The sequence below is a fragment of the Serratia sp. (in: enterobacteria) genome (genome assembly GCF_052400455.1).
Classification (GTDB): Bacteria; Pseudomonadota; Gammaproteobacteria; order Enterobacterales; family Enterobacteriaceae; genus Serratia; species Serratia ureilytica.
Genome location: NZ_CP185814.1, coordinates 1 through 57,671, shown reverse-complemented (window position 1 = coordinate 57,671; position 57,671 = coordinate 1). Strand labels below are relative to the sequence as shown.

At 53.3% G+C, this 57,671-nt stretch carries 39 protein-coding genes and 4 pseudogenes (1 of these 43 running past the window's edge); 40 read left to right on the top strand and 3 right to left on the bottom strand.

The genetic code is table 11. The annotated features are described in order from the left end of the window. The 10 genes in view from trbC to traD are tightly spaced (at most 41 nt apart) and all read left to right on the top strand, a layout consistent with a single transcriptional unit that may run on beyond the window. A protein-coding gene (trbC, locus tag ACORQT_RS25130; RefSeq protein ID WP_444859445.1) for a type-F conjugative transfer system pilin assembly protein TrbC crosses the window boundary here: on the top strand, nucleotides 1-134 show its 3' portion. It extends 541 nt beyond the left edge of the window; 134 of the gene's 675 nt are visible here — the last part of the coding sequence; its start codon lies beyond the left edge, outside the window; the stop codon is at nucleotides 132-134. Further along, complete coding sequence (gene traN, locus ACORQT_RS25125) at nucleotides 131-2,035, top strand: type-F conjugative transfer system mating-pair stabilization protein TraN (RefSeq protein WP_444859444.1); 1,905 nt, start codon at nucleotides 131-133, stop codon at nucleotides 2,033-2,035. The genes trbC and traN overlap by 4 nt, the downstream gene beginning before the upstream one ends. 41 nt (nucleotides 2,036-2,076) lie before the next feature. Continuing rightward, nucleotides 2,077-2,826, top strand: coding sequence for a type-F conjugative transfer system pilin assembly protein TraF (gene traF, locus ACORQT_RS25120; protein ID WP_269475161.1), 750 nt, complete (start codon nucleotides 2,077-2,079; stop codon nucleotides 2,824-2,826). A 10-nt stretch (nucleotides 2,827-2,836) separates the two neighbouring features. Next, entirely contained in the window at nucleotides 2,837-3,151 is a 315-nt protein-coding gene (locus tag ACORQT_RS25115) for a type-F conjugative transfer system pilin chaperone TraQ (protein WP_197751379.1), read from the top strand. Further along, a complete protein-coding gene (gene trbB, locus ACORQT_RS25110) occupies nucleotides 3,138-3,674 on the top strand; it encodes a type-F conjugative transfer system pilin assembly thiol-disulfide isomerase TrbB (RefSeq protein WP_206195978.1) in 537 nt (178 codons plus the stop codon). The genes ACORQT_RS25115 and trbB overlap by 14 nt, the downstream gene beginning before the upstream one ends. Continuing rightward, the gene (gene traH / locus ACORQT_RS25105; protein WP_444859443.1) at nucleotides 3,671-5,038 is read left to right on the top strand and encodes a conjugal transfer pilus assembly protein TraH; all 1,368 of its coding nucleotides are present in this window, start codon (nucleotides 3,671-3,673) and stop codon (nucleotides 5,036-5,038) included. The genes trbB and traH overlap by 4 nt, the downstream gene beginning before the upstream one ends. Nucleotide 5,039: 1 nt before the next feature. Continuing rightward, nucleotides 5,040-7,871 (top strand): conjugal transfer mating-pair stabilization protein TraG, encoded by a 2,832-nt coding sequence (gene traG, locus ACORQT_RS25100; protein ID WP_197751376.1) that lies wholly within the window; start codon nucleotides 5,040-5,042, stop codon nucleotides 7,869-7,871. Then, nucleotides 7,868-8,398, top strand: coding sequence for a hypothetical protein (locus ACORQT_RS25095; protein ID WP_033641526.1), 531 nt, complete (start codon nucleotides 7,868-7,870; stop codon nucleotides 8,396-8,398). The genes traG and ACORQT_RS25095 overlap by 4 nt, the downstream gene beginning before the upstream one ends. Before the next feature lie 2 nt (nucleotides 8,399-8,400). Next, complete coding sequence (locus ACORQT_RS25090; protein WP_232095405.1) at nucleotides 8,401-8,610, top strand: hypothetical protein; 210 nt, start codon at nucleotides 8,401-8,403, stop codon at nucleotides 8,608-8,610. Next, the gene (gene traD / locus ACORQT_RS25085) at nucleotides 8,600-10,798 is read left to right on the top strand and encodes a type IV conjugative transfer system coupling protein TraD (RefSeq protein ID WP_197751375.1); all 2,199 of its coding nucleotides are present in this window, start codon (nucleotides 8,600-8,602) and stop codon (nucleotides 10,796-10,798) included. Before ACORQT_RS25090 ends, traD begins: the two co-directional genes overlap by 11 nt. 35 nt (nucleotides 10,799-10,833) lie before the next feature. Here the strand turns inward: traD and vapC are convergent, their stop codons facing one another. Both vapC and vapB read right to left on the bottom strand, forming a co-directional pair. Beyond that, entirely contained in the window at nucleotides 10,834-11,232 is a 399-nt protein-coding gene (vapC, locus tag ACORQT_RS25080; RefSeq protein ID WP_197751374.1) for a type II toxin-antitoxin system tRNA(fMet)-specific endonuclease VapC, read from the bottom strand. Then, nucleotides 11,232-11,459 carry a toxin-antitoxin system antitoxin VapB gene (gene vapB, locus ACORQT_RS25075; RefSeq protein WP_197751373.1) on the bottom strand — a complete coding sequence of 76 codons (228 nt, stop codon included), beginning with the start codon at nucleotides 11,457-11,459 and terminating at the stop codon, nucleotides 11,232-11,234. Before vapB ends, vapC begins: the two co-directional genes overlap by 1 nt. 117 nt (nucleotides 11,460-11,576) lie before the next feature. Here vapB and traI point away from each other — a divergent pair. The 30 genes and pseudogenes from traI (at nucleotide 11,577) to ACORQT_RS24925 (ending at nucleotide 55,803) form a co-directional block, all read left to right on the top strand. After that, a pseudogene (gene traI, locus ACORQT_RS25070) lies at nucleotides 11,577-16,872 on the top strand (conjugative transfer relaxase/helicase TraI). Nucleotides 16,873-17,162: 290 nt separating this feature from the next. Then, nucleotides 17,163-17,417 carry a hypothetical protein gene (locus tag ACORQT_RS25065; protein WP_232095390.1) on the top strand — a complete coding sequence of 85 codons (255 nt, stop codon included), beginning with the start codon at nucleotides 17,163-17,165 and terminating at the stop codon, nucleotides 17,415-17,417. A 61-nt stretch (nucleotides 17,418-17,478) separates the two neighbouring features. After that, nucleotides 17,479-17,898 (top strand): hypothetical protein, encoded by a 420-nt coding sequence (locus tag ACORQT_RS25060; RefSeq protein WP_444859467.1) that lies wholly within the window; start codon nucleotides 17,479-17,481, stop codon nucleotides 17,896-17,898. Between the two features lie 816 nt (nucleotides 17,899-18,714). Continuing rightward, nucleotides 18,715-19,662 (top strand): Replication protein, encoded by a 948-nt coding sequence (locus ACORQT_RS25055; RefSeq protein ID WP_197751370.1) that lies wholly within the window; start codon nucleotides 18,715-18,717, stop codon nucleotides 19,660-19,662. Between the two features lie 1,021 nt (nucleotides 19,663-20,683). Then, nucleotides 20,684-21,042, top strand: a pseudogene (locus ACORQT_RS25050) (Tn3 family transposase); the annotation flags it as partial. A 26-nt stretch (nucleotides 21,043-21,068) separates the two neighbouring features. Next, nucleotides 21,069-21,195: pseudogene (locus ACORQT_RS25045) on the top strand (IS91 family transposase); the annotation flags it as partial. Nucleotides 21,196-23,203: 2,008 nt separating this feature from the next. Next, nucleotides 23,204-23,629, top strand: coding sequence for a lysozyme (locus ACORQT_RS25040; RefSeq protein WP_444859466.1), 426 nt, complete (start codon nucleotides 23,204-23,206; stop codon nucleotides 23,627-23,629). A gap of 178 nt (nucleotides 23,630-23,807) precedes the next feature. Next, nucleotides 23,808-24,257 (top strand): phage tail protein, encoded by a 450-nt coding sequence (locus tag ACORQT_RS25035; protein WP_197751368.1) that lies wholly within the window; start codon nucleotides 23,808-23,810, stop codon nucleotides 24,255-24,257. A gap of 18 nt (nucleotides 24,258-24,275) precedes the next feature. Continuing rightward, the gene (locus ACORQT_RS25030) at nucleotides 24,276-25,370 is read left to right on the top strand and encodes a phage tail sheath family protein (protein WP_444859465.1); all 1,095 of its coding nucleotides are present in this window, start codon (nucleotides 24,276-24,278) and stop codon (nucleotides 25,368-25,370) included. A gap of 19 nt (nucleotides 25,371-25,389) precedes the next feature. Further along, on the top strand, nucleotides 25,390-26,700 hold the full coding sequence (locus tag ACORQT_RS25025; RefSeq protein ID WP_444859464.1) for a phage tail sheath family protein: 1,311 nt from the start codon (nucleotides 25,390-25,392) through the stop codon (nucleotides 26,698-26,700). Nucleotides 26,701-26,741: 41 nt separating this feature from the next. Continuing rightward, nucleotides 26,742-27,959, top strand: a complete 1,218-nt coding sequence (locus ACORQT_RS25020) for a phage tail sheath family protein (RefSeq protein ID WP_197751365.1) — start codon at nucleotides 26,742-26,744, stop codon at nucleotides 27,957-27,959. Between the two features lie 2 nt (nucleotides 27,960-27,961). Further along, nucleotides 27,962-28,414 carry a phage tail protein gene (locus tag ACORQT_RS25015; protein ID WP_405053327.1) on the top strand — a complete coding sequence of 151 codons (453 nt, stop codon included), beginning with the start codon at nucleotides 27,962-27,964 and terminating at the stop codon, nucleotides 28,412-28,414. Then, nucleotides 28,411-28,584: a DUF5908 family protein gene (locus tag ACORQT_RS25010; RefSeq protein WP_197751364.1), complete on the top strand. Its 174-nt coding sequence runs from the start codon at nucleotides 28,411-28,413 to the stop codon at nucleotides 28,582-28,584. The genes ACORQT_RS25015 and ACORQT_RS25010 overlap by 4 nt, the downstream gene beginning before the upstream one ends. Further along, nucleotides 28,581-29,270 carry a CIS tube protein gene (locus tag ACORQT_RS25005; protein WP_197751363.1) on the top strand — a complete coding sequence of 230 codons (690 nt, stop codon included), beginning with the start codon at nucleotides 28,581-28,583 and terminating at the stop codon, nucleotides 29,268-29,270. Before ACORQT_RS25010 ends, ACORQT_RS25005 begins: the two co-directional genes overlap by 4 nt. Continuing rightward, a complete protein-coding gene (locus ACORQT_RS25000; RefSeq protein WP_444859463.1) occupies nucleotides 29,267-31,027 on the top strand; it encodes a phage baseplate assembly protein V in 1,761 nt (586 codons plus the stop codon). Before ACORQT_RS25005 ends, ACORQT_RS25000 begins: the two co-directional genes overlap by 4 nt. A 20-nt stretch (nucleotides 31,028-31,047) precedes the next feature. Next, nucleotides 31,048-31,467, top strand: a complete 420-nt coding sequence (locus tag ACORQT_RS24995; RefSeq protein ID WP_197751361.1) for a GPW/gp25 family protein — start codon at nucleotides 31,048-31,050, stop codon at nucleotides 31,465-31,467. After that, nucleotides 31,464-31,883 (top strand): hypothetical protein, encoded by a 420-nt coding sequence (locus ACORQT_RS24990; RefSeq protein ID WP_444859462.1) that lies wholly within the window; start codon nucleotides 31,464-31,466, stop codon nucleotides 31,881-31,883. The genes ACORQT_RS24995 and ACORQT_RS24990 overlap by 4 nt, the downstream gene beginning before the upstream one ends. A 74-nt stretch (nucleotides 31,884-31,957) precedes the next feature. Further along, nucleotides 31,958-33,778: a hypothetical protein gene (locus ACORQT_RS24985; protein ID WP_444859461.1), complete on the top strand. Its 1,821-nt coding sequence runs from the start codon at nucleotides 31,958-31,960 to the stop codon at nucleotides 33,776-33,778. Continuing rightward, nucleotides 33,771-36,668 carry a hypothetical protein gene (locus ACORQT_RS24980; protein ID WP_444859460.1) on the top strand — a complete coding sequence of 966 codons (2,898 nt, stop codon included), beginning with the start codon at nucleotides 33,771-33,773 and terminating at the stop codon, nucleotides 36,666-36,668. Before ACORQT_RS24985 ends, ACORQT_RS24980 begins: the two co-directional genes overlap by 8 nt. A gap of 25 nt (nucleotides 36,669-36,693) precedes the next feature. Next, nucleotides 36,694-37,581 carry a hypothetical protein gene (locus ACORQT_RS24975; RefSeq protein ID WP_444859459.1) on the top strand — a complete coding sequence of 296 codons (888 nt, stop codon included), beginning with the start codon at nucleotides 36,694-36,696 and terminating at the stop codon, nucleotides 37,579-37,581. Nucleotides 37,582-37,609: 28 nt separating this feature from the next. Continuing rightward, nucleotides 37,610-39,361 (top strand): contractile injection system tape measure protein, encoded by a 1,752-nt coding sequence (locus ACORQT_RS24970; RefSeq protein WP_444859458.1) that lies wholly within the window; start codon nucleotides 37,610-37,612, stop codon nucleotides 39,359-39,361. Nucleotides 39,362-39,396: 35 nt separating this feature from the next. Continuing rightward, a complete protein-coding gene (locus ACORQT_RS24965; protein WP_444859457.1) occupies nucleotides 39,397-39,960 on the top strand; it encodes a hypothetical protein in 564 nt (187 codons plus the stop codon). Next, nucleotides 39,957-41,486 (top strand): ATP-binding protein, encoded by a 1,530-nt coding sequence (locus ACORQT_RS24960; RefSeq protein WP_444859456.1) that lies wholly within the window; start codon nucleotides 39,957-39,959, stop codon nucleotides 41,484-41,486. The genes ACORQT_RS24965 and ACORQT_RS24960 overlap by 4 nt, the downstream gene beginning before the upstream one ends. Nucleotides 41,487-41,561: 75 nt before the next feature. Next, nucleotides 41,562-42,443: a DUF4255 domain-containing protein gene (locus tag ACORQT_RS24955; protein ID WP_444859455.1), complete on the top strand. Its 882-nt coding sequence runs from the start codon at nucleotides 41,562-41,564 to the stop codon at nucleotides 42,441-42,443. 283 nt (nucleotides 42,444-42,726) lie between these two features. Next, complete coding sequence (locus tag ACORQT_RS24950; protein WP_444859469.1) at nucleotides 42,727-49,992, top strand: hypothetical protein; 7,266 nt, start codon at nucleotides 42,727-42,729, stop codon at nucleotides 49,990-49,992. A gap of 624 nt (nucleotides 49,993-50,616) precedes the next feature. Further along, a complete protein-coding gene (locus tag ACORQT_RS24945; RefSeq protein ID WP_444859454.1) occupies nucleotides 50,617-51,360 on the top strand; it encodes a hypothetical protein in 744 nt (247 codons plus the stop codon). 163 nt (nucleotides 51,361-51,523) lie between these two features. Next, nucleotides 51,524-51,687 (top strand): annotated as a pseudogene (locus tag ACORQT_RS24940) (integrase core domain-containing protein); the annotation flags it as partial. Between the two features lie 504 nt (nucleotides 51,688-52,191). Beyond that, the gene (locus ACORQT_RS24935; RefSeq protein ID WP_444859453.1) at nucleotides 52,192-52,836 is read left to right on the top strand and encodes a hypothetical protein; all 645 of its coding nucleotides are present in this window, start codon (nucleotides 52,192-52,194) and stop codon (nucleotides 52,834-52,836) included. Continuing rightward, nucleotides 52,719-54,932 (top strand): ADP-ribosyltransferase, encoded by a 2,214-nt coding sequence (locus tag ACORQT_RS24930; protein WP_444859452.1) that lies wholly within the window; start codon nucleotides 52,719-52,721, stop codon nucleotides 54,930-54,932. The genes ACORQT_RS24935 and ACORQT_RS24930 overlap by 118 nt, the downstream gene beginning before the upstream one ends. Before the next feature lie 373 nt (nucleotides 54,933-55,305). Beyond that, nucleotides 55,306-55,803, top strand: a complete 498-nt coding sequence (locus ACORQT_RS24925; protein WP_197751418.1) for a helix-turn-helix domain-containing protein — start codon at nucleotides 55,306-55,308, stop codon at nucleotides 55,801-55,803. A 459-nt stretch (nucleotides 55,804-56,262) separates the two neighbouring features. Here ACORQT_RS24925 and ACORQT_RS24920 read toward each other — a convergent pair whose 3' ends face one another. Further along, complete coding sequence (locus ACORQT_RS24920) at nucleotides 56,263-57,627, bottom strand: T6SS phospholipase effector Tle1-like catalytic domain-containing protein (RefSeq protein WP_444859451.1); 1,365 nt, start codon at nucleotides 57,625-57,627, stop codon at nucleotides 56,263-56,265. Nucleotides 57,628-57,671: the final 44 nt, after the last annotated feature.

Here is a 57,671-nt window from a genome sequence, read left to right as displayed (position 1 = left end):
TTGTGCGCTGCGCGGCCGGCTTCGATGTGGTGCGCGGCAACCTGCTGATGGCGCAGGCGCTGAAGAAGGTCGCCAAGGACGGCGACTGCGCCGCCACGGCTCAGGCGCTGCTGGACAAGGAGAGCGGAAAATGACCCACCTGGTGAAGTCTCTGCCCGGTTTGCTGGCGACACATGCCCTGGTATGGGGGGCGTTTATCTTCGCGGTGGGCGATTGCCGGGCGGAAGGGGATGACGTGTTCCAGACCGGCAGCGAGTTTGCCAAACAGATCGCCGGTCAGGGCACAGGTACGCTGCAGAACACCAACCCGGCCAACGTGTTGCCGAACTACACCGATAACCCGAAAGAAAAAGGCTACTACGGGGGTGTCACAGCCGGAGATGCCAACACCCTGAAGACCGACGGCGGCACCGCCTGGGGCCAGACCGAGGTGGGGCAGGCGGTGACTGATTCGGTGCTCAAGAACCCCAAGGAGCCGATTTCTCACGATGCGCCCTTTATCCAGGCCGGCAAGGACATTGAAGGTAAGGCCGAGATCATCGTCGGCAAGACAGGCCCGGACTGCAAGGCCGAACAGGTGACGCGCAGTGAGTTCACCCGCCATGTGTGCGAGCGCGATACGGCGGTGATGCGTACCTGCGAGCGTACCACCGACATCGGTGGCCACTATGAGACCCGCTATGAAGACCGTAACGCACACATCGATAAATCGATGATCCGTTGGTGGAAAGAAGGCAACCGCATTCACGGCACCTTTACTGCACCGTTTACCGGCAAGCTCACTACGGGGTCGATATACCTCGAGCTGCAGGACGATCTGCACAGCTATGGCGTGCCGCTGGCCTTTTCACTGCTGGGCAATGAGGTGCGCTATGGCCGTCAGGACTGGGGCAGCCGGCCGCTGAACGTCGGTAACGTCACGCTCACGCAAGGTCAGCAGGTCTATATTTTCCTCACCATGGACCCCGGTGGCCACCTGGATACCTTTCTGGATGCGATGGTCAGGCAGCTGAGCGGCGGCGGGGGCAGCTCGCCGATGGTGTTCTACGTGAAGTTCGATGGCAGTTCGTCGGTGCAGGTCTGGGTGCCGACCACGTCGACGCCGGCCGACTGTCCACTGGCGCAGGAGGCCGGGGCGGTGAAGGTCAATACCGTCTGCAGTGAGCCGGGCGGCGAACGAACCGTTACGGTCAACGGCCAGACCTACCCGGTGTGGGCCAGCTGCTGGCGCTTTACCGACACCTATCGGTTGCAGGAGGCCGGCCAGGGCAGCTGCGAAGCCTATGCCAACAATCCAGCTTGCACTATTGCCACGCACGGCTGTGCCTTCTCCGATGAGTATGGCCAGTGCCTGCACGAGAACGTGACCTACTCCTGCGAAACCCGCACCACCGGTAACGTGATGCTATGTGGTGGCCAGATGTACTGCCTGGACGGGGAGTGCGACAAGGCGCAGAAGGGCACCCAGGGTAACGACTTTGCGCACGCCGTTTCCGAGCTGGCCGCGGTGGCGGCCGCCGGCAAGGACGTGGCGGCGCTGAACGGCATCGATGTGCGCGCCTTCACCGGTAAGGGACAGTCCTGCCGCAAGGCGTTTGCCGGTTTCAGCGACTGCTGCAAGGACTCCGGGTGGGGTAACAGCGTAGGGCTTGCGCACTGCGACAGTGAAGAGAAGGCGCTGGGCAAGGCGAAAGAGAACAAATTGACCGTCAGCGTCGGCGAATATTGCAGCAAGAAAGTGCTGGGTGTCTGCCTGCAGAAGAAGCGCAGCTACTGCCAGTTCGACAGCAAGCTGGCGCAGATTGTTCAGCAGCAGGGGCGCGCGTGGCAGCTGGGTATCAGCTTTGGCGACGCAAAATCACCTGACTGCCGGGGCATTACCGTAGACGAGCTGCAGCGCATCAACTTTGACCAGCTGGACTTTGCCAATTTCTATGAAGACCTGATGAAGAACCAGAAGGTGCCCGAGGACGCAGCACTGCTGGAGAAGGTTAAGCAGCAAATCGCACAACGTATGCAGGAGGCAGCCAAGTGAAAACGCGCGGGACTTCAAATTTCAATTTGGCGGCACGCGGGTTGGCCAACCGCAGGGCGGCAGCGCTGTTGGGCCTGAGCCTGCTGGGCGCGGCGTTCACCGCACAGGCCGGCGGCTGGCAGTGGTATGAGCGGGAGGCCAAACCCGCTGACGACGAGATGCCACCGCAGGCTGTAGCCCCGGCCGCTCCGGCCGGCGCACTGCAAAAACTGCAGCTGCTGCAGCAGTCGCTCAAGGAGCGGCTGGCAGACGCCATCCTGTACCCCAGCACCGAGAACTTCGTGAAGTTCTTCCAGATGCAAAACTACTTCACCCAGCAGGCGGGGCTGTTTGAGCGCTCTGCACAGCGCGCGTTTTTAGCGCACCCGGAGCTGGACTACAACCTGAAGCACAGCCACTACAACGGCACGGTAAAGAGCCAGTTGGCGGCCGATTTCGCTGCCCAGCGCGAAGCCATCGGCAAAATGGCGCAGCAGTACGGGCTGATGCTGTTCTATCGCGGTGCCGAGCCTATCGACGGCCAGCTGGTCAGCGTGGTGAAGGGCTTCCGGGACAGCTACGGGCTGTCAGTGGTGCCGGTGACTATCGACGGGGTGGTCAACCCTGCGATGCCGGAGAGCCGGCGCGATGCGGGACAGTCACAGCGGCTGGGCATCAGCCACTTCCCGGCGCTGGTGCTGGTTGACCCGCGCAGCGGCGCGGTCAAGCCGCTGGCCTATGGCTTTATCAGCCAGGACGATCTGGCCAAACAGTTCCTGAACGTCTTTACCGACTTCAAACCCAATTATTAAGGAGCGTTGAATGCGTAAATTTAAATTCCCTGACATCGACGCGACCGGCGGTTGGGTCGCGGCCTTCGGGATCTGGTTCCATATTGTGGCCGGCCTGGTGCACCGGGCGCCGGACATGGCGGTGACGCTGGCCGAGTTTATCGCGCTCACCCTGACGCTGTGCGGCGGCTACAAAATCCTCGATGAGCTGGCGCGCGTCCCCAAACGGCAGCGCGAGGAGGCGGAAAAGCAGGCCTATATCGCGGCACATCGTGAACAGGCGCCGTCGCCGGCGAGCACAGACGAACAGCACGGGGCCGGGGAGGTGCAGAATGCGGATCGTTAACATCGCCTGGCTGGCGCTGCTGTTAACCGAGCTGGCACATGGCTCCACGATTGATGAGATAGCTGCGCTGCAGAAAAACGCCGGCGTCAATCGGACGCCATCAGCGACGTCCGTCCCCGCTCTGCGGCCGGCTGCAGCGCCACGCTGGTTTACGCTCAGCAACGGCGCGCGCGTCAACCTCAATGACTGGAAGGTGGTGCTATTTATGCAGGGGCACTGTCCGTACTGCCATCAGTTTGATCCGCTGCTGAAATCGCTGTCGGAGCGGGTCGGCTTTTCCGTGTTCGCCTACACCTTCGACGGTCAGGGCGATGCCACGTTTCCGGAAGCCATCCCGGCGCCGCCGGAGGTGATGCGTACCTTCTTCCCCGGGCTGCCGGTGGCGTCGCCGACAACGTTTTTGGTGAACGTCAATACGCTGGCGACCTACCCGATGATCCAGGGTGCCAGCGATGAGCGCGGTTTTATGGCGCGGCTGGATACCGTGTTACAGGAAGCGCTGATGAGGGGAGGTCAACAATGACTTTGTGCACTCGGTTTGGGGGCATCGCGCTGGGGCTGCTTTTGACGGCGCCGGCCGTGGCCGACATGAACAGCGACATGAACCAGTTTTTTGACAAGCTGGGGTTTGCGTCCAACACCACGGCACCGGCGGTTTGGCAGGGGCAGGCGGCCGGGTATATCTCGGGTGGGTCGATTTACGCCCGCACCGGCGTCAAACAAATCCAGCTGATTTCGATGTCGCTGCCGGATATTAATGCCGGCTGCGGCGGCATCGATGCGTACCTGGGGGCATTCAGCTTTATCAACGGCGAGCAGCTGCAGCGCTTCACCAAACAGATCATGTCCAACGCCGCCGGCTACTTCTTCGATCTGGCTTTGCAGACCACGGTGCCGGAGCTGAAAGACGCCAAAGACTTCATCCAGAAAATGGCCAGCGACATCAACAGCATGAACATGAGCAGCTGCCAGGCGGCGCAGGGCATTGTTGGCGGGCTATTCCCGCGCACGCAGGTCTCTCAGCAGAAGGTCTGCCAGGACATTGCCGGCGAATCCAACATCTTCGCTGACTGGGCTGCCTCGCGGCAGGGCTGCACGGTGGGCGGCAAAGGTGACTCGGTGCGTGACCGGGCAGGAGAGAAGGATAAGGAGCGTATCTCCAAGAACATCAACATTATGTGGGATGCGTTATCCAAAAACCGGATGTTAGACGGCAACAAGGAGTTGAAGGAGTTCGTGATGACGCTGACCGGCTCACTGGTGTTCGGCCCCAACGGCGAAATCACGCCGCTGCCGCCACGCACCACCGATCAGAGCATCATCAAGGCGCTGATGGAAGGGGGCGCCGCACGCGTTTATCACTGCAACGACAGCGACAAGTGCCTGAAGGTGGTGGCCGACAGCACCACGACGATAAGTCCGGACAATGCCCTGAAAGGGCAAATCAAAAAAATGCTGTTCAGCATCGAGAGCAAGGCGCGCAACGACGAGCGACTGACGGATGCGGAGAAAGGCCTGATTTCCAGCACGCATGTGCCGTTGCTGACTTACCTGACCGACCCGCAAATGATCGGCGTGTCCAGCGCAATGGTGCACCAACTGGCCGACTACGTGGGGTACGACATCCTGATGCAGTACCTGCAGGAGCTGATGGGCGGCGCGCGCGCCATGCTGGCGACCGGGAACTACCCGGAGGTCACCGTTGAGCAGATCAACAACAACTTCATGCAGGCCGGGCAGCTTATCGCCTCCCTGCAATCGCGCGTACAGGTACAGACCGATGCCCTGCTGGTTGTCGAGCAGCAGATGCGTTACATGCGCCAGCAGGTGTCGGCACGCCTGCTGACACGTTACCAGAACAATTATCAGTTCGGGGAGGCGCAATAACATGACGGAAATCTATGTCATTGGCGGCTCGGAGTGGCTGGCGCAGAACCTTAACGCGGTCGCGGCCTTTATGCAGACCGATACCTGGGACTGGATACGGAATTTTGCGGTGGCCATCAGCGTGTTGGTGCTGGCCGCGCGGTATACCGCCCGTCGCGACCTGATGGATATCCTGGGCTGGGTGTTTGTGCTGGTGTTCTCCTCGGCGTTGCTGACCAAGGCGCAGCCGGTGCAAATCATCGATCTGTCCAATCAGCGTTCGATTCAGCGGGTGGCCAATGTACCGCTGGGGATTGTGCTGCCGGCAACCATCATCACCCGCATCGGTTACGCCATGGTGCTGAGTTACGAAATGGTGTTCAGCCAGCCGGATGCGGTGACCTACAGCAAGACCGGCATGCTGTTCGGCTCCTCACTGGTGTCCCGAAGCACCGACTTCACCGCCCAGAACCCGGAGCTGGCCAACCTGTTTGCCGACTATGTACAGAACTGTGTGGTGGGCGACATGCTGCTCAATCACAAGTACAGCTTTGAGGAGCTGATGCATTCCGAAGATCCGTATGCGCTGATCTTCCGTCAGCCGAGTCCGCTTCGCGGTGTGTTCAACAAGGACGGCCGTTTCCAGACCTGTGAAGAAGCCGCGATGCCGCTGAAGAACATGCTGGGCCTGGAAGCGAAAACCGGCAGTCCGACCTACAGCTATTATGCGCGGCGCATTCTTGGCGGTCGTCCAGACCGCGATCTGCTGTTCGGGCAGCTGCTGGGGAACAGCTACCAGTATTTTTACCAGAACCAAAAGACGGCCAGCGACATCATCAAGCAGAACATCGTCATGAACGGCCTGCGCAGCGGCATCATGAGCTACTCGGCGCGCAGCGGTGACACAGCGGGCATGCTCAACATCGCCAGCACGTCGGCCATCGAGAAGCAGCGTCTGTCCCAGGCGACGCTCGGGCAGGTGATGATGCGCTCCTTACCGATGCTGCAGGTCATCCTGATCGGCATGATGATGGGGATGTTCCCCATTCTGGTGGTGATCGGCATGGTTAACCAGGGCAAGGAAGTGGCCAAAGCCTACGTGTTCGGCTGGCTGTGGGTGATGAGCTGGCCGCTGTTGTACGCCATTCTCAACAGCGCGATGGCCTTTTACGGCCAGAAGGCCGGCTCGCCCGTGGTGCTGAGCAATCTGTCCACGGTGAAGCTGAACTACTCCGATCTGGCCAATACCGCCGGCTATATCTCCGGCATGATCCCGTTTATCTCCTGGTATATCGCCAAAGGGCTGGGGCAGGGGCTGATGAGCGTCAGCCACAGCATGACCGGCGCCTACCAGAGTTCGGCGACGTCGGCGGCGATGAGCGTGTCGGATGCCAACTACAGCTTCAACAACATGCAAACCGACAACGTGCAGGGTAACACCTGGGATACCAACAGCAGCGTGCGTGCCGGCCAGATGACCGCGCAACTGCCGACCGGCGGCACGCAGACCCGCACGGGCGATGGCAGCAGCGTCTGGGATGCGAGCGGCGCGATGTCCAAACTGCCGGTAGATATCGGCGTGACGAAGCAGATTGCGACCGCGCAGCAGGAAATGGCGCGGGAAGCCGAGACCCAGGCGCAGACATCCATGCAGGGCTTCAACAGCAATATCAGCAGCGCCTGGACGCAACTGTCGCAGTTTACCGGCCAACGTGGCAGCAGCGACAGCATGACCCACGGTGCCGACACGGCGCAAAACAGCCAGTCCAGCATCGCGGCGCACAAAATGGCGAGCGCGGTGGAAAGTTATGCCAAGGCCAACAATGTCAGCAAAGAGCAGGCAACGCAGGAGTTGGCGTCGAGAGCCGTTACTGATACCGCGAGCTTTAATACGCGAGCTGGTGTTTCCGCAAGTGGTGGATTGAAAGTGTTGGGGAATGGTGTAACGGCAGAAGGATATATGGGCGTAAGTTACGACAAAAGAGGGAGCGACACCGATTCTCATTCTGCTAGTAGCGGCACGCGTGGCAGTCAGGATGCGCGTCACGACCAGAGCGCCCAGGCCGCTGCTGACTTTAAGGAGGGGATGGACTACCTGACCAGCCAGCGCACCAGTCAGTCCGGCAGTCATACGGATAACAATGCGGACTCGCGCATTGATCAGCTTTCTTCGTCCTTGTCAGGCGCCAAGAGCAGCTACGAACAATACAGTAGTGCACATACCCGCAGCCAGGAGCTGTCACAGCAGGCTTCTCGTACCGAGAGTCTCAGTGGCGATATGCGCGAGAACCTGAGCCAGCAGTTTGCGCAGTACGTGATGGACAAGGCACCAAACGATGCCGGCAACATTTTGACCGGTCAATCGCAGGACGCCGTTGCCGCGCGTCAGTCGCTTGCGCGTGATTTTGTGCGTGAACAGGTGGCGCCGCAGGTGGATGCACAATATCAGTCCAGCAGCGGTACGCTTGGCGCCGGCATGGGGTCTGTTGGTGGCGGAAGCTCCGGCCAGGATATTCAGGCTGATTATAACAAACACCAGAGTGCGGTTGAAAACAGAACCTCACAAGCCGGAATACGCAATGATGTGGGAGCTAAGGTTAATGGTATGGTTGATAATAACCAAACAGCCCAACAAAAAATTCAGACAGATATTCATAGCCAACAGCAAAATGTTGAAGGGCAGAGAAACGAACTGCAGCAAAATCATTCGTCAGCACGAACTGCACAAAATTTAAAATATAATCTTGAAAAAGAGAAGCAGGAAGGTATACCAGGTGCAAGTAGTCAAGATGAAATGATGGCACAGGCACAAGCCATGCAAGATAAATTCAATAAAGAGCGGGGTGGTAAATGATGGTTACTCATAAGATAATAAAAGATGAGGCTGCACAGTTGAAAGAACTGATGGATGAACAACTTGAGATACCATCATTCTTTTCTTGTGTTAAACCTGCAATACTAATGGAAGTCTGGATGGTTTTATGCCCACTGGTTAGTTTCTTTTTGGCTGATCAAAGGGATTCGGAATTACTCATTGCAACAGGAATGAGTGCGTTTCTTGGTTTTTTAATATCAGTAAGCATTGTCAATGGACGGAGCTTGTATCTCTCACTACCAGTTCAATTGAGAGAGAGTTCGCAGGTGTTGGAGTTGTTAAGTAAAAAAGTAAAAAGCTACGCGATGGTATTTTTATCACTGGTGCTGATATTATCAGTTTTGGCGGCGAATAGTGCTTTAGGTTCTATGGCATATATCATACCGCTTATTTTCTTCACAGTAATGATGGTGTTCATTTTTAATATGGATATTGGCCGCTATCGTCTTTCAGCATTTACCGCCGCTCTGGAGCTTATCAAATCCCGCAAACAGGGAGGTGAATAACGGTGGCTAAGATCTCTGCCAAAACGCATACCACCACCCTGCGACTCGATGACGGTACGTTTGGGCGCCTGCAGCGTATGGTGGCTGAGAACCCCCTCTACAGCCCCTCGCATGTGATGCGCGGTGCCCTGCTGGCACTCAGTCGATTAACCGACAGTGAACTTGAAGCCTGCATTCTGGCCGTAGCAAAGGGAGGTGTTGATGAGCTTTAACGCCAAGGACATGACGCAGGGCGGGCAGATCGCCTTTATGCGCCTGCGCATGTTCACGCAGATCGGCAACCTGATTTTCTACTGCCTGTTTATCGCCTTCTTCCTGGTGGCGATTTGCACGCTGTTGTGGCGCGTGTCCATCCAGAATCTCACGAACGGCCTGATTCATTGGTGGGTCTGGATGGTGGAAGGCTGGCCGAGCATATCGCCGTCAGAGACCCTCTACCACCTGGATTATTACGGCAAGACGTTGACCTACACCGCCAAACAGGTGCTGCTCGACAGTTACGTCTCCTACTGCGGTCAGCTGATTTGGCGTGAAGGGATCTTTGCCTGCATCGTGGCGGCGGGCGCGTGTGTGACGGGGTTCGTGGTCACCGTGTGGATACTTGGCCGTCAGGGCAAGCAGCAGAGCGAGGATGAGATCACCGGCGGGCGAACATTGACCGATAACCCTGAGGTGGTGGCCAACATGCTCAAACGCGATGGTATGGCATCCGATATCATTATTGATGGCCTGCCGCTGCTAAAAAACAGCGAGGTCAAAAACTTTTGCGCCATGGGCAGCGTCGGTACGGGTAAGTCACGGCTGTATCGCAAGCTGATGGACTATGCCCGCAAACGCGGTGACATGGTTATTGTCTACGACAAGTCCTGTGATTTTGTCAAAGACTACTACGATCCGCAGTACGATAAAATCCTCAACCCGCAGGATGCGCGCTGTGTCGCCTGGGATTTATGGTCGGAATGTCTGACACTGCCGGACTTTGAGAACGTCGCCGATATCCTTATCCCCATGGGCAGCAACGAAGATCCGTTCTGGCAGGGGTCGGCCCGAACCATCTTTGTGGAAGCGGCCTACCGCATGCGCAATGACGAAGACCGCAGCTACGCCAAGTTGCTCAATACGCTGTTGTCCATCGACCTGCCGCGTCTGCGCGCTTATCTCGAGGGCACGCCGGCGGCCAACCTGGTGGATGGCAAAATCGAGAAGACCGCCATCTCTATTCGCAGCGTGCTGACCAACTACGCCAAGGCACTGCGTTACATGCAGGGCGTGGAGAAACTGGGGGCACCGTTCACTATCCGTGACTGGATGCGCGGCGTGAAGGACAACGGCAAAAATGGCTGGTTGTTCCTGACCTCCGATGCCGCCAGCCACAAGGCGCTCAAACCGCTGATCTCCATGTGGCTCTCTATCGCCTCACACAGCTTGTTGTCGATGGGCGAGAACCCGGACCGCCGTGTCTGGATTTTTGCCGATGAATTACCCACCCTGCACAAACTGCCTGATCTGGTGTCCATCGTGCCGGAAGCGCGCAAGTTTGGCGGATGCTTTGTGTTGGGATTCCAGACCTACTCTCAGCTTGAAGATATTTATGGCGTCAAGGCGGCGGCCACCCTGTTCGGGGTGCTGCGTACCCGTTTCCTCTTCAGCGTACCGGATCGCGTGGGGGCCGAGTTCGCCGCCGGCGAAGTCGGTGAAAAAGAGTATCGCAAGGCCTCCGAGCAGTATTCCTACGGGGCCGACCCCGTCAGGGACGGGGTGTCCGTCGGTAAGGATTTGGAGCGCATGCAGCTGGTGAGCTACAGCGACATCCAGACGCTGCCTGATTTGTGCTGCTATGTGACGCTGCCGGGGCCATACCCGGCCGTCAGGCTGCAGATGGTGTACAAAAAAGTCAGGCAGGTCGCGCACCCCTATGAGCCTCGCAAGATTGATTCCGCTGCCGATGGGCGGCTTGTATCGGCGATCGAAGCGCGGGAAGCCGAAACCGGCAATATGGATGCCTTGTTCGCTGCACCCCCTATCCAGCCGGCGGCCAGTGCGAACGACACCGCTGATGCCCCTGTCTCTGCCGTGAGTACGGTGCTGACAGAGAACCCTGCCAGTGACGTGCCTGTCGTGTCAGCTGCTGCCACCGTGACAGGGGGGCAGGAGGCGGAACTGAAACAGAAACCGGCGCCCGGTGATGGTTATGCAGAACGGGGGGAGTTGCCCCCCGGTATCAGTGGCGACGGCGAAGTGGTGGACATCGCACAGTATGAAGCCTGGCAGGAGCAGCAGCAGGCCATGGGGCAGCAAGCCATGCAGCGCCGGGAAGAGACCAACATCAATATCGACAGGCATCGGCGCGAGCTGGCCGAAGTTCATCATGGGGACAGCGAACCGGGAGATGAATTCTGATGATGTGTACTGGCCAATCTTCGCGAGTGAAAATATCAGCACCAATCTTCGATGCGCAATCCATCAACACGTGCAAACTCCCGTGTATTGTTGGTGACCACGATCAGCCCCTGGCTGCGGGCGTGGCCGGCAATCATCAAATCAAATGGGCCTATAGGGAGTCCTTGCCGGTTCAATTCGGCCCGAATTTGGCCGCTGTGTGCGGCGGCGGCGGCATCGTAGTTCAGAACGTCAAGACGCGCGATGAACCCTTCGAGCACCGCCAGGTTGTGTTCCGGCGCCTGGCTTTTTTCTGCACCGTAAATCAGCTCCATCAAGGTGACCGAACTGATGCACAGGCGAGGTGTATTCAGGTTGAAGCGCTCTCTGACGTGCACGGGTTTGTTCTTGATGGTGAAGATGCACGTGTTGGTGTCCAGCAGGTACTTCAACATCAGAACGCCTCCCGCTCTTGCATTGGGGGTTGGTCGCGCAACGTCATGAAATCGGCGCTGACATCATCACCGTCGAACCAGCTGTCCCAGCCCTCGCCGGCCGGCGTAATGATTCGCGTGCGACCAACGGCGATGATCTCCACGCGTTTGACGTCGTCAGGCAGCGCCACCGCTTTGGGCAGACGAACGGCCTGGCTACGGTTGCTGAGAAATACGGTTGTTTCCATGACACACCTCCACATTTGGATATACCGATTGTATATCCATTGTGGTGATTGGTGTGGGATATGTCAATGGGATATGCCTTTTGCCGGTCAGGAGCGGATGGTTGGGAGAGACTGCAGATGATGAGCATTGGCCAGGTCGGCCCTGCCGGTAAAGCCGGCGACTACTACACCCATCAGGACAACTACTACGTGCTGGGCAGCATGGACGAACGCTGGGTGGGCCAGGGGGCGGAAGCCCTGGGCCTGACGGGCAAGGTGGACGTCAAAGACTTCGTGGCCGTGCTGGAAGGCAAGTTACCGGACGGCAGTAACCTGACCCGCATGGTTGGTGGTGAGAATAAACACCGTTCCGGCTATGACCTGACGTTCTCGGCGCCTAAGGGCATCTCTGTTCTGGCAATGTTGGGGGGCGACAAACGCCTTATCGCCGCGCATAACCACGCGGTAGAAGTCGCGGTGCGGGAGGTGGAGAAGCTGGCTTCGACGCGGGTGATGGAGGGCGGCGTCTCCGAGACCAAGCTGACCGGTAACCTGGTGGTGGCGCTCTTTAACCACGATACGTCCCGCGACCTGGACCCGCAGTTGCACACCCATGCGGTGGTAGCCAACGTCACGCAGCATGACGGCAAGTGGCAGACCCTGTCCTCCGATACGGTCGGCAAGACCGGGTTTATTGAGAGTGTGTATGCCAATCAGGTGGCCTTCGGCCAGATATATCGCCATGTGTTCCGTCAGGATGTGGAAGCCATGGGGTACAAGACCAAGACGGTCGGGCCGCACGGTATGTGGGAACCCGACAATATGGACTCAGTGATTGATGTGTTCTCCAAGCGCAGCCACGCCATCGACGCCGCCGCCGGCCCTGATGCCTCAATTAAGTCACGGGATATGGCGACGCTTGACACCCGCAAGGCCAAGGTCGCCAGCGATCCGGCCGAATTAGCGGTTGTCTTGATGCAGGAAATGAAGGCCACCGGTTTTGATATTCAGGCTTACATGGCCGAGGCGCAGTCTCGCACGATGGTGACGCCGTCCCCGACGCCGCTGGAGGCGGGGGGCGATGTGCTGGTCGACCAGGCGGTGGGACAAGCCATTTCGGCGCTCTCTGACCGGCAGGTCAACTTCACGCACAACCAGGTGGCCAACAAGGCCATCAGCTACCTCTCCGGTGAGCCGGGCATGCTGGACGCGGTACGCGACGGCATCGACCGCGCTATCGAGCGCGAGCAGCTTATTCCGCTCGACAAGGAGAAAGGCGTATTTACCTCCGATATTCATCTGCTCGATGAGCTGAGTGTGGCGCAGTTGAGCCGCACGCACCTTGACGAGAGTGCGGTGGTGATAGGCGCGCCAAAGTCTGACCCGCGCACCGGCAGCATGTCAACCTACAGCGATGCCGTGCAGCAGCTGGCGCAGCATGCGCCGACGATGGCAGTGTTGTCGGGCATAGGGGGCGCATCGGTAAACCGTTCCCGCGTGGCGGAAGTGGTTGAGCTGGCGCGCGAGCAGGGCCGCGAAGCCACCGTGCTGACCGTTGACCGGCAGTCACAGCAGTATCTGCAGCAAAGCGTACATCTCGATGAAAGCCGCGTGGTGACGCGCGCTGCGCTCGGCAGCGAGGCGCTGTTTGCGCCGAACAGTTGACCAGGCAGAGAAACTGACGCTCAAGGAGACCGTGGCGCTGCTGGATGGTGCCGTGCGTAACAACGTGCAGCTGGTGTTGATGGATACCGAAAAGCGCAAGGGGACGGGCAATGCCCTCGCCGTCATGAAAGAGGCCGGTGTACCGCGCTATCAGTTCAGTAGTCGTCAGGCTGTGCTGGCGGAGGTGGTAAGCGAGCCGGACAAGGCCCAGCGCTTCGGTCAGTTGGCCAAAGGCGTGGTGCAGGCATTGGTTGAAGACCGGTCGGCGGTCGCGCAGGTAAACGGCCCGGCCGACCAGCGGATGTTGACGGCCATGATCCGTGACGAGCTGAAAGACGCCGGGCTGCTGGGACGCGAAGAGACCCATGTGTCCACGCTGACGCCGGTATGGCTGGACAGCAAAAATCGGGGTGCTATCGATACCTACCGGGAAGGCATGGTGATGGAACGCTGGGATGCGGAAAGCCGGCAGCGCGAGCGGTTCGTTGTCGACCGGGTCGGTGCGCAAACGCGCAACCTGGTGTTGCGTGACGCCGAGGGTGAAAAACACACGCTGGCCGTCAAAGCCGTGGACAAGGACTGGTCGTTGTTCCGGGCCGGCACGATGACGGTGGCCGACGGCGAACGCCTGCGGGTATTAGGCGAGGAAGGACGGGGAAAGAATGCGCTGAAGGCCGGCACGGCACTGACGGTTGTTCGTGCCGGCGCCGGCGAGCTGCAGGTGCGCGTGGCCGGCGAGTCGGATGCAGCGCAGAAGCCGGCGGACCGAGCGCTCGCGGTCGGCAACGACGTCTTCAGCGCCGTCAAGGTGGCGCCGGCGTATGTGGAAAGCCTCGGCGCCTCGGTGAGCAGTACGGCGGCGGTCTATGCAGCGGTGAAGAAAAGCGAGCTTAACAGCGCCACGCTGAGTGGCATCTCGCGCAGCGGTGGGCACATCACCCTCTATTCTGCTCTTGATGCGCGCAAGACGCAGGAGAAAGTCGCCCAGCACTCGGCGTACCGCCTGGCAGGCGAGCAGGTCAAACAACTGGCCGGTGAGGAGGGGCTTGATGCCGCGATCGCCGGGCAAAAATCGGGGCTGTTTACTCCGGCGCAGCAGGCCATTCATTTGGCCATTCCGACGCTGGAAGGGGATAGCGTCGCGTTTGGCAAGGCCAAACTGCTTGCCGGCAGTCTCGGTTTTGCGGCCAAAGGCGTGTCGATGGATGCCATCCAGACGGAAATCGAGGCGCAGGTCAAACGCGGGGAGCTGCTGAAAGTGGATGTCGCGCCCGGTGTCGGGGCGGACTTGCTGGTCTCGCGCGCCAGCTTCGAGGCGGAGAAAAGCATTATACGGCTGATTGCCGACGGCAAGGACAGCCTGCCGCCGTTGGTAACAACCAGTAGCAAAACCCATAACGAGGACGGCCCCGGTCAGCGGGAGGGAAAGGTGACTCCGTATCTGACCCAGGGACAGCGGCAGGCTGTCGACCTTATTTTAAACACAACCGACCGATTTGTGGCAATACAGGGCTATGCGGGTGTGGGGAAAACCACCCAGTTCAAGGCGGTACTCGCCGGGATAGCGCAGTTGCCTGAAAGCGAACGTCCCCGCGTGGTGGGGCTGGCGCCAACGCACCGCGCGGTGGGGGAAATGCAGGCTGCCGGCGTCGATGCCCAAACGCTGGCGTCGTTCCTGCACGATGAGGGGCTGAAGGTCGCTGGCGGCGAGAAGCCGGACTACCGCAACACGCTGTTTGTGGTGGATGAGAGTTCGATGGTGGGCAACAGCGACATGGCACGCGCCTACGCGCTGATTGCCGAGGGCAACGGCCGCGCGGTGATGAGCGGTGACGAAGCCCAGCTGGAAGCGATTGCGCCGGGTGCGCCGTTCCGGCTGGCGCAGGGGCGCAGCGCCATCGATATGGCGGTCATGAAAGAGATTGTGCGCCAGACCCCCGAGCTGAAGCCGGCGGTGTACAAGATGATTGATAACGATGTGCCCGGCGCGCTGGACGTGGTGCGCGCCGTGGCGCCGGCCAATGTGCCCCGACAAGCCGATGCCTGGGTGCCGGCGCAGTCGGTCGTTGAATATCCTGCCAAGGGGCCGGATGACATTCATGCCGCGATTGTCAGCGATTACCTGGGGCGCACCGAGGCGGCCCGGCGCGATACGCTGATCATCACTCACCTTAATGCCGACCGGCACATCATCAATGCCGGCATTCACCAGGAACGTAAAGCGGCGGGCGAGCTGAAGGGGGAAGCCGTCAGTCTGCCCATCCTTGAGAGCGCCAATATTCGCGACGGCGAGCTGCGCAAGCTGGGCACCTGGGCGCGTCATCGGGACGCCGTCGTCCTGCTGGATAACACCTACTACCGGATGGCCGACATCGACAGTCAGTCCCGTACCGTCAGCCTGCAGGACAGCGAGGGCAATACCCGGCTGTTTTCCCCGGCCAGTGCGGTGCGCGAAGGCGTCACGTTGTACAACCCGCGCACCATCGAGGTAAGCGTGGGCGACCGCATGCGCTTCTCCAAATCGGACGTCGAGCGCGGGCATGTGGCCAACAGCACCTGGACGGTCGAGGCGATAAAAGGTGATATGGTCACGCTCTCCGATGGACAACAGACCCGTACCGTCAATCCCCGCGTGCAGCAACAAGACCGGCACGTCGATTTGGCCTATGCCATCACCGCCCACGGTGCCCAGGGTGCCAGCGAACGTTTTGCCATCACGCTCGAGGGGGTGGAAGGCGGGCGTGAGCAGCTGGTCACCCGGGCGTCGGCCTATGTGGCGCTCTCGCGCGCCAAGGAGCACGTGCAGGTGTACACCGACAACGAAGCTGGGTGGCTGAATGTCATTGGCAAGGCGAAGGAGCGCACCACGGCCCATGATGCGGTGCTGGGGATGGCGCCGGGCAGCCAGAAAGCGACCGCCGACCTCTACGGCAAAGCGGTACCTTTATCCGAAAACGCGCTGGGACGCGCGGTGCTGCGCGCTAGCCAACTTACCGGCGACACGCTGGTGCACTATGTGTCTCCGGGTAAGAAGTATCCGCAGCCCCACGCCATGCTGCCGATGTATGACGCCAACGGCAAACCGGCCGGCGCTTGGCTGGCGCCGCTAGCGGACACCCAGGGGAAAAGCGTCAGGGGACTGCCAACGCAGGGGCGAGTGTTCGGCAGTGACAGCGCGCAGTTCGTGGCGCTGCAGGGGAGCCGCAACAACGAGACCAGGCTGGCCGGGACGATGCAGGACGGTATCTGGCTGGCGGCACGCTATCCCGACAGTGGCGTGGTGGTACGCCTGCAGGGTGACGACGTGCCGTTCAACCCCCAGGCGATGACCGGTGGCAGGGTGTGGGTGAACGACGAGACGCTCAAGGCCACTGCACGGGAGAGCGGCGCGTTCGACAGTGTCATTAAATTGCCGGAGAGTCCGGAGGAACGCCAGCAGCGTGAATTGCAGACGCAGGCCGACAAACTGAGCCGCGAGAAGACCTCCCCTGACCCGCAGCGGCTGGCCGGGCTTAACGATGAGCAACTGCGTGCGTTGCTTGCAGGCGGTGAACTGCTCGCCGAGGACGTAAAAGCGCGTCTGCCGGCGACGGTCATGCGGGAGGTGATGGGCCAGGATGCGGCACTGCGGGTAGATGCCGCTGTCCGTCAGGTGGCGCGCGAGCCGGTATCAACCCGTAGTCGGCTTCAGCAGGACGAACAAAACCTGGTGCGCGATGCCCATCCCGAACGGGAACTGAACAAAGAGAAAACCCTTGGTGGCGACTGACGCGCTGTGCTTGTCCAACGCCGTGCGAGACAGGTGACGAGCCTCAGCCTCGCACGGCATTACCTAAAGTAAAAAACGGATGAATACAACCCAAAACGTATCAACGACATAGGGCGTTTTGTTAACCACTGCGGTCTTGCTGTCCGGGGCTGCGACGCTCTGGGGATATGTGCAGTGGGATGTGCTGAGCGACCTGCCGCTGTATTGGCGCAATGTGCTCGTCCCGTTGCCGCTGCTGGTCTTCATGGGCATGAAGCACCTGCAGGCGCAGCTGCACAGGGCGGGCGAGCATGAATAAGACGCGGCGACTCCCCGCCCGCGTGTTTGGCGTTGCCGCCCTGGTACTCAGCGGCTGGCTGCCGGCATCGCCCCTGTTGGCGGCGCCGGCGGTACAGGTGGTTTTTTCACCTGAAGGGTCGGCGAAGCAACTGATACTAAGCGTTATCGGCGAGGCGCAGCGCGACATGTCTGAAGTGGCCAAAGAGTACCTGGCGCACTGGCAATCCCGCTGGGCGCAGGGCCAGGACTGGCAGTCGACTTACTAAGAAAGGAAATCGGATGGCGATATTTGATCCGCACAGCGGAAAACTGTAACAGGTGCGCGAAGTGGTGCGTTTAACCCCGCTGCAGCAGGACGTACTGAAATTTTTTGCGCTGGTGCTGATGGTGTTCGACCACGCCAACCGGGCGCTGGGGCTGCATGAGCCGCTGTTTGCGCTGCTGTGGGGGTACAACCTGGCGTCGCGGCCTGTCCGGCAGGCGCTGGCGATGCGCAAGGGCGCCCCCAACCCGGTATTGGCCGGCGGTGTATTGCTGGCGCTGTGGTGGGCATATGGCGCCACAGACGGCAGTTACGGTACTGCCGGCGTTTTGGTGCTGTTGGCCAGTTATGGGCTGTGCGTTTCCCTGCCAGGGTACGTGACGGCCGTCTGGCCGCTAATGGTGCTGATGCTCAATGCCAACCTGGGGGGCTTGATGATGCTGACAGGGTTGCTGCTACCGGCACTACTCATCCTGGGGACGTAGCCGTTGTTAACGATGTTCAATCAATGACGTCTGTTGCAACGGATATTTTTCTTGTACGGCTATGTAGGGCATTTGTTGATACTGGTGTTGATCGCCAGGTGGGTTTGTTAAGTCGGCAAAACATCGGTGATGTAGATCTGAATGTGTAGGGCAATATCCGCCAATATCATATGTCCTGGACAGAAAAGATCGCTTTAAAGCTGCTAAGCCAAGGTTTTTGTAGTAATCTCTCTCAAATAACCCTTATATCTTTCTGGAACTGAAGAAAAGCAAAGGCAAAGATTGTTAGAGACTCGCGCAAGCACCAGCTTCAAAGCATGTGTTAACGTAAAGGCATCTCTCAGGCTGGAATGAATGAGTGAAATAGTTGACAAAACACATTATAATGTAACTATATAACATTATTTGTCCTTGTAGCAGTGAGTGCTGAATTACTGATAGCTTAGCAGAATTTTTGGTTAGCCACGCCGCAAGGTGGCAGGGAAGTGGTTCCGGATCCATTGCCGGAACACTGAAAAGCAAAAACCCCGATAATCTTCTCTATCTTGGCGGACGGGAAAGATTAACGGGGCTCTAACTTAAACCGTATAGAAGCTGTTGCTCTATATGGGGAGTATAGTTTTATGCCTTTTAAAGGTCAACTCCTTCGGCGCAACGTAAGCGAAGGGCTATTTGAATAGCCAATTTGCGAATGTTGAGCACCACATCAATGAATCCCGTGGTTTCCGGCGTGGTGAGGCTAATGCACTGCGACGTGGGCAACAAAAAATTCATCGTCGTTACATCCCAAATCTGTGCTGCCGGGTGCCGAAGGGCATGGCGAGCAAAGTGGTTGCACGCATGAGCAGTCACGACTGGCGGCGCAATGATGACCTGATCGAGCTGCGTCGGCAGGGTTATATCCCCTATACCCAACGCAACAACCCCGACTATCGTCCCAAACCAATGCGCATTGCCGCGCGGTCGGAAAGCCGTGAAGCGCTGACGGTGCTCTCTTTGGTTCTGGGCGCCAACTGCGACTATAACCCGGACAGCGACTACCCGTTTGAGATCATGCTGCCGTTCGAGGACGTGGCCAAAGCCATGGGAGTACTGCACGTCTACGAAAGCGGCCGCAAGGCGTATGACGTGGCATTGCATGCGCTGTCGGTGTTCGAGCAGCTGGACTATCTCATCGTATCGCGTGGGCAGGATACTGACACCGGTCAAAACAAGCCGCTGCGCATCTGGCTGACGGAGAACTTCTTCACAAGCCGTGGCATCCAAGCGGAAGAAATTCGCCAGTGGCTGAATCAGTACCGGCTGTGGGCGATTAAAAACGGCCTGACCGAAACGCTCAGGCAAAAATACGAACGCCACCTGGTGCGCATAGCGCATCTGGGGATCGACATCGAGCGAAAGCATTCGCTGAAAAACCGGCTGAAAAAGATCCGGCGGTGGGTTGTGAGTCCCGATCTGCAAAACCTCAAGCGCAACGCGGAGCAGGTGATTGGCAACGAACTGGACAGGCGGCAGCAGAACGAGCAGCGGTTGGATACGCTGCTGGATGACACCGCCGCCGGCATCAAAAAGCTGGCTGCCGCCCAGCGCCAGAAGCAGAACGGCTTTTATCAGGCCTGGGTGCAGTGGACGATGGGCTGCTCGCCGCTGAAGGCGATGCAGCTTGAGAATACGCTCAAACGTGAACAGCCAGGACTGCTGAACAGCGATCCGGAGGTGTTCTACCGGCTGCTGCTGGAGCGTGCCGGCGCCATTCCCACCTAACTTCCCGAACTTACCTTGCTTTACCCTGCCTGATCCGCGGGGCTTTTTTGTTGCCTGTTTTCCACCACAAGCACTAGGTTGACCATTGGACCGGCCCTTTTCGGTTGATGCCAGCGTGATTTTGGTGGCTGTTGACGTCGAACCGGGGCGCTGACAACAGTTATCGACAACGAACAACCCTTTAACTTCGGCATTAACTTCGTAATCAGCATTAACCGCGAAAAGGCAATAAGCAATATTCTTAATTTCGAAGGTTATTTCTGAACAAAATAAGCCCTTTAAATAAAGGGAGTTACTCAGCGCACCGGCTTACGCCGTCGCTCTTGAGTACCTCCCTCACTTCGCTCGGGCAAAAAACTCTCCACCCAAGCCAAAACCGACGAAAATTCTCAGCACATCAAACTCACCGACCTCAACCCCACAATCTTCTTCACCACCGCTGAAAAACTACGCCGCACCAACCTAAAAGGCCGGAACAGAGTCGCTTTTAATGATAGATATTGTAACTAGAAATCAAATCTCTGTTAGAAGAGTTGCTGAAAGTTCTTCGTACACGCCCGTAAGCGGCCCTAACGGCCCGCTAACGCGGAGATACGTCCCGACAGCGGCTACGCCTTGTCGTGACCACTCCGACGGCGTACACAAAGATATACATCGCATTTAGCGGAACTTGTCTTTCAGGGCAAGGGATGGGATCGGCGATACCTATCATGCCTGGGCGGCTTCGCCGCGCGACCGGCGACCCTAACCAAATGGCGTTCTCTTGCCGCACGGATGTCGCCTTCATGCGCTGAAGCGCATACAGGGGTGATGTTGTAAGGACAATGGAACATTTTGACTTTACAGATGAATAAGTGCCATTAGCTTTCCTTACTGCGGGTCAGTGTTCGGTAACTGTCGGTCGTGACACCAAAAATAGTTCCGCCGGATCGCTAATTGAGTACTGGCTGGTTTCCCGCTCTATTCATTTGATACGGAAACGCTTTATGGTACCGTTGACGGCAGAAGTTTGGCGTCGTGCGACTATGAAGCTCATCATGTCTTTGATATCTGGTACTGCTACACCTCAGAAATTAACCCCACGGCCATCACCAGTGACATGCGCCGCATCAATAAAGCCAACTTTGCGTCCTGCACTTATTTGGCCTACGCTCTGAACCTCATTTTACGAACCTGAACAGGCAGTTTCAGGAGCGGTATTGTATCTGAGATCCGTCGGTCTATAAAAAATGCCTGATCCAGCCTGCCGGATAGATTGACCTGGAGATTATCCGCGAGAAAAGCAATCTCGATTGCATCGTTACCACGCTGGGGCTAAAAGAAATGACGAAGGGGATGCTGGTCCGCAAACTGCTTACGTACATCAAGACCAATTCGACCATATTCAAATTGATCCCTGTTACAGTTTTCTGTGCAACCGCAAGCGCGGCATGTTGCTGCCGAAGGTTGACAATGCGTTGGAAATGACGGTTCGGGAGAAACCGAAGCGGACCCGGGTTCACGGTGTTGATGAAAGACTCCCTCGGCACTGATTCTAGACAAGCTCGCCTAACAAACGGGTTTTGGATTGAAAAAAACAAAACAAGCATTTTTATGCGTGATAGCTCGTTAAGCGCCACCAAACTTGGAGTGTGACACGCTACGATCCATAATTATGGATCTCAAAAATGGTCGATTCAATATCCTAATAATGAACGTTCCCTTGCGTTCCCTGATATTGACTCGCACCGCGAGTATTCCACAACCTCTAACTTCAAAGTAGTGAAGTTACTCGCCTGGAACCATGCAATACCCTTATGTTGTCATCATAATATTAAAGCAAAATGGCGCTATCAGCTCACGATATCGACCATCAGCACCGTTGCGTGCTTTAACTCCAGCGATTGGGTTCGTCAACAACAGCGCCGTCAATTCTTCAAATCTGGCATCAACCCTGTCTGCCAGCAATAATCCAGCCTGTTTAAGGAAATAGATATAAATTTGCTCCCTGTCTGATCTGGAGCATCCCACAGGATTTTATTTACCTGAGTCTCCTAGGGGTTGAGGGCAAATGGAACGAAAGCGCACATTAAGAAGGTAACTTATTGTTTAATATGGAGATCAATATCCTCACGTCTCCCCTCAGAATACCCTCCGGTAACGTAAATATATATAGGGCTTAAAGATGGCTGAGGCTGTAGAACAGCAGTGTCACCGCCAGCTATTACCATAATGATATATTAATAGGAATGACAATTTTACATTTTTTGTAAGTTTATCCCAATCATTATTAATGATTTGAAAGTTATCACCTATTGTTGAGGACGGTAACGATCGTTACTAACGATTTCTAATTCCTAAGGTTTATTCTTATAGTTTATTCAGATGAGCAAGAATAGCGAATCAGAAAACAGTTATGTAACCCAGTTGTTAACAGGCTGATGAATAGCCGCCAGGCGTATTTGAACTACGTCCTATTGCATCAGCTATACTTGAAATGAGATGGTTCTGCTTTTATGCAAAACATCTAAAATTCCTTTTAAGGCAGGTAATTGAGAACGCTCACGTGCACTTTATTTGATAGTGTTGCATATGAAATAATTATTTTTAATACCGCCATTATAATTGCGGTATTAATAGAAAAGATGTGAGTTAAATGCTGAATGTATTGCTTCTGCCACTGCTTTTTTCTGAACAGTAATATATTAATATCAGCAGTCCATCATTTGGCAGGAAGAAAAAAAGGAAGTCAGTGCGTCAGTCAAGCAATATCAAGTACTACATAGTCAGCACAGTCAGCATGCTGAGTTAGAGGAGAAACTGAATGCAACTGAACGAGAGAATACTGCTCTGCTCACTCAGCTTGCCCGTGCGCCATCGCAGGAGACTCATCTCTGGACACACCATCTGTTCAGGCAGATCCGCAGTCTGGGCCACGATGGCACCTCGAACTCTCTACAAATACTGGACAGTGTATTCTTTCTGCCCGGAAAGGCATCATCCGAAACAAAAAATTGCTCTATCTTCAGCAACATACTCGACAATTCTATATGCGAGAGTGAAGATAGGTGGCTTCTTTCTTATGTGCTTCACACCCATTATTTTTCCGATTTATTTGACTATAGGACATTAACTAAAAATGGTGTTGCTGGGCTTGTTATAGAAGTGGCCTATCATTTATTAGAAAATGAAAGTCACTCTAAACACTACTGTTATGACAAGCTGTCTTGGACAGATGGTTTCAAGAAGTAAACATTACATACATAAATACCATGAAGAATTTTGATTAGTGCGTAATCATAATTTTATGGAGCAATGTATATCAGGAGTACTGAGTGTCTGTTGATGTGAAGAGGACTACTGAGTAGCTACATCTGTCTGTTTGGTTAATTTTTTACACATCAGTAAAATAAGCGCGACATCAAGATTGCCGTGATTTGTATCATCTTGCTTTTTGTATTGCACACCTTGTCAAATATATAGGGGCTATGGCGCTATATCAGCAATGCCATTTTATCTCTGCTATCAGCGGCCAGATGGCAATGCAAACTTGGAGGCTGCAATGAAAACCGGCATTAATGGTTTCAATCTCATCAAAGAGTTTGAGGGGTTAAGGCTTCACACCTATAAATGCCCGGCGGATAGATGGACCATTGGCTATGGCCATACCGCCAATGCCAGCGCGAATGATGTTATCACCGAAGCGCAGGCTATTTCCTTATTGTATCAGGATGTGGAGGAGAGTGAACGGGCGGTCAATCAATATGTGCATGTTCCGCTTACGCAAAATCAGTTTGATGCCCTGGTGTCCTTTGTTTTCAACCTGGGCGTCGGGAATTTCCGGACTTCAACGCTGCTGAAAAAACTCAATGCCGGTGATTATGATGACGCGGCCCAGGAATTTGGGCGTTGGATCCATGCCGGCGGCAAAGCGCTGCCTGGCCTGGTACGCAGACGAGAGGCCGAACGCGCACTCTTTCTGAAATAAGCAGTACAGTTAGACGGTTTTCTTTATTTATAAGCGTGAAAAAACAACTGGTGTAAATCAGGGGCGGTAGCATGCTTTCTTTAGGGGAATACCGAGTTAATTAATCCGTACTCCATGTAAATAATTTCATTGAGATTATTTTCACTCATTATCCATTGTAAAAAAAAGGATTGAATTCATGGCTATTACCGCAGACGACATTGCAGTGCAATATCCTATTCCGACCTATCGCTTTATTGTGACCTTGGGCGATGAACAGGTACCGTTTACCAGCGCATCCGGTCTGGACATTAATTTTGACACCATTGAATACAGGGACGGCACAGGCAATTGGTTCAAAATGCCCGGTCAGCGACAGGTCCCTAATATTACGCTGAGTAAAGGGGTGTTCCCGGGAAAAAATGCGATGTATGAGTGGATTAATTCCATTCAACTCAATCAGGTTGAAAAGAAAGACATCATGATCAGTCTGACCAATGAAGCCGGCACGGAAGTGCTGGTCAGCTGGAATGTGAGCAACGCCTTCCCAACCTCCCTGACTTCCCCGTCATTTGATGCGACCAGTAACGAGATCGCGGTACAGCAAATCACGCTCATGGCCGATCGCGTGACCATTCAGACTGCCTAATCAAGAGGACATGTTGCCATGACAGTGAAAACCACTTACCCCGGCGTTTATCTCAGTGAAGATGCCGTATCGAGCTTTTCGGTCAACGGTACCGCCACTGCTGTGCCCCTGTTTGCGTACGACAGTAACAGTAACAGTAACAGTAAGAGTGCCGTCACCACGGATGAACCGATTCAGGTTTTCCGCAACTGGGCGGAATTTACCGCCGTTTACTCTACGCCGCTGAAAGACGCTTTTTATACCAGCCTGAAATTGTGGTTTATGCACGGCGGCGGTAAATGTTATCTGGTTCAGGTGACTAAAATCGCCGATGCGGTGGCGCAATACGATGATATTACGCTGATTGTTGCCGCAGGGACGGATACCAAGACGGCTCCCCCTATTTATGATGCGTTCAACCTGGTGGTGAATCAGGGCTACCGTATTTTTGGCCTGTTTGATGGCCCGCAAGACAAAATTGACGGCACGAAAAAGCCGGATGAGGTCATGAAAGCCTATCCGACCTCCCCGTTTGGCGCGGTGTTTTATCCGTGGTGCACCCTGGCATCGGATGCGGCGGTGCCGCCGAGCGCCATCGCCGCGGCCGCCATTGCCCAGACCGACCGTGCGCGTGGCGTGTGGAAAGCGCCGGCCAACCAGGCCGTGAATGGCGTTACCCCGATGTTCGCCGTCAGCGATGATTTTCAGGGCACGTATAACCAGGGCAAGGCGCTGAACATGATCCGCACGTTCCCGGGCCAGGGCACCGTGGTGTGGGGCGCCCGTACGCTGGAGGACAGCGATAACTGGCGCTATATCCCGGTACGCCGCCTGTTCAACGCCGTTGAACGGGATATTCAAAAAGCCCTGAATAAGCTGGTGTTTGAACCCAACAGCCAGCCGACCTGGCAGCGCGTCAAGGCCGCCGTAGACAGTTATCTGCACGGTCTGTGGCAGCAGGGCGCGCTGGCCGGCAGTACCCCCGCCGACGCCTGGTTTGTTCAGGTCGGCAAAGATCTCACCATGACCCAGGAAGAGATCAATCAGGGGAAGATGATCATCAAAATCGGCCTGGCCGCGGTGCGCCCGGCAGAATTCATCATCCTGCAGTTCAGCCAGGATATCGCGCAATAATTCACTGAAGGAAAAGAACATGGCTACAGATACCACTGTACCGGGTGTTTATATTGAAGAAGATGCCTCGCCGGCGATGTCGGTGAGCGCGGGAGCGACCGCCGTGCCGTTATTTGTCGCGCGTTTTACCCCGTCCGATAAAAAACTGGCGGGCGCCATTACACGCATCGGCAGCTGGCTGGACTATACCACCCTGTTTGACAGCAACGTGCCTTCTTCCGCACGGGTCACCGTGACGTCAACGCCTGATGGCGAAAATAAATATACCTACCAGATTAATGACACTGAGGTCGTGGACCAGTCAGCCTCCGTTGCCCTGCGCCTTTATTTCCAGAACGGCGGCGGCCCTTGCTACCTCTATCCACTGCAAAAAGCAGACGATCAAGCCAAATTGGCCGCGTTGCCGGGTCTCATCGATGAGGTGGGGGCGATCACGCTGCTGGCCTGTCCGGAGCCCGATGAGGCGTACCGCACTGCGGTGTATGCCGCACTGGCAGCCTCCCTAAACCAGCATAAAGGATACTTCCTGCTGGCCGACAGCAGCGATAGCGTGGTTCCAAGCGGGGTAAGTAGTTCTTCCCAGGTTGCCGTGTATTACCCAAATTTGGTGATGCCTTACACCCGGACGCTGGATGACAACCAGGTGGCTATTACCGGCTATACCGCCGGGAGTGACACGACGATTGCCACGCTGGCCGACCTTCGTAAAGCGAACGCTGACTTTGCCGGTGAGATTGATAAAGCCCTCGCCGAAAAACGAGATGTCCCGCTGTCGCTTCCGCCTTCCGCTTTGATGGCGGGAGTGTACAACAAGACAGACGGTGAACGCGGGGTGTGGAAAGCGCCGGCGAATGTGGTGCTCAATGGCGTCAGCGATGTCAGCGTCCGGGTCACCAATGAGCAACAGGCGGAGCTGAACCCGAGAGGCATCAATGTCATTCGTCATTTCAGCGATCGCGGGCTGGTCGTGTGGGGTAGTCGCACGCAGAAAGATGATGATGACTGGCGCTATATCCCGGTACGCCGCCTGTTCGATGCGGCAGAGCGCGACATTAAAAAGGCTCTGCAACCAATGGTGTTTGAGCCTAACAGCCAGCCGACCTGGAAACGGGTGCAGGCGGCGATTGATAACTACCTTCACCGTCTGTGGCAACAGGGCGCTCTGGCCGGCAATAAGGCGGAAGAGGCGTATTTTGTGCGCGTCGGTAAGGATATCACCATGACACAAGACGAGATTAATCAGGGGAAAATGATCATTCAGGTGGGGATGGCCGCCGTGCGCCCGGCTGAATTCATCATCCTTAAGTTTACTCAGGACATGTCTCAGTAAAGGGGGAAACCCCTTTTCCGACTCTTTATAAGGATACCGTGATGGCAATGGTTCTTCCTGGGGTTTCGTACGAAGAAACGCTGTTAACGCAGGCATCAAGCGGTGATCCGGTGACGATGCCTCTGTTTATTGGTTATACCCTGGCTGATGTGGCGATACCGGTCACAACGATGCAGCCCGTCAGCGTGGGATCACTGACGCAGGTGATCGTCCACTTTGGCCAACGTGGGACGCTGGCGTACTCCCTGCGCCACTTCTTTGAAAACGGCGGGCGGCAGTGTTATGTGCTGCCCCTCGGGCCAGGGCAGGGAGAACCGGCCAAGCGTCTGCAAGCACTAATTACCGCATTACAGTCGCCACAGATGCTGGAAACACTGTTAGCAGATGACAAAACTGGCCTGCTTCTGGTACCGGAGCTGAGTGAATTAAATGATGTGCGCGTTTCCTCTCTTGACACCGACGCGCTTTGGTATCAGGGCTGGCAAGCGTTACTCACGCTTTGTTATCAGGCCCCGCAACGTTTTGCACTGTTGGAGTTACCAGAAGAGCCGACGCACGCTGCAATACTGACCGAAAGATATTTTTCCGCAGATCTGTGCCAACGCGGAGCGGCCTGGTGGCCACGACTGGAAAGCAGTTACCAGGATGAGGCATCGGCACCCGTGGTGTTGTCCCCTCTGCCGGCCGTCGCGGCGGCCATTCAGCGTAGCGCCCACGATAACGGGGTCTGGAAGGCGCCGGCCAACCTCCCGTTGGCCAAAATCCGTCGCCCCACCCAAAGTATCCTGACGTCTCAGGCATTGCTGGATAATCAGGGGGTGTCCTGCAACCTGATCCGCAGTTTTGTCGGCAAAGGCGTGCGTCTGTGGGGATGCCGGACCTTGCTCAACGAGGAGGATTCTCCCTGGCGTTATATCCAAACCCGTTTGCTGGTCAGCAGCGTGGAGCACTACCTGTGCAAACTGGCGCGCGCTTACCTGTTTGAGCCGAACACGGCCCCGACCTGGATGAAGTTAAAAGGTCAGGTCTGGACATGGCTGCGTCAGCAATGGCTGGCCGGGGCCTTTTTCGGCACGGTGGAGGAGAAGGCCTTTTCGCTCAGTATCGGTCTGGATGAAACCATGACGGAAGATGATATTCGCCAGGGAAAAATGATCCTGCAGGTCCGTTTGGCGTTGCTGGCTCCCGCGGAATTCATCGACATCAGCCTGACGCTGGATCTGCGCGACGGCACGGCCAGCGCGCAAATCGGAGGATAATCATGATGAGTACACCCGCGGTATCCCATCGTTTTCTCGTCAATTTTTTATTTAACAATATTCCTAATCCATTTGACATCGCGTTTCAACGTGTCTCCGGATTGTCGCGCACGCTGGCAGTGAGCCAGCACCGGGAAGGGGGCGAAAACGGGCGCAACCTCTGGCTGGCGGAGCAGGTGGAGCACGGTAGCCTGGTATTAGAGTGCGGAGTGATGAACGCCTCCCCCCTGACGCAGCAGTTTGACCGCGTGTTGCGCCGGGAAAGCACGCTGTGGGCCAACGTGGTGATCATGTTGCTCAATGAGCAGATGTCACCGGTCACTACCTGGACGCTGAGTCATGCCCTGCCGGTGCGCTGGCAGATCGGGGATTTGGATGCCGGCAGTAACCAGGTGCTCATCAACATGCTTGAGCTGCGCTATCAGGATATGCGCATGCAGGGGGTAAAACTATGACCGTCGAAATTCGTGAGTTGATCGTACAAGTTGAGATCACAGAGTCCGCACCAGCACTTTCTGCTCCGTCTTTGTCGTTTGCGCAGTACCGTGAGTGGGACGACGAGCGGTGGGTGGAGAGGATTAAACAAGAGGTGCTGGAACAGCTGCTTGAAAGGGGGCGTCAGTGAGCTTACTTGAACAGGGGCTGTCGAAGCTAACCCTCAACGCCTGGAAAGATCGCGAAGGGAAAATCCCTGCGGGCAACATGAGCGCAATGTATAACCCAGAGACGATCCAGTTGGATTATCAGACGCGCTTTGACACCGAAGATACCATCAACACGGCGTCGCAAAGCAACCGCTATGTGATTTCCGAGCCGGTCGGCCTCAACCTGACCTTGTTGTTTGACAGCCAGATGCCCGGGAATACCACCCCGATAGAGACGCAGCTGGCGATGTTGAAAACCCTTTGCGCCGTGGATGCGGCCACCGGGTCACCTTACTTTTTGCGCATCACCTGGGGAAAAATGCGCTGGGAGAATAAAGGGTGGTTTGCCGGGCGCGCCCGCGATTTATCGGTCACCTACACGCTGTTTGATCGTGATGCCACGCCGCTGCGGGCCACCGTGCGGTTAAGCCTGGTGGCGGATGAGAGCTTTGTTATTCAGCACTCCCTTAAGGAGCAAAGCGCCCCCGACCGTGCGCTGGTCAGCGTACCGGATCGGGCCTCGCTGCCGTTACTGGCGCTTAGCGCCGGCGGGACGCTGGCCGGCAGCGTCGATCCGTTATCGCTAGCTTGGGATAACAACTTGAAAAACCTAGATGATTTTCGGCCCGGAGACCTGCTGCAGGCGACGAATGGGAGGAAGGCATGAGCCACATCACCCTGGACATTGCGGGCAAGCCGAGCACATTGGGGATCCGTCGTTTGCGGGTACAGCAACTGATCAATGAGATCCCGCTGGCACAGCTGGAGCTGCGTATTCCCACGGATAACCATGGCGCAGCGGATAACGCGGTACAACGCGAAATCAACCGTTTTAGCCTGGGCGTCCGGGTGGTGATTGCCCTGGATAAGAAGCCGCTATTCGACGGTTATCTCGTGCAAAAGAAGATGCAGCTGAAGGGCAAAAACTGGTCCGTTCGGCTGGAAGCCCGCCATGCATTGCAGAAACTGACGTTTTTACCCCATAGCCGGATATTCCGTCAGCAGGATGACAGCTCTGTACTGAAGGGGCTACTGCAGTCTGCGGGGGTGAAACTGACACAGAAAGCGGCGGTGCAGCTGAGCAGCAAACACGATCAGCTGATCCAGTTTCGTCTCAGTGACTGGCAGTTTATTCGCAGCCGGCTGCTGTCCACCAATTGCTGGCTGCTGCCCGATGCTACCAGCGACACTGTGATAATCTGCCCGCTGTCCGACGCGACAACGGCCTCACGGCGGCTGACTCGCGACAGTCGCGACTATACGCTGTATGAAATCAATTTGAGTTTTGATAACCGCTTTACGCCGGACAGCCTGTCACTGCAGGGATGGGATATTACCGCACAAAAGCTCGTGCCGGCGCAAAAAAGTGCGGCCGGCGCGTTTCGTCCCTGGAAGCCTGAGGGTCAGGTTGGTCAGGATTCCGCCGGGCGGCAAGATTACGCCCTGGCGTTCAGCATGCTGCCTGAAACCACCCTGAAAACTCTGTCGAGCTCCTGGCTGAACTACCAACAGATGACCGGCGTACAGGGCCACATTGTGCTGGCAGGGACACGGGACTTCGCACCAGGCGAAAGCATCACCCTGAGCGGCTTTGGGGCAGGGCTGGACGGCACGGCAATTCTGAGCGGGATCAATCAGCTGTTTGATGTGCAGCACGGCTGGCGCACCGAGCTGTTGATGGGGCTGCCAGCGATCATGCTCGAGCCAGCACCACCGGTGCGGTCGCTGCATATTGGCACGGTAGCGGGTTTTACCGCCGATCCTCAGCATCTGGATCGGATCGCCCTGCATTTGCCGGCGCTGAATCTGCCCGACTCGCTGATTTTTGCCCGCTTGAGTAAGCCCTGGGCGAGTAAAGCGAGTGGTTTTTGTTTTTACCCGGAGCCCGGTGATGAAGTGGTGGTGGGGTTTATCGACAGCGATCCGCGTTACCCGATCATCCTGGGTTCAATGCACAATCCGAAAAATACGGCGCCGTTCTCACCGGATGAAAAGAACAACCGTAAGGGGCTGATCGTGAGTCAAGCTGACCAGACACACGCCTTGATGATTGACACCGAGGAGAAAACTCTGAGGCTGATTGCGGGGGACAATACCCTCACCTTAACCGGCGAGGGCGACATTGCCCTGCATACGCCGAACGCCCTGCAGTTGCAGGCAGACGGTAACCTGTCAATCAACGGTAAACAGCAGGTTGACATCACCAGCGAGGGAGAGGTAGCGATGCGTACACAGAAAGCTCTGCAACTGCAGGCTGACGGTAACCTGTCTATCGACGGTAAACAGCAGGTTGACATCACCAGCGAGGGAGAGGTAGCGATGCGTACACAGAAAGCTCTGCAACTGCAGGCTGACGGTAACCTGTCTATCAACGGTAAACAGCAGGTGGAGATCACCAGCGCAAAAATTAACCTGAAAAAATAACCTATTACGGTGAGGTTGCGATGAGTAACGACATTTTGACAGCGACCCTGGGGCAATGCTGGGCATTTCCACCGCGGTTTGAGCCCGACGGCGTGTCCCTGACGGCGGGCGTTGAGGCGGTGATGCAGAGTCTGCGCGTGCTGTTTATGACGGAGCCGGGCGAACGCATTATGCGTGAGAGCTATGGCGCGGGCATGCATGATTTCATCTTTGAGAATATCACCGATGAACTGCTGGCCAACATCCACAACCGCATCGAAGAGAGCATTCTGCTCCATGAACCCCGGGCGCTGCTCAAGGACGTCATTATTCAGCCGGGGGCACAGGACGCGAGCCGTCTGCGGGTGCAGATCACTGTGTTTCTGTCGGGCACGGATCTGGTCGAGACGGTGGACGGGACGCTGAACATCCATGACGGCCAGACGCTGAGGTTACTATGAACAACCTGGTGATTATCGACGGTGACGCGCTGAAATTTGAAACCAATTTTGGTGCCAATATCGTTATGCCAACCGCACCTTGCCTGATTCATGGCAGTGGGGAGGCTGATATTACGAATAAAAAAATTTGTGTGCTCGGCGACGAGAGCAAGGTGTCTATTACGGCCACGTATACCAAGTCCACACACCCCACTCCGGGAACGGGAATCATCACCATTGCTGCGTTGGCCGCCGATCAACAGGCTGTGTTCGTCACGGCAGGAACGCCCGTCATTGTGGTCGGCAGCCAATTCACCGCGCGTTTTACCCCCAGTTCCCCGGCGATGGATCCGCAAGGAATGCCGGACCCGAATATGGGGCCTACGCAAGGAACCGGCACATTTACCAACAGCCAGTCGTTTGTCACCGCCGGGTAAGTCTTCTTGCTGCCAAGGCGGCGAAATGGACCCTGCGTGTCTTCTTTATCATCACATAACCAATGGACAACATCATGTCTGACCTGGAGCAACTGAAACAGAGAGTGGGCAGCGGATTAACCGACCAGACCTTCCTGCTGGAGCCACGGACAGGGAAGGATCTGCTCAATCTGGTCGAAAAATATACCGAAGCAGTGCCCTTTGCCGGCCATGCGGACGCTGACTGGAAAAACTTCTGGCTGGCCGGCCGCACACCGCAAGCGCTGAGTAACATCTATGAGCACCCCGAACGGGCAGAGAAAACGCTGCCGGTGCAGCAGGCGTTCCTGCTGGCGCTGATGCACCTGCTCGAGACGCCCAAAGCTCTGCTGAACACAGTGCCGGCGCGGCACCGCTCACTGTACTACCGGGATTTATTGGGGTTTGCCCCCCGCGCCCCCCAGCCGGACAGCGTGGCGGTGAGCTTTACGCTGCAAAAAAATGCGTCCCCGACTGCGTTACCCGCCGGCAGCCTGCTGGATGGCGGCCAGGACAGCGCCGGGAACAGCATCACCTATCAGACTGACCACAGTCTGCTGATCACCGGCCAGCAACTGGAACAGCTGTGCTGGACGGCCCAGGTTGGGGATACGTGGAAACGGTATACCGCCATCGACAGCGCGAAGAGCATTGCACTACCGGCAGAGGGGCTGCGTCTTTTTAGCGAAATTGGGGACGGCGCGGACACCCAAGAGAAAACCTCTGTGCTTTATCTGGGGTTCAGTGGAACTTCTGCACAGGACACCCTGTCGGTTTACTGGTCTGTGCGCGCCTCATCGGCGCTCGATGTCACCTGGTGGTATTACAACGATAAAAAACAGTGGGCTTCGCTGGATGCCGAGTTGCGGGACGAGACGGCGGGCTTGTCCGTCAGCAACCTGTGGCGGGCCCGGCTGCCGACGGACAGTCAGCCGGGCTCGCCAAAGAATGATGGGCTGCAGGAGACCGGGTATTACTGGATCAAAGGCACGCTGAAAGAAAAGAAAGCGGCAAAGGACGAGAGCGTACCCGACGAGCCAATGCCGAAACTGCAGGCCGTGCTGGCCAATGCGATGACCGCAACCCTGAATATGACGCAGGCGATAGATGACAGCCATTTTGCCCAGCCCTTGCCGGCCAATACCATCAGCCAGCTGGTAACGCCGGTTGCCGCCATCAGCGACGTTCGCCAGCCCCTGCCTTCTGTCGGCGGGCAGCCACGGGAAACAGAGGCGGCGATGTTGCAGCGCGCCGCGACCCGGATAGCCCACCGGCAGCGGGCGATCACCTGGAACAATATGCGCAGCCTGCTGATGGAGCACTACCCGGAGATTTTTGATGTTCGTTTTCCCGATGTGGACAAACTGAGTCGTTTGCCGGCGCTTGAGGTGCAATCGCTGATGGTTATTCCTGACGGCCGTTATGGTGACAACGATGACGCGCTGCGCCCGGCGCTCAGCGAAGGAAGGCTGACCCGGATGGCGCAGTGGCTGGCGCAGTACACTTCGCTGTGGGCGGCGCCGACGCTCAAGAACCCGAAATATATCAATGTGACGGCCCGCTATCGGGTGACGTTCGTAGCGGGTATTAACCCAAATTATGGCTATCAACAGCTCGCGGCGCAGTTACAACACGACTATATGCCCTGGGCAACCGATCGGCGCCAGGCGGTCACGCCGGGCAATCAGGTGGACTACTACCGGCTGCTGGCCACGCTGCAACAGTCACCCCTGGTGCAGTTCGTGAACTCGCTGGATCTTATTCACGACGTTATTGATGAAGAGGGAAAATGCACGCGTGTGGAAACACAAAGCACCGTCACCGCCAGGGATGACGAGGTCCTGATTTTATGTCCGCAAGGAGAGACTGATGTCTAAAGAAAATGCCCTGTTCCCGGCGGTGAAGGACGCGATTGCGTTTGAGGCACTGTGGCAACAGGCTCACGAAAAAGTCACTGCATTCAGTGGCGATATCTGGACGGATACCGGCGACCACGATCCGGGCGTCAGCCTGCTGCAGTCCGCAACCTGGAACTGTTCCGACCTCAGCTACCGTGCGTCGCTGCCGCTGAATGACCTGCTGACTCATCCAGACCGGAACACCTTGTTCCCGGAAGAGTTCGGTCCTGAACAGGTGCTCACCTGCAACACGGTGACGGCAGAGGATTACCGCCGCGCCTTACTGGACCTGCACAGTAGCGATATTGACGCGCTGGACACCCCGGAGCAGGATTTTTTATTCAGCGATGTCAGCCTGACGCAAGAACCTGAAGCGTACCGTTTTCACTGGTGGTATAACGCGGAAAAACGCGAATACAGCTTCACGGAGCCGACGGTCACCCAGCCTGAAGACAAGAAGACGCTGTCTCTGCGGGGGAATCTGTGGCTGACGCTGGTCCCGACCCGCTATACCCAGTCCCTGTCATCCGAGAACCGGGCGACAGTAGATCAATACCTGGCTGAGTTTCTTGCAGCGCACCGTAATCTCGGCGAAGCGGTATCGCGCATTATCTGTTTGCAACCGGCGACCTTTGTCCCAAGGATGACGATTGAGCTGGCCGATAACATCGGCAACATCAATCAGGTGGCGGCGCAGATTTATCAGGTTACCGACGCGTTCTTGCGCCTGGCGGTCGCCCGTTATACCACCGAACAACGGCGGGCGCTCGGTGATGCCTATGACGCCATTTTCGAGGGGCCGAAGCTGAAACATGGCTGGCAGCAAACGGCACCCTCGCAGATCACCTCCGGGGGGGACGTCCTCAACCTCGGCCCGCTGGTGAACCTGCTGCTGGCTATCCCCGGCGTGGCCAGCCTGAGCACCTTGTCGGTTGATAAAGGCGATGGCCACATTACGGCCGTTACCGGGGACAGCTGGCGCTGGCAGGTGGCTGACGGTTATTACCCCCTGCTATGGGGGGAGACGCCGTTGGAACTACTGGCCACAAACGGCGGCCCATTAGCCCTGGTGTCGAAAGGCGGTATTCGCAACACGCTGGACAGTAAGGCAATGGCGCGCTACCTGGCGCAGCCAGACCTGATTGAAACGACGCCCACGGTGTTACCCGCCGGCCGCTTTCGCGATCAGACGAGCTATATTCCCGTCGGGCAGCGCCAGCCCGAATGCTATGCGCTGCAGCAGCCCGATGCCGTGATTGATGACCAGACGCGTGCGGTGCATCAGTTTTTGCTACCTGTAGACCAACTGCTGGCCGACGGTACGGCAGAGCTGGCGCAGCTGCCGACCTTACTGGCCTTTAAAGACCGGGGCGACGCCATTCGGGGAACCCGCTGGCCCTACACCAACGCGATGGTGCAACAGACTATTCATCAGCCCTACGCGAAAGCGCTGCAAGCGATTGCGCAGCAGGATGCGGCTATCTTCACGCAGGGTAAGCAGTCTGTGGAGGCCAATTTTGCCCGCGAACTGGATTTTATTCAGTATCTGCTGGGGTATTTTGGCGCCCAGCGGGCCGCCCTGCCGCTGACGCTGGATATGGCTGATTTTCTGGCGACGCAGCGGGCGTATCTGGCGCAGCAACCCGCCTTAGGTTACGACCGCATCAATATCCGTATTGACCAGGTCTCCGCCCTACAAAAGCGCATTGCGGCGCGCATCGGCCTTGACAGCATCTGCTTTGCGGATAATCCGGACCTGAGTCAACTGCCGTTTTACCTGATTGAGCATCGTCAGCTGCTGCCCCAAATCCCGGACAGCACCTTTGACAGTGAGCAGACCCCGACCGGTTTTGCGGTGGCCGAGCCTAAAATTTCCCTGACGCAGGCGGGCAGTGCCGGCAAGGTGGTCCAGGGGCAACTTATCGACCTGATTGCGATTGAAGGGGAGAGTCGACTGCATGTCAGCCGGCTGCTGGTTATCGAGACCGACGGGGACAGTTTTACCGTCAGCACGGAAAACAGTCAGCAACTGCACAACACCCTGTCACGCCTTCAGACAGCCTGGGCGAGTCACAACCTGCGCTGGCAAAACAGCAATGTCTGGCTGCAGGATATGAATTATCGACTGAATTATGCTGAGGCAAAACGGCAACCGGCTAATCCACAGCAGCGCTTACTGGCGAGTAACGCGCAAAGCCCGTATCCCGCCATGGTTAGCGTCGGGGATGGCATTGTCATTCGTCCTGCCGGCCTGCAGTTTGCCCAGCCGGGGGCGAAGGCTTATCGCGCTTCAACTGCGGAAGCTGACTGGCAGCTTGCGGCAACCGTGATCGCGGTCGATTCGATAGCGGGCACGTTACTTATCGAAAAAGCGGCCGGCAGCACAGAGGCGTTTCCCTCAGCGGAGGCCAGCTATCGTTATCAGTGGTCGTTTAGTGACTCACACTATGCGACGACAGACCGGTTCTCCTTTGTGGTCAGCGCGGTACTCAACCGCCGTCTGGTAGAAAACCAGAATATTGTGCCTGAGCAGCTGGTTGCCTGGGTACAGGAAACCATCATGGCGGAGTTCCCGGCCCATATGTCTCTGATTAATCACTGGCTTGATGACGCCACCTTCAGAAGTTTTGGGGCGACCTATTCGCGCTGGCAAAACAGCGGCATGCCGCTGGGTGATGATGCTTTTGCACTGATGCAGATGCTGACCCTGGGGCATATCCCTGTGACCCAACTGAACATCGGCCTGATGCGCGTCGCCACCGAGGCGCAGCGCACCGAGGTTGTCGGTGACGGCAGCCAGTGGCACGAAGACGTTATCCTGCGAGAAGAGCTGTTCTACGTGCCGAAAGACGTGCCAACTACCCTTTAACATCATAACGAATCTGGAGAGCAAAATGACGGATAAAACCTCTAAGAACACCGCAGAAACCGCGGTGAATACCTCGGCAGCCTTAGCCAAAACAACAGACACAGCGCGTGAGGGCAAGTTAAAAAGCAGAGCCTTGCCCCAGGCCGATGCGCTGAAGGCGCGCTTTAAGGCAGGTAGTATTCCGTTGCAGACGGATTTTGCGGACCTGATTGATCTGGCCAATATGGGCCGTCAGGCGGTGGGGTGCGCACAAGGCCAAACCGGGCCGGCAAATGGTTTTACCCTCTCATCGGAGGGGCGTCTGGAATTAAAACCCAACGCAGCTAAAGGGATTAGCGTTGATCAGGATGGGGTGGCCATTAAGGTAGGGAGCGGACTTCAGATTGATAGCGAAAAGGGAGTTTGTCTTATTCCAGAGCAAACATTCCAGAAAGGGATGGTAATGATGTTTGCCGGTACAGAGGCTGAAATGCCGAAGGGATGGGCATTATGCGACGGTAAAGAAGGAAGGCCAGATTTACAGGATAGATTTGTCCTTGGCTCTTCCAGATTTACCAATGTAAATAGAACCAACAACCAAAAAACACAAGGGGATGATAATCATAAATATTTTAATGCGGCTTCGGATTCGAAGGCGCCTGATATTAACATCACGGTTGATGGGCATGCTTTGACAATAGAAGAGATGCCGAGTCATGATCACGAAATATTTTCGGCGGGCAAGGAGGGGCATGACGGCCAAGCTATATTTGAGAGAAGTGGGATTGCTCCAAGCTATAAAAATGAATTTTGTAAAACTAGTGGAGATAGTCGTCCGCACAAACATGATGCTGTTGCAAAACAAGATTGCCATAGCCACACTGTTAATGTAGTACCTCCATATTATATTTTGGCCTTTATTATTAAAACCTAATATGTCGCATGCAGGAGGGAGGGAGGGAATGACATCTCTCTTTATTCATAAAGTAAAGCACCAGGTAAAAATAGGCAGTCGTTTATCTGGCAATAAGTTGATGCATTCCAATTTATTTGGTTCTGATAATTTAAAATCCGTTCTTCTCCAGACTATGCATAGCTATGGGGCGAAGATGTCGCTTTATTTGGATAGTTTGGAACTTAACCTCGGTTTTATTTCGGTAGCACAATTTGATACACAGTTTAATCAGCAGCTGGCGCAGGCATTTGCACAATGCCTCGTTCGCGAGCATGCGTCCGTCGGAGAACCACAAGAAATGAATCTCCAAACTCCTGATATTCTCGTGCTTCAGAACTGGCTTCAAGAAGATCATCCCGTCGAAAAAGAATTGTTTCAACGGGCTCAGGGCTGCTTGCAACCCGTCACGCTTAAATCCTTGATACAGGATAGTCCAGCATACCAGCTTCAGCAGTTGCTGAAGCTATTACTTGAGGGGGCATGGCAATCCCCAAAAATGCTGCCGGTATGTTGGTATAGCCGGGTGACAGCCGGTCGATTGTCGATAGCCGCCGTCTTGTACTTACTCAAAAACCAACGGGGGCATAATTGGCTGATGCATCAGCACGCCCCCACAGCCAGCCAGGTGACTGACTGGGCAAAGGCTATTGATCGGGGAGAGGTTCCCCCTGAGCAGGTCGCGGAGTTACTGACCGGTAACCGGCCTTCCAACAGCATATTGCCTGGACAACCGGCATATCCCGCCCTGATCGTGATGCGTTGGTTGTTGCCATTGTGGCGACAACCCGCCGTGCGCAAGGTGATTCATCGACTGAAAGGCGGGCGGGGCGTACAGCGCCTTGATGCTTATCTGAGTCGCTGTTTACAGCGCCAAGATGATGATGTCATGCAGGAAGAAAAAGAGATGCACTCCCTTCCCAATCAAGACGCATCACCGCAAGATAATACGGTGTTATCTCCGGACGGGGTAATCGAGTCCGACGCTCAGCAGGTTGTGCGATCGGGATATAACGCCACGTTGTCGAAGAACAGGCGGATGCCATCCGATTCCCAGCAGGTCGCAGTACCGCCAGGGAGTTCTGCGTTGCCGCAGGGCCGGAGGATGCCATCCGATGCTCTGCAGATTTTGCTATCGCGAAATAACGCCATGTTGCCAGAGTGTGAAGGAATACCGTCAGCCCCCCAACGCACGATGCAGCCAGGGAAAGGCGGCCTCTGTTCGCCGAGTGAATCACGCTTATCAAGTCTGGGGATCAGCAACGTCGGTTTGCTACTGCTGTGGCCACTCTTGCCTCAGCTATTTTCCCTGCTGGGTCTATGGGAGGAAGAGCGGTTTGTCAGCGATGCGGCGCGGTGGCAGGCCGTGTACGGTCTCGACCGATTGGTTTGGGGGGACGTTAGCCCGACGGAGGGCCGGTTGACGCTGAATCAGGTGTTATGTGGGGTGTCGTGTTCAACCTCTGTACCGCCGTCGATGCCGCTGAGTCTGTTGCAGCTGCAACAGCTTGACGACTGGCTGGCCGCCATCGGCCAACAACTTCCCGGCTGGCAAAAGCTGAGCCTGACAGACATTCGGCAATTGTTCTTGCAACGGGCAGGGGAAATCAGCACGGAAGGGCCAGTCCCTCAAATCAGCGTGTGGCCGGAACCCTATGATTTCTTACTCAGAGACTGGCCGTGGCCCATGACGCTGGCGTCTTTCCCGTGGACTGAACAGCCACTGACCATCGTCTGGCCGCTAGACGGTTTCACAGGTTAAACCGCCGCTATTTTCTCTTCTTATCGGATATCAACATGACGCTTTCTTCAGCACTTCAGCCTGCGTTTATTCCGCAGGGTGATTGCCAGCTATCGTTCTTGTTTAGCGAGCTGGAACGTATCGATCTGCTATTACAGCATTACTATTACTGCCATTCAGCGCGTCACGAGGGGCTTAATGCGTTTCTGCTCAGCGAGGAGGAGGTGGAGGCGCGCAGGCAACACCCGGTCGGCAGGCCTCATTGGGCCACCCTCACACAGCCGCTATACCGGGCGGAAAACGGGCAGCCCTTGTTGGCAGAAGGCTTAACGGACCTGATTCATCGTTTCGAGCTCACCGACTTTGAACGGGACACGGTGCTGTTGGGATTGCTGCCCCATTTTGACAGCCGTTATTATGATCTGTTTTCCTGGGTCCAGCAGGGAGGGCAAAGTCAGCTGCCCAGTTTTTCATTGGCCCTCACGCTATTTTGCCCTTCAGACAGGGAAAAGCGGGCGCAGCAAGCCAGTTTTCTGCCTCAGGCGCCGTTAATGAGCTGTCAGCTGTTAACGATTGAGGAGAATAAAAAAATCCGGCCTGGAGCCAGACCCGCTTTATGACCGACAGCAGCGTGTACCATTTTTTACTCGGGCATCACTATTTGGCACCGGCGTTAGCATCGTGGGCGGAATGGTCAACGCCACCAGTGTTGCCATTTTATCCTGCCGGCTTAAAAGACACGCTGGCTGGCGTGTTACTGACTGACGATATTGAGCCGCGCGCCGTGGTGCTGCTGCGCGGAATGCCGGGGTGCGCCAGAGCCCATGCGGTGTCGAGCATTTTTGCCTCTGACAACCGGCAGACGCTGCTGGTCGATATCGATAAGTGCGCCGAGAGTGATGACGATGCGCTGTTACTGCATTTAACCTGTCTGATGCGTGAAGCTCGTATGCGCGGCGCGGGCATGGTTATACGTAACCTGCAGGCAAGGATGGAAAAGAGCACGTCACTGCCGGAGAGGCTATCTGAGCAACTGAACCAGCCGGGATTAAGGGTAGTGTGCCTGGTTGAACCCTATGCTCCGCCTTTATGGTTGAAAAAGACGCCCACCTTGCAGACAGCGATGCCGGTGTTAACGCAGGAGGAAAAACTGCACCTGCTCAGGGATTGCCTGCCGGAACAACGTGCGGCGGATATAGACCTTATCAGTCTCAGCCAGCGCTATACCTTTACCCCGGAAAGCCTGCCGCTGATGGTACAAGAGGCCGAACTGTATCGGCAGCAACGCGACCCGGCGGATGTGCTGCAACAGTGTGATATTCGCCAGGCGCTCAATTTACGCAACCAACAGAATTTCGGTTCCCTAGCGCAACGCATTACGCCGAAGCGGACATTAAACGACCTGTTGGTGTCAGAGAGCCTCTTGCAGCAACTCCAGGAGATGTTGACGGCCATTCGCTATCGGGAAAAAGTGCTGGCCGGCGGTTTTAAAGATAAGGTGGGCTATGGCGTCGGGATCAGCGCGCTGTTCTACGGCGACTCGGGAACCGGGAAAACCATGGCGGCGGAAGTGCTCGCCCATACCCTGGGGGTCGATTTAATCAAGGTAGACCTCTCTACGGTTATCAATAAATACATTGGTGAAACCGAGAAAAACCTCTCCCGCATCTTTGATTTGGCAGAGCAGGATGCCGGTATCTTGTTCTTTGATGAGGCCGATGCCTTATTCGGCAAGCGCAGTGAGACCAAGGATGCTCATGACCGGCATGCCAATATTGAAGTGTCTTACCTGTTACAGCGGCTGGAAAATTTCCCCGGTCTGGTTATTTTATCCACCAATAACCGCAGTCATCTCGACAGTGCATTCAACCGGCGCTTTACCTTTATTACTCGCTTTGCTTATCCGGATGAAACGCTGCGGCATAACATGTGGAAAAAAATATGGCCGAAGAATATCAACGTCTCCCCGGACGTGGACTTTGAAAAATTAGCGCAGCGGGCCAATATTACCGGCGCCAATATCAGAAATATTGCCCTGCTGGCCGCCTTCTTCGCCGAAGAAAGTGACAATCACGAAGTCAGTCACCGTCATATCGAAACAGCGTTGACCCGTGAACTGGCCAAAACAGGGCGGCTGGCTATTTAACCCGCCGACGCAATATCCCGTGTCAATAACGCATCATGGACAGTGATAACTTACTATTAATACCGAGGAACGAGGATGTCTAATTATCAAACCTTGCTTGACGTGAATAACGCGATGAATAAGATGTTGCGTGCTTATGTGAATAAGGACGTGGCAATTCGCTTTGATTTACCGGATGTGGATGCGACGCAGTCCGATGCTGCGATAAGCGTGTTTCTTTATGATATCCACGAAGACCTGCAGCTGCGTACTGCCGAGTCCCGGGGTTTTAATGCCGGCACAAAACGGTTGTCACCCGGCTGGGTCAACGTGAAGTGCAACTATCTCATTACCTATTGGGAATCAACCGGTCCCGCCACGGATGCCGGCAACCCGGACAGTCAGCCCGACAACCAGGCCATAAAAGTCATGTCTCAGGTTCTGGCGGCGTTGATTAACAATCGCCAACTTGCCGATATTCCTGGGGCGTATACGCAGGTTATGCCGCCCAAAGAAAATCTGAACAGCCTGGGTAACTTCTGGCAATCGCTGGGCAATCGCCCGCGCCTGTCGCTCAACTATTGTGTCACCGTACCGATTAGCCTGAGCGATAAGGGCGAGGAAGTGACCCCGGTGAAATCCGTGTCTACCAGCGTTGAGCCAAAAGCGCCCGTTTCTCCACAGGCCATTTCCGACGTACTGCGGGAGCAATTAATCGTGGCGCTGGGCGGTGGTGATGATGCCCGTCTGGCGATGACGCACGTTAATCTGGAGGCTTCGCCGGTTGCCGCGTCAAACGGAAGTGCGGCTGACATCAGCGTATCGCTGCGAGTGACCGGTATGACGCAGAAAGAATACATTGCACCGATGAATACGGTTTTTGAACAGTGGGAAAAGGATGAGCCTGCGGTGGTTATGGTCGATGGCTACCTTATTTATATCACCGCAGTTGATAATACGGACCTGACGGGGATTTAAATTCATTCTGCAGTGGCATGTGCATTATATCCTCCGTCTGTAACCGTTTTACCACATTGCCCTCCGGCGTCTTTATGGCCTCGCTGATATTATAAGCCGGTGTGTCCTCAGTTATCTGGCGGACATACCGTGCAGCCTGAAACAGACACCGATAATGGCATGCCGTCACCGTTGCTTCGTCTATCTACGTTATTCGTGCCGTAAACCGAGTGAGTTTATTCTCGACAGGATACAGTACCTCTCAGAACTCAGCCGCAAATAATCCAAACCTGAGGACAGCTTTATGCCTTACTCCCGTGAGTCGAAGGAAAACGACACGCACGCAAAAGGATCCAAACAAGATAACGCTAGCCAGGAGTACCAACTGGCCAGCCAGGGTGGTGCCACTGCCCCGCCACCTGATGAGGGGCTGTCGGTCGGCAGCGGCTATGAGCGTTTATTCACTTTTATTCGCGAGGCTCACCTGGAAGAAGCACAGGAATTCAGGCTAAAAGGGTACAACAGTCAGGTGCCCGAGGTTGACGGGGGGTTACTGACGCAGCTGCGTGACGACCTGGCCGCGGCCAAATCTCGCCTGTGCCTTCAGGTAAGCGTTGGGGGGCCGCTGGGTTCTCTGTGGCTGCTGGACCAGATAGGCAACATAGAGCGTCTTACGAGCACGCTTTCGGATGACGTCATAAAGCACTGGATTGAGCAGGAGCTGATCCGCAAAAACACTGCGGAAGCCGCGGGGAGCGAATTGGGGAGCCGGCGTACGGCTCAGTCACTGGCCAGACGGCTGGAATCAACCCTGCAGACGTTGATACGTGTTGTCCATACTCTGCGTGCCATGGATGACTACAGTACCCCGGAAAAAAGGCACGACATGCTGGTCGCAGAGATTACCGGCGTATTCTCCTCCTATGATAAAAGTACGGTGATACAGGCCCTGGGAAGCATGACGGCAGAGGCGTCAGGCAATGCCGCCTGGGCTTCCCTTATGCAGGCCCGGAAAGCGGCGTGGGAGGCCGGTAAGTCGTCCTCCGTCAATGCGATGATCGCGGCCTCGCGGCACGAAGCAGAAAAAGCCAATCAAAAAGCCCGTCAACTTCAGGGGGATCCACAGACGTTCTTTAGCCATGTCGCCGCCTATCTTCAGAGTCTCTCCAGCGATTTGGCAAAAGTGTCGATTCACGCAGGCCTGAGCACCATTCCCCCGACCCTACAGCATGATGAGGTGGTTGCCTCTTTGTCGCGCTCAAACTCCCTCTCTCAGCGTATCAAAACGGGTTTTGATAAGAAAAAATTACAAGCGCAAACTGCCGTGGCGGGCATGAAAGTCCACGCGCACCGGCTTGTCCGAATCGCACAGCATGGTCATCCCACCGGCACGCCAACAAAGGCCCCTGAACATGTCGTTGCCGACTCCGTCATCAGAAGCATTTTATGGCAGTGGCAACAGCCGGCCATCAAAATTCAATACGCCAGCGCTGCACTGCTGTCAAAAGTGGATGAGCTGAAAAAAATTGAAGGGGTGCTGGCTGTTTACTCCGCGGCGGATGGCCGGGAAAGCGAACAAGAGCGCAGCAATACCCCTGTCAGTCCGTCGGGTGAGGAGGACCTGGTTGCGCAGGTCAGGGAATGGGTGAACGTCAGTGTGGAGCAGGAAAACCCAGAAAATCAACGGGCGGCAAAAGTGGCGGCGCTGGAGCGGTTGCTGGGCGGCGATATCGACCATGCGCAATCCCTTTTGGCACGCCTGGGTAGTACCACCGACAGCATTCAGAAGGTGCTTGAAAAGCACTGGATGTCAGTCAACGACATGCTGGAATCACGGCTGCCTGTTGATATTGCCCTTTCTCTGCAGGAGAAGGTTGGGTATTTGGTGGATAAATTCATGCCTGACATGGCCAGGGATCTTGCTACCGCGGCCCAGGCGCTGAATGACGCCGCGCTTGCCGCCGGAAACTCCGCGCGCAATTTCTCCGAGGCCAAGGTACAGGCAGGCAAAGCACAGTTGCTGGCGACAAAGGTGAAGGATCGTCTGTCGGCAGAGTCTGCACGACTGACAGAAAGGCCACTGGATGACCATTCACGGGGAGCACGCCTTGCCAAACATTGGGCAAACCTTGCCAACGCACAGAACGAGGGGAATTATCCGCCGCCGGATACACAGCAGGTACTTGCCTCCCTGAAAGAACAGGGGCTATTAGCGGGGACCCTTTCAACCGGCGATCCGGCCGGGTATCTCTTCGCCACCCGGCTTGCCGGTGAGCTTGAAAATGCCCGTCATGATGAATTGAGATTACCGATGAGTCCGGAGCAATATGCTGCCTTAGAGAAGGGGCTTGTTGAGTATATTGTGAAATGGGGGCAAAAGCGGATTTCGCGAGGGGTCACCCGTATTGTTATTGAACTGTCCTTTGAACAGGCTTTGAATGCGGTATCGTTCAACGTATCCAGCCTCTTCCGGCTCCCCTATAAGGTGCTGAAGGCCTCGATAAAAATACCGTACAATGTTAACAAGGTTAATCATTATACCATGCCCGGTCATGATAAGCCCTATAAGGCTATTTATGGCTTACTGGGCAAAAAACTCAAGCAACTTGGCTTTAATCTACTGACGGCGCCCGTGCCTGGCGCGATCAAACTTGCGGCCGGTGCCGGGCTAACCGCAGGTGCGGCCTTGCATAATGTATCTGTCGGGCGCAGCGAGAACACATTTAGCGCAGTTTATCAACATGTGGCGGAAGAGAAGCAAAGTGAAAAAATAAAAATGGACTCAGTGGGGGGGATGATTTTTGATTCAGTGCTTGATACTGCCACTACGGCCGCTTTTAAAGGGGCGCAAAGAGGCTGGCAAGCAGGCCGAAATGCAAATAACGCTATTCCTGGTAATGCATTCGTAAGCAAACATATTGCTGAAAGCAATGAGGAAGCGCATCCACAAGCGCAATGGCGCGACATGGCTGCCGGAATTGATAATCCTCCGCAGGAGAATGCTGCGGCAGATGAGAGAGAGGCCATGCCGGTGAGTCACTCATCGCCGTTACGACCGCAAATGGATGTTAAGCCGTTGTCTGATGAGCATGATCCTGCAGATCAACTTGAAGACAATGAGAAAGAGGCGTCCCAACGTCTGATTAGACGCAAGAGACATATATCAACTGGGGGGGGTAATGGTATTGAGCAGAGTAAAGAAGATGAAAGTTATTTTTCCTCAATAGGAAAAGACTTCCGTCAAAGTGAAAATAAGGATGCGGGAACTTTTGGGAAACGAAAGAAAAATGAACTATCCAAATTCATTTTAAATATCGCATCAAATAAAATCAGCTCTTCTGGTGAAGAAAGTAATGATGATTTTTTCTCTGGTGGGGATGAGAAGTTTTCTAACTTGGTTATAGAAAGGTATCACTATATAAAAAGAATTAAGCCAAATATTACAGATACCTACGCAAAAAAAATTATTTTTAAAAGTTTGGAGGGTTTTATAAAAAGAAATGTTGATAAATTGAGTTATAATAACCTATATGTATCGTTGCAAGCATTACACAGTGTGAGTGATGAGGATAACGATTTCGATATAGCCATCAGTAAATTGAACTCCAAGCATTACAAGTTTGATGGCAAATTTAACATTAGCGAGGAAAATTATGTAAGATTAAAAGAGGCAATGTATCAGGATGAGAGGGGCGGTAAACAATCCACCATAAAGTTGCCTGCTGATGAAATCAACTCGAATGGAGAGCTGACATCGGGAGGTATTAATGGTTCAATAATAAAACTAACGGACAAAATAACTGACCTGACAAATAAAAATATTGAAGACCTTATGCTGGTTAAGTATGAAGATGAAGATGAAGGTGAATTAATTAAACTCTCCCTGATCGATATGAAATCATTAATTAAGTACCTTAAGGCAATTAGTGATCAAGACACTATAGCCAAAATGAAGGGTTATAAACCAAAAGGAAACTATGAAGATGTGATTTTTGCAGCCGATTTGGCGCATGAACTTATCAGTAGAATGCAGGCATCTTCAGAAGGATTTTTTGAAGAAGAATTGTCAGCTGTTATTTATAAAGCAACGATAGAGAAAAAATTCTCCAGCCTTAACCTAACAAAGATATATAATAGATTCATCCTCGACAAGGAACGATTAAATCCTTTTAATAAATCATTACAAAAAGAAAAACCTGCTGGATATTTCACTATTTCTGACTTTAAGAAAAGTGGGGATGCTGAAAGCAGGAGTGCATTTAATCAGCAATTTTATGATTATCGAGATAAGTATAATAAATACGATGCTGGAATATTATCTGGTAGTATTATAGCTGGTAGTGGAATAACACTTGATGAATTTAATCAAAAACCCAAGTCTATACAGACTTGGGCTGTATTTGGCAAATCTCTGTGCGGATATACTAACACTATTGGTGAGGCTATTAGTCCTGAGCTAAATCCAGCACAATATATTCCTGGGAGAGTTATTCTGATGCAGTTATCATCCGGAAGATATCTTCTCGTATCCAACTTATTGGGCAGCATTCGTTCTGTTATTCTTACCGAGCAGGCGGGTGATAATATCAATGGATTGTTGTCATCTCGGAAATTAGTTGGTTTTGAAAAAGGATGGTTTAATGGCGAAGCAGATGCAAGATATAGGCAATACGATGGACTATATTATTTTAATCAAGTGAATGAGATGATTATCAAGCCGCTGTATGGTAAAGATTGGAATAACAACCCAATAAGAAATATATCACACCAATATTTTACATTAGCAAAAGATGACAAAGCGAAACCCATTTTAATTGATGATAAATCGACAGTGGCCGGCACGCTGGCACAAGGACTGGAGATTGCACAGGCTGCCTATGTGGAAAACCTACATCAAGCTATGGATGAAACTGATTCTACCTGGAAAGTAATAAGAGGTTTTATTCCGTTTTATAATATCATTTACAATTCATCTACAGATTCAGAATATAAAATTGACAGTGGAGAGTTACTCCTTGACCTCGCAAGTGTTGTTCCTGTAGTTAAAGCCGCAGGTGCTGCAGGGAAATCAGCATCTGAAGTCATGAAGTTAGGCCGCACTGCCTTGAAAGCTGGGATGAAAAATGGACTACGTGGATTTGATTTGTTTAAATATGTAGCAAAGCAAGTTTCACCAGATTTGTTATCCGCAGCATCAAAAAACTCTTTATTGATGACAAAAGCATTTTATGATGCGATTGAACCTGTACCGATCAGATCGACTTTCAAAGGGCTGTATAAAGGGGTAAAAAGTGATTTGAAGTTAACATCTCTGGATGATTTTTCGGGGGGCGCATTAACCCGTGAAAATATAAAGGTTGATTTAGAATTAACAAATGATGGGGTGTTGAAAGATAATTCAGGCCAAAGCTTCATAAGAGGTGAAAAAGGTGATTTGTATCACGTCGAAAAAAATCACAGCAATAATAGATGGATGTTGGTTAATGGTGATAAGAAAAATCCCATCATTAATTCAGGTGGTAGATGGTGGAAAGTAAGTAAGACAAAAAAAACAAGAGGGTTATTCCGAAAGGACTGGGAGGTTAACGATATCAATTTTGAGGGGGCTCACTCTAATCACGGCATATATAAAATTCGTCCTGATAACCCTCAATCCATGCAGGATTATAATTATTACATTAAAAATAATAATAAATTCTATCAGGTTAAATATGATGAAGGAAATCATACGTTACGTTTAATAAATCCCACTTCATCTAGCCGGTCAGGGTATTTCCCTCCGATAAAATTGAATAAAAATAACAAATGGGTATTTAACACCAATGTCGGACTGAAAGGCGGTGGGAAAGATTCGTTCTTACGCAAGTTGTTCGGTAAAAACAAACATCAGTCTTTACAAACTCATGAACCCTCAACTGCAAGCTCCGTACCAAATCTCCCTGCCTCTACCCCACAGAGACAGATAAATTACAACCTAACCAGTGATATTGATGCCGCGGCCTATCTGGAGGAATTGAAGCAGAAACCCAGTATCAATAATAAAATCATGAATCCGGCAGGTCAGTGTGAGTCATTAATGAATCCTGTAAGTGATTTCATGAAAGATAAGGGATTCGATAATATTCGCTATCGAGGCATGTTTATCTGGAATAATGCAACCGAGCAAATCCCAATGAATCATTTTGCAGTTGTTGGAAATAAAGGAGGAAAAGACTATGTGTTTGATATTTCAGCTCATCAATTTGAAAGCAAAGGTATGAGAGAGCTGAGTGGCCCATTAATTCTTTCGGCAGAGGAATGGGCGGGCAAATATAGTGGGGCAACCAAAAGAAAACTTATTTATTATACTGATTTCAGTAATTCAAGAACAGCGGCTAATACCTATAATGCATTACCACGGGAATTAGAGTCAGAGTCAAAATCTATGGTGGTGAAAGTTTTTGTTACATCGCCGACTTGGTATAACACCTTTAAAAAGCAAAAAAATATTCCTTCAGCGGTAACTGTAGCGTCGCCACGGGGACAGGTATCCACCTCTGCTCCGCCGGCACCGGCAATGCCACAGAAGGGACAGGCATCCACCTCTGTACCGCCGGCACCGGCAATGTCGCCACAGGGACAGGCATCCGCTTCTGTACCGCCGGCACCGGCAATGTCGCCACGGGGACAGGCATCCGCTTCTGTACCGCCGGCACCGGCAATGTCACCACAGGGACAGGTATCCACCTCTGCTCCACCGGCACCGGCAATGTCGCCACGGGGACAGGCATCCGCTTCTGTACCGCCGGCACCAGCAATGTCGCCACGGGGACAGGCATCCGCTTCTGTACCGCCGGCACCGGTAATGTCACTGCAGGGACAGGCATCTCCCTCTGTTTTGCCGTCGCCACAAAGACCATCTGGCACGTTAAGATCGGTTGAATTTAAACCTGGTGAAAATAAGGAAGCATTCTCAGTGTTAAAAACTAAAGCTGAAACGTTGTATCATTCGAAGGCGAGGTCTCCGTTCGAATCGGTTGATACAACGAATGCATTTGATAATCGATACTCTGTTATCAAGACTGAAGCCTCTGCTCCTTCTAATGTTTCTCATCTTACAGAAGGTAAGCTGTATAACTTGAAGATTGGAGCAAAGTCTTCTGAAATCCCAGCTTATGATTTATATATATCTAAAGATGGTAAAAACATCATCACATCATCGTCTTATAAAAAAGATGATGTTACTCAAGACCCTCGATATGGAAATCCTTTGTCTTACTCCGAGATCATGTTTAATGCACTGAAAAAGTCAGGGGTTGATCCGAAGGAGTTAATACGTTCCACTCAGGCTAGCATTGAAAATAGCGTTACTCAAAGTGTTATAAGTGCTATAGGAACCCGAATCCAACGAGGGCGGGTTATCGTTGTTTCACCAACGAATAATCCAGACGCTTTTTTTACACTTCTGGGCACAGACAATTGTAAGGCTACGTTATTTATGTTGACTCAACATGCAGAAGAGTTTGGTCATAAGACAATAACGAGTATCGAGTTCAAGGGGACTGGCTATCTGGTTATGAATATAGGTTAGTCTGCGATTCTGCCGCATTAACGGACGTAGGTCAGTAAAACGTGTTCTATCGCCCTGGAACACCATAGAGCCTGTTTAGCATTTTGTGTATCTGACTGATTTTCATATGTTCAGTGCATCATCAAAAAAACAGGTTGATTTATGGACGAAAAAACTTGCAGGCTCTGGCTGACGGACTAACCAAAAATCACAAATCGCCTAAAAATCACAATCAGTTCGACCGCCTGCTGAAAAAACGCGTCGAAGCGGAATTCAGTGTCGAAATGACCCTCCATCAATCAGTCTAAACCGACGAGCCGTGAATGGCATGTGGGTTGCTAGTTCGATGGTTATGACGGGGCGCAAGCGGACAGCCGGTGACTGTGGTCGAAAGGTGGAGATCCCGGTGACCTGCAGACGCTATTGCCGCTCAGTACCCACGCACATCTTAAGTAAGAATCAGGGTATCTGGTGCTCAACGCGTTACTGGCCGACCACCGACTGGCCTGTGAAGTGAGTACCGCGATTATTTTGACCGCAAAGCCAGGGGGCCGCCGTTGTCCGCGGCTATGTGTTGACCCTGAGCGCACAACCCCGGCCAGTCGCCGAAACACTGAAAAATCAGGATAGAGAGAGAGGAATAAAATGTACGCTTACAATAAAGAATCGCCAGTCGTAAAGAAAAGTCATGACGAGCGTGATCATAGTGATGAAAGCCGTGAATATTCACCCCTTTCTGCGCCTGGTGAATACGAACGGTTTCAGTCTGGATACTGTGCATCCGGGCCAGCATATAACGCGTCGCTGATGGCTCCCGAAAAAAAAATCGATTTTCCCGATGAACTAAGCATTGCGCCGGGGGAATTGACGCGAGAGTACTTGCCGGCGGGAACTGTGCTCTATAAGAGTATGAGATACGACAGTTTTGATGCGGCCAGGGCTCTCGCCGGCCAGGAAAATAAAGAGGAATGGGAAGGTCAATACTTTGCCCTGGATAAGGCGATATCTGAAGGGTATGAAATGGATTATCTCGATGAGAACACTGGTAATGGACGTGCCTGGCTTCATACGTTTGTGGTAACGAAAGACATCCCCATTCTTCGTAATACAGCGCCGCGTCACGGCGATGATAGTTATTCAGGGGGCCAGAAAGCCGCAGCAGTCAAACATTTCTTAATCAACAACCCCGATATTCTGGGGGATAATACAACAGCGTACATTCATCCAGGAAAACCGCTAATGCCCACGCTGAGCGAAATGGGTGTGGCATTCAACGGACCTCATGATAGGGAGGGCGGCGTAGAAATAATTATCGGTGGTGAACAACTCAAGAATCTCGATGTGACGCACTCGGAACCTCATCAATACAAGATGTGGGAGAGACGGTGACACTGCCTGTGTGCTACTGATGACAAGCTGGTGAATAATATTTGGATGGCAGGAAATAGCTCAATAAGAGCCTGTCACAAGAGGGGGTTATTGCCTGATGCTGAGGTGTTGGATTCAATGCCAAATGAAGGTTGATTTTAGACGAAAAACAGTGACAGGCCAGCAGGATGAGTGCCTGAACACTCACTGGTTTTTGTCATTGGTAGATGATCAGGACAAACTCGACAATTGGCGCAGGGAATATAATCATGAGGGACGAATTCGTCATTAAATGAGATGACACCGGCTGAGTTTATCCGAAGTATCCAGAAATACGAAGATCTTTGATTTAACACTGCATTGGTTTTGGGCTAGGGCCAATAGCGGCAAAAGTATAAGTTACGTGACCTGCTGACGGAAGGGCTGAGCAGCGGTGAGCCGCTGGCGTGCGACAAAGATGTATTCTTGCAGAAAGTTCAAACTGGAATGAGGACATCCGATGAGAGTCGTTAAGTTAATGCAGGAGGCGGAGTGAGGATAACTTAAGAAATGAAGTTGCTGAAAGAAATAGGCTAATGAATGGGCGAGTAAGAAAAATCAAGCTTCATTACGACTTAATATGTGGAATGACACTTGGCATGGGCCTTATGACTAAACAGAAGTGCAATGACTGACTTTACCAACAGTAAGTAGACAGCCCTGCTAGCTTGCAGGGCTAAATGGTAAAAAAACTGATGTTTTTTATTAACCAATAAGTGCTACAGAACTGTAACGTGTATTAATAAAAACGTTCGTTATTTAATAGGTTTCAGTGGCCTGTCAAATATAACTTTACCCCAAGGAAGTATTCTGATGCCAACAGATAACCCACAATTACAGCAGGCGATAGCAGAGTTTAATAAAGCCATTATCCGTGCGGCAGAGTATGAAGGAAATATTGAGAATATCATTCGTGATAAGGTTGAGCGGCTTTTCCCCGCGGCAGAAAAATCTCTGAAAGAAAGCGTGGTTGCCCAAGCGGTAGAAAAAATAGCTGAGGCAAACCAGGCATTTGAGTTTAATCATCTCGGTAACGATCTGCTTGAATTCCCTGCGGTGGAGTATATCGCTCGCTCTTTTTTGCGCCGAACGCTGGAGAAGACGGCGATTGTTCAGGCTCGCGATCCTGCTTTTTCCGTAGCAAAAAATAATCCGGATGCCGGGATCGGTTTCCTGGACGGGTGGAGCAGCGATAATGCGGAATGGGCAAAGCAAATGAACGCGCTGCTGAATGAAAGCAAGGTTAATGCCCGCGTGTTGACCAGCCTGGCATACAGCTACATCCGCCCTTTTCGCAACCCGCAGACACTGCGCAAGCTGGGGGAGAAGCGAATGAGTCGTTGCTGGACAGCAAAGAAGCCAACCCGCGTCTGGATATTTTTGCCGGCTCAACGGCAGGGGCATCGCCGGCCATGTCGAAGCCGATCACCACTCAGCCTCATGGCTGGCCGTGGCTAAAATACGTCGACTGGAACGCTACGGAAGCATTGGGTAACAAAACGTCACCGGATTTAATTGGCGGCCGGCCAAGCGGCGATCCGCATAAAGGGACGGGCTTCAAGTTTAAGGGCATGTTGCAGGCGATAAAGCCGCCGCCGTATCGACGCCATTCATTCTCCCTCAGGGAACGCGACGAACATGAATCGGGCTACGGCGGTTTCGTTATCAACGATAAATCGATGACCTCAATCGGGGCAGAAAAACCGTTGGTGGTGAACTGGCGTCAGCAGAACATGAATAAAAAACTGCCGATGTTTTCCGGCCCGTCCAGCACCACGTCCTATATGTATGAAATTGCCCGTTTGCTGAATCTGCCTGCAGCTGAAGCCCAGGCATTCAGGCTGCTTTTGTTGGGCTGGATGATCCAGGCGCGCGATCACAGTTTTACCGAGATTATGGGGGCGCTGGATGCTTATACCATGGAGTTTGATGAGCGGGGGCCCACGTCCGTACCCAGTGACGCGAACATGGCCTGGGGAGCCAGACAGAGTGGCGACTGGCTGCGCGCCTATGAAGATTTGGTGACAGAGGATATTGACCTGCCCGCGCTGGAAGCCAAAACCCTTATTCTCGAAGGGCAAGCGATCCATTTGCCGGCGCAGGGCGCCGTTCACATCAGTCGGGATGAGTTTGACCAGTTCATTACCGCGGGCAGGGGATATCCGGCGCAATATGCTTCAGATGATTACTTGCTGAAAATAGGTGAGGCGGTTGCCAGCGGTGGGGAAACAGAAGATATCTCCGGGCTGGCGTCAGAACGGATCCTATATGCACCGCAAAATAGGGAGGATCTCAAACTCTATAATGTGCAGGAGCGAAAGCTACCGCCGCACCCTGCCCGCGGCGCCCCCGGCACGCCTTTTCTGGATGCGGAAAAAGACGCGGCGGTTACGACCTGGCTTGATGCCTTACCTGAGGCTAAACGCGCGCACATGCTCAATGCTGCGGCTTCGCTCCTGGCTGAGTCCACGCAACAAGACTCCCTGGGTCATGTGTTCAATTACGGTAACCGTAACGATATCTGGGAGGTGTTTCTGACGCAGCCGGGGACGAATATGCTGGCTGGTCAACTGAAGTTGGATCCGTTTTACTACGGAGAAGATCCGTTTGTGAATTTGCTGGATCGCGTGTCAACAGAAAAGACGCCGCAGGCGCGCGCCAGTTGCCTGCTTGATGCCATTGGCGACGGTAAACAGAATCAGGATATTTTACTTAAAGGGATGCTGCTGGCCGTCACCCGCTTCTACACCGCCAACGGGGCCAATGTGATCAACCCGGGTTACGGCGGGTTCGCGCCGCCGAAAAATGCGGGGGAGATGGAGAGCCGTCTGCAAGCTCTGCTGAAGAGAAATCAATACCTCACTTCTGGCCAGCGTTCGCAGGCGAAAAGTGAGTATCGCCAGACGGTCGAACTGCTCCACAGGGCGCTCGAATCGCCGATGTTTGAACGGTATTCCGGCACGCTCTGGCACGGCAGTCATGCTGCCGTGGCCGAGGCGTTGCTTGAACAGGGCAATAATGCCCGGTTCCCGGGGTTTATGAGTACCACTTACGATCCGGCGGTCGCCAAGAGTTATATGGCGAAAGGGGCGCTGATTGTGGTGAAACCGGGGGAGGTCAGCGGATCGCTGGTTGAAGGGATCAGTAATGCTCCGGGCGAGAAAGAAGTGCTGTTTCCTGAAGGGACGCCGTTTAGCGTTGAACAAAGCTATGTGCTGCATCTTGAAAAAGGCTATCCGCCTGAAGCCAATTCAATGATTAAGAAAAAGAGATTCGATTTTGAAGTGGCGAATGGATCGAAGCTGCCTTACGTGAAGGTCCGGGTGACCGGGCCCGGACAGACCGACGGGAGCGACCCCGAAGGGGAACGTGAGCTGGCATCGCTGATTGAACAGCTCAAAACCGGCAGCGTCGAAGGGCTGGAGCCGGAGACGAAAGTGGTGGTGCTTAGGCCGAGGGCGTCAGAAGAGGCGGAGATGTCAGAAGCGCTGCTGGATGTCGCATTGCCGGTCTCAAGGGCTGAAAAAGCGGAAGTGCAAATGATCGCGCGGTGAAGAGTGGATGGCGAAGCACCTGCCGCTGGAAGGTGACCGCAGGTACGAAGTTGCCAAGGGGGGAACTTGAGGCCGACCGGGCAATGGTATGAGCGTCGTACTGGATAGTAAAGAAAGTAAAATTATTAATATTCAGATGATTTATAAAGAAATATGAAAGGAGTATGGCCGCAACACTTACCATCAGTGGTATATAAGAGGCTGCGCCCCTAAACTGCTCTGAAAAATAGGAAGTAAACTCGACCTTGAAATGGCTGCTTACGAATTAGAGGATAATCAATGATAGCAAATAAATTCAGATAGGCATGAAGCAATTTTGTTTAATTGTTTTCTTTTCATAAATTGTCGGTAAGAAGTTATCCTAGGGCCTGAAATGGTAAATTTTTTTTTTGATATTGATAAAGCTATCATTACTAATGAGTTAGAATGTTGCTTGTTCTTAACAAAGAAAGAGAACTTGCTTTTCTTTAAACTAATAAAGGATAAATCTGTAGACTTATCTAAGTCAGATATTATAAAATTTGTTTGGGGTGATGCTAAAAACTATGAGGATAATCTCATTCAGTTGATATACAGGTTAAGAGTTAAGTTAAAGGTTCTTTTCTTTGAGGATTATATTTTAAATGTGAGAGGAGTTGGTTACGTTTTTGATAAATATAATAAAATCAAAGTGGGTGAGTTGAGCCGAAGTTTACTGATTATCAATCTTCAGGAAAATAATGAAAATAAAAAACAGAATTGTAACGTATTTATTTCGAATAATGAGCTGGATATGATTGTGAGTCGTTTTGATGGCGTTTCTTCAGCTGTTGATGAAGTACGAGCCATTCTTAATTCGATAACGTCTTCAATCGATAAAAAATCATGTTAACGTATGGATGTTTGAGATTTTCTGTAGCTACCATTATCATAAATTTTTTTCGATGTAATTCAGATGGTATTTTTCACAATGGTCGTAGGGTCTCACAACACAAACGATTTCGACGGCGGTCAATTAAAGTATGTGATAGCTGACCAACATTTGGAGGCTGGAAATCAAAGAGTTGCCGTTGAACTGCCGACTGTAAAGGCCCAACATTCGCATAAATATTTCAATACTTCGTCTGCGGTAAAAGTATGAAGAGTGGACTTGCATATAGCTGTGTAACCACATCCCAATCACCGGCTAGAGCTGTTGTTGATTTTAACTTTATAGAGGAAAGGGTGTTCTTTAAATAGATTAAAAGTAGATATAATGTAAGCATTGAACAAAATCCATTGTTTATATATAATGCAGAATAGCTTGACATCCGCCAGATTGTTTTAAATCTTGCGGATGTCATTCTAAAAGTTAAATAGGTTGATCGTTAAGATACTTTTTTCTATTCCAATTTTCGTCAGGACGCATAGTGAATATCTCATCTATAGTGCTTTCTTGTATACTTAAAGTGCTTCTCAACTCTATGTTTTTGTTGATTACTTCATCATCATCACCAAGTAGCCGCCAGGTAGATGAGACATGAATATATTCATCAGTAATATTATCAATCAGTGTCTGAGGGATTTTTTGAGGCATATCAGAAAGCACGCTATCCATATTAATTAATGCACTTTTATAATACGGATTTAAATTTTCAGTAATCTTCATTTCATACTTATCAATGATTCCAGAATCAAAACTACATCCGTACTTTTCTGCACAATCCGCCATGATCAATAGAGAGACAAACTGTAGATCTCCTCGGACATTTTTTTTGACCTCACCCCAGCCAAAAACTCCATCCAAATGGATATTTGGCTTCCAATCATGAAGAAGCTTATTCCATCTTTTATCCTCGCGTAGTAAATTAATATCATTTGTCATTCTTTCTTCTACGGACGAAGAAAATGGAATGTAATAAAAAGTATCAGTAATTTCAGATCTGTCAGACTCGTAAGCAGCATAACCACCGCCAATATCACTGTGGGCCCCAGCTAATTCTAATTGAGGATAGAACCCCTCAAGGCTACTTAGTGGATAATTATATCGACACTCATGCATTGCTGTTATCTGGAATACCTGACCAGCAACTTTAGGTCCAAGATTAACATCAAGCTCATTAGTATAACCAGTGTCATGAGGATCACCGTGAAGAGACCAAATAGAAGCCACTGTATCAAAAAGGCCAAGGAAATTTACAGAGGGACGGCTTACAAGAGAACAGGAGTAAGGTTCAATAGCAGCCCTAATTTTCTCAATAAAAAATGTATCCTGTTTAGCAACCTTATTGGTAAAATGACGTGCTATCGCAGCTCCGCGACTGAAACCAAAGACGTCAAATGTGATGTCTAAATGATAATTTTTAATTGACTTGGTTTTTAAATAATTTCCGATAATTTGGGAAACATCATTCACGCTATTATTATACTTTGAAAAGGCCCCCCACCCATGGCTTACAAGGTTATCAATACCCGTTGCCATAACAACAATATTGTTTTTTTCATTGTTTTTTGTTCCAACACCTTCGACATAGACTTTAAGATATACATCTTTTTCTTTTTCGTCATAGTTTTTACCATAATGCTTGTATAAGCGATAAATGTTGCTATATAAGTATTCATCTTCAGGTTTTTTCAAAGTAATATTATTCGCATTTAAACCAGTTCCATCAAAAAAAACCCCAATTTTTATATTTACTATGAGGTCATTTTTTTTGTTTTCTGACAAGTTAAGCATAATGTTTCATCCTAATATTTATATGTTTCGGTTTATGCTGATAG

What these genes read in the sequence shown, in the direction of transcription:
- ACORQT_RS24970 (WP_444859458.1), top strand. Translation starts at nt 37,610, where the DNA reads ATGACATCTCTCTTTATTCATAAAGTAAAGCACCAGGTAAAAATAGGC.
- trbB (WP_206195978.1), top strand. Translation starts at nt 3,138, where the DNA reads ATGCGGATCGTTAACATCGCCTGGCTGGCGCTGCTGTTAACCGAGCTG.
- ACORQT_RS25035 (WP_197751368.1), top strand. Translation starts at nt 23,808, where the DNA reads ATGGCTATTACCGCAGACGACATTGCAGTGCAATATCCTATTCCGACC.
- ACORQT_RS24960 (WP_444859456.1), top strand. Translation starts at nt 39,957, where the DNA reads ATGACCGACAGCAGCGTGTACCATTTTTTACTCGGGCATCACTATTTG.
- ACORQT_RS24975 (WP_444859459.1), top strand. Translation starts at nt 36,694, where the DNA reads ATGACGGATAAAACCTCTAAGAACACCGCAGAAACCGCGGTGAATACC.
- vapC (WP_197751374.1), bottom strand. Translation starts at nt 11,232, where the DNA reads ATGTTGAAGTACCTGCTGGACACCAACACGTGCATCTTCACCATCAAG.
- ACORQT_RS25115 (WP_197751379.1), top strand. Translation starts at nt 2,837, where the DNA reads ATGCGTAAATTTAAATTCCCTGACATCGACGCGACCGGCGGTTGGGTC.
- ACORQT_RS25055 (WP_197751370.1), top strand. Translation starts at nt 18,715, where the DNA reads ATGGCGAGCAAAGTGGTTGCACGCATGAGCAGTCACGACTGGCGGCGC.
- ACORQT_RS24985 (WP_444859461.1), top strand. Translation starts at nt 31,958, where the DNA reads ATGTCTGACCTGGAGCAACTGAAACAGAGAGTGGGCAGCGGATTAACC.
- ACORQT_RS25020 (WP_197751365.1), top strand. Translation starts at nt 26,742, where the DNA reads ATGGCAATGGTTCTTCCTGGGGTTTCGTACGAAGAAACGCTGTTAACG.
- ACORQT_RS25095 (WP_033641526.1), top strand. Translation starts at nt 7,868, where the DNA reads ATGATGGTTACTCATAAGATAATAAAAGATGAGGCTGCACAGTTGAAA.
- ACORQT_RS25065 (WP_232095390.1), top strand. Translation starts at nt 17,163, where the DNA reads ATGAATAAGACGCGGCGACTCCCCGCCCGCGTGTTTGGCGTTGCCGCC.
- ACORQT_RS24925 (WP_197751418.1), top strand. Translation starts at nt 55,306, where the DNA reads ATGGTAAATTTTTTTTTTGATATTGATAAAGCTATCATTACTAATGAG.
- ACORQT_RS25000 (WP_444859463.1), top strand. Translation starts at nt 29,267, where the DNA reads ATGAGCCACATCACCCTGGACATTGCGGGCAAGCCGAGCACATTGGGG.
- traD (WP_197751375.1), top strand. Translation starts at nt 8,600, where the DNA reads ATGAGCTTTAACGCCAAGGACATGACGCAGGGCGGGCAGATCGCCTTT.
- ACORQT_RS24945 (WP_444859454.1), top strand. Translation starts at nt 50,617, where the DNA reads ATGTACGCTTACAATAAAGAATCGCCAGTCGTAAAGAAAAGTCATGAC.
- ACORQT_RS24990 (WP_444859462.1), top strand. Translation starts at nt 31,464, where the DNA reads ATGAACAACCTGGTGATTATCGACGGTGACGCGCTGAAATTTGAAACC.
- traG (WP_197751376.1), top strand. Translation starts at nt 5,040, where the DNA reads ATGACGGAAATCTATGTCATTGGCGGCTCGGAGTGGCTGGCGCAGAAC.
- ACORQT_RS25010 (WP_197751364.1), top strand. Translation starts at nt 28,411, where the DNA reads ATGACCGTCGAAATTCGTGAGTTGATCGTACAAGTTGAGATCACAGAG.
- ACORQT_RS24995 (WP_197751361.1), top strand. Translation starts at nt 31,048, where the DNA reads ATGAGTAACGACATTTTGACAGCGACCCTGGGGCAATGCTGGGCATTT.
- ACORQT_RS24955 (WP_444859455.1), top strand. Translation starts at nt 41,562, where the DNA reads ATGTCTAATTATCAAACCTTGCTTGACGTGAATAACGCGATGAATAAG.
- traN (WP_444859444.1), top strand. Translation starts at nt 131, where the DNA reads ATGACCCACCTGGTGAAGTCTCTGCCCGGTTTGCTGGCGACACATGCC.
- ACORQT_RS25040 (WP_444859466.1), top strand. Translation starts at nt 23,204, where the DNA reads ATGAAAACCGGCATTAATGGTTTCAATCTCATCAAAGAGTTTGAGGGG.
- ACORQT_RS24935 (WP_444859453.1), top strand. Translation starts at nt 52,192, where the DNA reads ATGCCAACAGATAACCCACAATTACAGCAGGCGATAGCAGAGTTTAAT.
- ACORQT_RS24965 (WP_444859457.1), top strand. Translation starts at nt 39,397, where the DNA reads ATGACGCTTTCTTCAGCACTTCAGCCTGCGTTTATTCCGCAGGGTGAT.
- ACORQT_RS25015 (WP_405053327.1), top strand. Translation starts at nt 27,962, where the DNA reads ATGATGAGTACACCCGCGGTATCCCATCGTTTTCTCGTCAATTTTTTA.
- ACORQT_RS25025 (WP_444859464.1), top strand. Translation starts at nt 25,390, where the DNA reads ATGGCTACAGATACCACTGTACCGGGTGTTTATATTGAAGAAGATGCC.
- vapB (WP_197751373.1), bottom strand. Translation starts at nt 11,459, where the DNA reads ATGGAAACAACCGTATTTCTCAGCAACCGTAGCCAGGCCGTTCGTCTG.
- traH (WP_444859443.1), top strand. Translation starts at nt 3,671, where the DNA reads ATGACTTTGTGCACTCGGTTTGGGGGCATCGCGCTGGGGCTGCTTTTG.
- ACORQT_RS24950 (WP_444859469.1), top strand. Translation starts at nt 42,727, where the DNA reads ATGCCTTACTCCCGTGAGTCGAAGGAAAACGACACGCACGCAAAAGGA.
- ACORQT_RS24920 (WP_444859451.1), bottom strand. Translation starts at nt 57,627, where the DNA reads ATGCTTAACTTGTCAGAAAACAAAAAAAATGACCTCATAGTAAATATA.
- ACORQT_RS24980 (WP_444859460.1), top strand. Translation starts at nt 33,771, where the DNA reads ATGTCTAAAGAAAATGCCCTGTTCCCGGCGGTGAAGGACGCGATTGCG.
- ACORQT_RS25030 (WP_444859465.1), top strand. Translation starts at nt 24,276, where the DNA reads ATGACAGTGAAAACCACTTACCCCGGCGTTTATCTCAGTGAAGATGCC.